The 46,806-nt window shown below is 38.9% G+C and carries 38 protein-coding genes; 28 read left to right on the top strand and 10 right to left on the bottom strand.

The window, feature by feature from the left end:
• A partial coding sequence (locus ACSHXM_RS07495; protein ID WP_435688131.1) for a PAS domain-containing protein occupies positions 1 to 538 on the bottom strand: 538 nt, incomplete at its 3' end.
• A 286-nt stretch (positions 539 to 824) separates the two neighbouring features.
• On the opposite strand from ACSHXM_RS07495, the gene ACSHXM_RS07490 reads away from it, so the two are divergent.
• From ACSHXM_RS07490 to tldD, 27 genes are all read left to right on the top strand, one after another.
• Complete coding sequence (locus tag ACSHXM_RS07490; RefSeq protein ID WP_435688130.1) at positions 825 to 1,694, top strand: sugar phosphate isomerase/epimerase family protein; 870 nt, start codon at positions 825 to 827, stop codon at positions 1,692 to 1,694.
• A 212-nt stretch (positions 1,695 to 1,906) separates the two neighbouring features.
• Positions 1,907 to 2,839 carry an MSHA biogenesis protein MshI gene (locus ACSHXM_RS07485; protein ID WP_435688129.1) on the top strand — a complete coding sequence of 311 codons (933 nt, stop codon included), beginning with the start codon at positions 1,907 to 1,909 and terminating at the stop codon, positions 2,837 to 2,839.
• Between the two features lie 56 nt (positions 2,840 to 2,895).
• Positions 2,896 to 3,453, top strand: a complete 558-nt coding sequence (locus ACSHXM_RS07480; protein ID WP_435688128.1) for a PilN domain-containing protein — start codon at positions 2,896 to 2,898, stop codon at positions 3,451 to 3,453.
• On the top strand, positions 3,446 to 4,120 hold the full coding sequence (locus ACSHXM_RS07475; RefSeq protein WP_435688127.1) for a type II secretion system protein GspM: 675 nt from the start codon (positions 3,446 to 3,448) through the stop codon (positions 4,118 to 4,120). Before ACSHXM_RS07480 ends, ACSHXM_RS07475 begins: the two co-directional genes overlap by 8 nt.
• On the top strand, positions 4,121 to 4,462 hold the full coding sequence (locus ACSHXM_RS07470) for a hypothetical protein (RefSeq protein WP_435688126.1): 342 nt from the start codon (positions 4,121 to 4,123) through the stop codon (positions 4,460 to 4,462). It begins immediately after the preceding gene.
• Entirely contained in the window at positions 4,452 to 6,119 is a 1,668-nt protein-coding gene (gene mshL / locus ACSHXM_RS07465; protein ID WP_435688125.1) for a pilus (MSHA type) biogenesis protein MshL, read from the top strand. The genes ACSHXM_RS07470 and mshL overlap by 11 nt, the downstream gene beginning before the upstream one ends.
• 3 nt (positions 6,120 to 6,122) lie before the next feature.
• Positions 6,123 to 7,031, top strand: a complete 909-nt coding sequence (locus ACSHXM_RS07460; protein WP_435688124.1) for an ExeA family protein — start codon at positions 6,123 to 6,125, stop codon at positions 7,029 to 7,031.
• Positions 7,028 to 8,143, top strand: coding sequence for a tetratricopeptide repeat protein (locus ACSHXM_RS07455; protein ID WP_435688123.1), 1,116 nt, complete (start codon positions 7,028 to 7,030; stop codon positions 8,141 to 8,143). Before ACSHXM_RS07460 ends, ACSHXM_RS07455 begins: the two co-directional genes overlap by 4 nt.
• Positions 8,140 to 9,993 (top strand): GspE/PulE family protein, encoded by a 1,854-nt coding sequence (locus ACSHXM_RS07450; protein WP_435688122.1) that lies wholly within the window; start codon positions 8,140 to 8,142, stop codon positions 9,991 to 9,993. Before ACSHXM_RS07455 ends, ACSHXM_RS07450 begins: the two co-directional genes overlap by 4 nt.
• A complete protein-coding gene (locus ACSHXM_RS07445; RefSeq protein ID WP_435688121.1) occupies positions 9,980 to 11,206 on the top strand; it encodes a type II secretion system F family protein in 1,227 nt (408 codons plus the stop codon). Before ACSHXM_RS07450 ends, ACSHXM_RS07445 begins: the two co-directional genes overlap by 14 nt.
• A 5-nt stretch (positions 11,207 to 11,211) precedes the next feature.
• Positions 11,212 to 11,742, top strand: coding sequence for a hypothetical protein (locus ACSHXM_RS07440; RefSeq protein ID WP_435688120.1), 531 nt, complete (start codon positions 11,212 to 11,214; stop codon positions 11,740 to 11,742).
• Positions 11,743 to 11,767: 25 nt separating this feature from the next.
• Entirely contained in the window at positions 11,768 to 12,400 is a 633-nt protein-coding gene (locus ACSHXM_RS07435; RefSeq protein ID WP_435688119.1) for a type II secretion system protein, read from the top strand.
• 157 nt (positions 12,401 to 12,557) lie between these two features.
• On the top strand, positions 12,558 to 13,127 hold the full coding sequence (locus tag ACSHXM_RS07430; RefSeq protein ID WP_435688118.1) for a prepilin-type N-terminal cleavage/methylation domain-containing protein: 570 nt from the start codon (positions 12,558 to 12,560) through the stop codon (positions 13,125 to 13,127).
• Between the two features lie 84 nt (positions 13,128 to 13,211).
• On the top strand, positions 13,212 to 13,769 hold the full coding sequence (locus ACSHXM_RS07425; RefSeq protein WP_435688117.1) for a type II secretion system protein: 558 nt from the start codon (positions 13,212 to 13,214) through the stop codon (positions 13,767 to 13,769).
• On the top strand, positions 13,759 to 14,346 hold the full coding sequence (locus ACSHXM_RS07420) for a prepilin-type N-terminal cleavage/methylation domain-containing protein (protein WP_435688116.1): 588 nt from the start codon (positions 13,759 to 13,761) through the stop codon (positions 14,344 to 14,346). Before ACSHXM_RS07425 ends, ACSHXM_RS07420 begins: the two co-directional genes overlap by 11 nt.
• Positions 14,347 to 14,348: 2 nt before the next feature.
• Positions 14,349 to 15,194 carry a PulJ/GspJ family protein gene (locus ACSHXM_RS07415; protein WP_435688115.1) on the top strand — a complete coding sequence of 282 codons (846 nt, stop codon included), beginning with the start codon at positions 14,349 to 14,351 and terminating at the stop codon, positions 15,192 to 15,194.
• Entirely contained in the window at positions 15,184 to 15,633 is a 450-nt protein-coding gene (locus tag ACSHXM_RS07410) for a pilus assembly PilX family protein (protein ID WP_435688114.1), read from the top strand. The genes ACSHXM_RS07415 and ACSHXM_RS07410 overlap by 11 nt, the downstream gene beginning before the upstream one ends.
• The gene (locus ACSHXM_RS07405) at positions 15,633 to 19,271 is read left to right on the top strand and encodes a DUF6701 domain-containing protein (protein WP_435688113.1); all 3,639 of its coding nucleotides are present in this window, start codon (positions 15,633 to 15,635) and stop codon (positions 19,269 to 19,271) included. Before ACSHXM_RS07410 ends, ACSHXM_RS07405 begins: the two co-directional genes overlap by 1 nt.
• A 156-nt stretch (positions 19,272 to 19,427) precedes the next feature.
• Entirely contained in the window at positions 19,428 to 21,299 is a 1,872-nt protein-coding gene (locus ACSHXM_RS07400) for an SUMF1/EgtB/PvdO family nonheme iron enzyme (RefSeq protein WP_435688112.1), read from the top strand.
• 215 nt (positions 21,300 to 21,514) lie between these two features.
• Entirely contained in the window at positions 21,515 to 22,558 is a 1,044-nt protein-coding gene (locus tag ACSHXM_RS07395; RefSeq protein WP_235310888.1) for a rod shape-determining protein, read from the top strand.
• A gap of 162 nt (positions 22,559 to 22,720) precedes the next feature.
• Positions 22,721 to 23,581, top strand: coding sequence for a rod shape-determining protein MreC (gene mreC, locus ACSHXM_RS07390; protein WP_435688111.1), 861 nt, complete (start codon positions 22,721 to 22,723; stop codon positions 23,579 to 23,581).
• Entirely contained in the window at positions 23,578 to 24,054 is a 477-nt protein-coding gene (gene mreD, locus ACSHXM_RS07385) for a rod shape-determining protein MreD (protein WP_435688110.1), read from the top strand. The genes mreC and mreD overlap by 4 nt, the downstream gene beginning before the upstream one ends.
• A gap of 4 nt (positions 24,055 to 24,058) precedes the next feature.
• The gene (locus ACSHXM_RS07380; protein WP_435688109.1) at positions 24,059 to 24,628 is read left to right on the top strand and encodes a Maf family protein; all 570 of its coding nucleotides are present in this window, start codon (positions 24,059 to 24,061) and stop codon (positions 24,626 to 24,628) included.
• A complete protein-coding gene (gene rng / locus ACSHXM_RS07375; protein WP_435688108.1) occupies positions 24,618 to 26,081 on the top strand; it encodes a ribonuclease G in 1,464 nt (487 codons plus the stop codon). Before ACSHXM_RS07380 ends, rng begins: the two co-directional genes overlap by 11 nt.
• A 45-nt stretch (positions 26,082 to 26,126) precedes the next feature.
• Positions 26,127 to 30,026, top strand: a complete 3,900-nt coding sequence (locus tag ACSHXM_RS07370) for a YhdP family protein (protein WP_435688107.1) — start codon at positions 26,127 to 26,129, stop codon at positions 30,024 to 30,026.
• On the top strand, positions 30,019 to 30,846 hold the full coding sequence (locus ACSHXM_RS07365) for a carbon-nitrogen hydrolase family protein (protein WP_435688106.1): 828 nt from the start codon (positions 30,019 to 30,021) through the stop codon (positions 30,844 to 30,846). The genes ACSHXM_RS07370 and ACSHXM_RS07365 overlap by 8 nt, the downstream gene beginning before the upstream one ends.
• On the top strand, positions 30,839 to 32,281 hold the full coding sequence (gene tldD, locus ACSHXM_RS07360; protein ID WP_435688105.1) for a metalloprotease TldD: 1,443 nt from the start codon (positions 30,839 to 30,841) through the stop codon (positions 32,279 to 32,281). The genes ACSHXM_RS07365 and tldD overlap by 8 nt, the downstream gene beginning before the upstream one ends.
• Positions 32,282 to 32,306: 25 nt before the next feature.
• Here the strand turns inward: tldD and ACSHXM_RS07355 are convergent, their stop codons facing one another.
• Together ACSHXM_RS07355 and yjgA are read right to left on the bottom strand one after the other, a co-directional pair.
• Entirely contained in the window at positions 32,307 to 34,718 is a 2,412-nt protein-coding gene (locus ACSHXM_RS07355; RefSeq protein ID WP_435688104.1) for an Ig-like domain-containing protein, read from the bottom strand.
• A gap of 7 nt (positions 34,719 to 34,725) precedes the next feature.
• On the bottom strand, positions 34,726 to 35,265 hold the full coding sequence (yjgA, locus tag ACSHXM_RS07350) for a ribosome biogenesis factor YjgA (RefSeq protein WP_435688103.1): 540 nt from the start codon (positions 35,263 to 35,265) through the stop codon (positions 34,726 to 34,728).
• Positions 35,266 to 35,384: 119 nt separating this feature from the next.
• Between yjgA and pmbA the strand changes: the two genes are divergently transcribed.
• Entirely contained in the window at positions 35,385 to 36,710 is a 1,326-nt protein-coding gene (gene pmbA, locus ACSHXM_RS07345) for a metalloprotease PmbA (protein ID WP_435688102.1), read from the top strand.
• An 87-nt stretch (positions 36,711 to 36,797) separates the two neighbouring features.
• On the opposite strand, the gene ACSHXM_RS07340 is transcribed toward pmbA, so the two are convergent.
• The 7 genes from ACSHXM_RS07340 to ACSHXM_RS07310 form a co-directional block, all read right to left on the bottom strand.
• Positions 36,798 to 38,720 carry a bifunctional diguanylate cyclase/phosphodiesterase gene (locus ACSHXM_RS07340; RefSeq protein ID WP_435688101.1) on the bottom strand — a complete coding sequence of 641 codons (1,923 nt, stop codon included), beginning with the start codon at positions 38,718 to 38,720 and terminating at the stop codon, positions 36,798 to 36,800.
• 4 nt (positions 38,721 to 38,724) lie between these two features.
• The gene (locus ACSHXM_RS07335; RefSeq protein WP_435688100.1) at positions 38,725 to 39,435 is read right to left on the bottom strand and encodes a transglutaminase-like cysteine peptidase; all 711 of its coding nucleotides are present in this window, start codon (positions 39,433 to 39,435) and stop codon (positions 38,725 to 38,727) included.
• A 15-nt stretch (positions 39,436 to 39,450) separates the two neighbouring features.
• Positions 39,451 to 40,056 (bottom strand): OmpA family protein, encoded by a 606-nt coding sequence (locus tag ACSHXM_RS07330; RefSeq protein WP_435688099.1) that lies wholly within the window; start codon positions 40,054 to 40,056, stop codon positions 39,451 to 39,453.
• Positions 40,049 to 41,455, bottom strand: coding sequence for a TolC family outer membrane protein (locus ACSHXM_RS07325; protein WP_435688098.1), 1,407 nt, complete (start codon positions 41,453 to 41,455; stop codon positions 40,049 to 40,051). The genes ACSHXM_RS07330 and ACSHXM_RS07325 overlap by 8 nt, the downstream gene beginning before the upstream one ends.
• Before the next feature lie 39 nt (positions 41,456 to 41,494).
• Complete coding sequence (locus ACSHXM_RS07320) at positions 41,495 to 42,868, bottom strand: HlyD family type I secretion periplasmic adaptor subunit (protein WP_435688097.1); 1,374 nt, start codon at positions 42,866 to 42,868, stop codon at positions 41,495 to 41,497.
• Positions 42,865 to 45,042, bottom strand: a complete 2,178-nt coding sequence (locus ACSHXM_RS07315) for a type I secretion system permease/ATPase (RefSeq protein ID WP_435688096.1) — start codon at positions 45,040 to 45,042, stop codon at positions 42,865 to 42,867. Before ACSHXM_RS07315 ends, ACSHXM_RS07320 begins: the two co-directional genes overlap by 4 nt.
• Positions 45,043 to 45,138: 96 nt before the next feature.
• The coding region (locus ACSHXM_RS07310) for an Ig-like domain-containing protein (RefSeq protein ID WP_435688095.1) at positions 45,139 to 46,806 on the bottom strand (1,668 nt) is incomplete at its 5' end.

Here is a 46,806-nt window from a genome sequence, read left to right as displayed (position 1 = left end):
CTAACGCACTAACCGAAACAAAAGTTAACTTTGCCAACTCATCGATGCTTATCTCTTTATGAAAATTTTCTCGTACGTATTCTATAGGTTCTTTTATTGCATCGATACTTGATAATGCTTTCGACGCTTTAGAAAATAAATGCGTAAACCCAAATGAACCGACTATTTCTTGATGTTTGTTAAATAAAGGACGTTTAGAAGTAGAAAACCAAGCAAACTCTCCAGAATTCAAAATATTCAATTCAAGCCTATCGGTTATCACTTTACCTTCCATAACGCTCTTATCATCTGTCATAAATTGTTTGGCAATATGAGGTGGAAAAAAATCACCGTCAGACTTACCAATCACTTGAGTCAACGAGTGATAACCAAGGTGTTCATAAAATTTCTTATTCGCGTAAATTATTTCACTGTCAGTATCTTTAATCCAAAATATTGAATCAGTTAATAAATCGAACATTGCTAATATTTGTTCGAATCCAATCACCTGCTCTAAAAACTCTTTTTTTTGGATAACTTTAGTATTGATAACTGTCAAACCTATGCCCCGAGGAAAAATTTCAAATATAAAACTTCAGCTTTTAACGCTGAAATTATTGCATTCTCAAAACCAACATTGCAAATATAAACCCATTTACATCTATTCATTTTGGCTTTTTTAACACATCTCTGTAAAACACAATCAATACACTGAATACTGAGCGCCGAATATTTATCATCGCAAGCCGATATTTCATTACTTTTTATCAACAATAAAAAGCTAGACTTGAGAATGTTAAGTTATTGTAAATTACACCTATTCATACTCAAGGAGTTTTAAAAATATGTTCAAATCATTTAGTAAAAAAGCCCTATGGCTTAAAGCAAGTTGTTTAACCATATTATCGCTAAGTTTATCTTTGCCCGTTGCTGCTCATGAATTAGGTTTACAACTTTACAGTGTCAGGCACCAAATGGAAAAAGACATTCCAAATACCTTCGCTGAAATCAACAAGTGGGGCATCAAAATAGTTGAAGGTGGTGGTAACCATTACGATTTATCTGCTGAAGAATTTAGAAATGAACTAATCAAAAATGACTTACAAATTGCCAGCGTAGATACATCTTTTGATGAAATCCGAGATAATCCTATGGCGGTAGTTTACAAAGCACGATATTTTGGTAGTCGTTTTGCCACTTTCTATTGGATCCCTCATGACGGTAAAAAAGGGTTTACAATCGACGATGCCAAAGGCGCTGTAAAAGCATTAAACAAAGCCGGAAAGATATTAAAAGAAAATGGAATAACCCTCCAATATCACCCGCACGGATACGAATTTTTGCCGTATAAAGGCGGGACAATTCTTGATTATATGATAGAAAATACCAAACATGCCGCATTCCAAATGGATGTTTTCTGGGTCAAACAAGGCGGAATGGATCCAACTGCACTACTACAAAAATACCCAGGACGATTCTTATCACTACACTTAAAAGATCGCAAAAAAGGTACTAAAAACTCAACTGATGGCAAAGCAGATGTTGAAGCCAATGTGGTGTTAGGCACAGGTGATGTAGGCATTGCCTCTGTTGTAGCTGAAGCGAAAAAACAAGGCATTCGTTATTTCTTTATAGAAGACGAGTCTAAACGCGTCATGCTTCAAGTGCCGGAAAGTATCAAATATTTAAATCAATTAGATGCACACAATCACTAATCAAACTTTATGTTTAATGCCCTCTCTAATGGGCATTAAACACTTACACCTTTACCTTTCGGTAATTATTTCGTGTCATTATTTTCCTTATACTTCAGCTTAAATCATTGGATTCCTTCATTAAATTTCTAAAATCATAAAGTTAATCACTAGCGCTTTAGCTATATTTTTGGTGTAATGACAACTAAATCTTTAGCCTTGTAGCTTATGACATGAATATTGGTTGGCGTGATTATATTAAAAGCCGCTTTTCTGCTGCTTCTCAATACCACTCTGTGGGGATCATGTTTGGCCTAAAAGGGATTCAAATTTCTAGTTTACAGAAAGTTAAAGGCAACCTTTCATGGGTTAAACAGCATTTTATTAATATCGAAAACTGGCAAGAAGAACTAAAACTCTACGTAGAACAAGAAAACTTAACTAATACAAAATGCCACGTCGTATTAGGCCTGACCAAATATACAACCCTACAAATAGAAAAACCTGCAGTCAAAGAAGAAGAGTTGATTGATGCATTGCAGTGGAATGTAAAAGAACTTCTGTCTACTGATGAAGCACTAGTGATTGATTATTTTGACCCCCCTGCATCTTCTTCTTCACAAGTTGCCCATCTTAATGTTGTGGCTTTAGCCGAAAACGAAGTCATTCATATTCGTGATGGAATTTTAAAAGCTGAGCTAAACTTACAAGATATTGGTATAGAAGAATTAGCCGTGTGTAATTTATGTGCTCAAAGTGATAATGCGATTATTTTGCTTAAACAACAGCAAGGTGGGCAACTTAGTTTAAACATTATCAAACAAAATAAGCTTTATTTTTCTAGACGCTTGAAAGGCTATGAAAGCATCGGAAGCTTGTCTCCAGAAGAACTCTCTATGGGCATAGCAGATAACTTAAGTTTAGAAATTCAACGATCTATGGATTATTTTGAAAGCCAATTGCGCCAAGCTCCTATAAAGCAGGTATACATTGCCCTTGAGACTTTACACCAAGATGCATTAGCTGATTTAATTAAAGCCGTAATTTATATCCCAGTTGAGAAGTTTACACCATACATCCAAATGGATGACAGCCTACCTGTTACATCGTCTAGCTATGCGAGTTTAGCAGCAGCTATCCATCATCCTCAGTTAATCGTCCAATGAAAAATCAGGTCAATTTATACCCTCAAAGATTTCGCCCTAAATTAAGGCTGCTGTCTTTGCCTTTAGTAATATTTTTATGGACTGTCACTTTAGTTTTGGTTTTCACTTTAAATTTTTACTTTTCAAACAAACAGCAAACGTTAGAAATAGAATTGAATCAGGTCGACCAAATTAAGCACCAAAAAATGGCTCTACTTGAAGCTCTGCAAACTGAACTAGCCAATCTAAAAATCGACCCTGAATTACACTCACAAGTCGCAAAAAAGCAACAAGTTACCAATTTAAAAAAACGTGTTTATCACGAGTTAATGGGACAAGAAAAAGGAAAAACCAGTGGTTATGCTAAGTTAATGTTAGATTTGGCTGAATATCATCAAGCAGATATTTGGTTGACTCGTATCTATCTAAATGAACAAAATGTCACAATAGAAGGAGCAGCAAGCAAAACTGAAAGCATTCCTAATTGGATTAATAATTTGTTAAACCAAAGTAGCTATTTCAAAGGTCAAAATTTTTCTGATACCCACATTTATAGAAATGAAGAACAACAATTGCGTTTTGTATTAGCTGCTGGCGAAAACATAACCACCACGCAAGGCGACTCAAATGAATGATATCAACCAAGCTGGTTGGCAAAGCCTTTCCAATAAGTTCTTAGCTATCAGTCTACGTGAACAATTACTTATTTTGGTGACCGGTTTAGTTGCCATTTCATTGTTAACCTATACATTCTTAATTGAACCCAATATAAATCAAACGAAAAGATTGAATAGCGACATTTTGTTTGCAAAATCAGAACAAGAAAAATTGCAGCAACAAATAGCCGAAGTGCAAAATCAGTTTAAAAATGATCCTAATGCGACGATCCGTGAACGTATTGAACTATTAGATAAAGAGATTGCAACTTGGGATCTAGAGTTGCAAAAACAAACCAATAATTTAGTGCCAGCCAATCAAATGGCTAGTATGTTAGAAAATGTACTCAGTGATAACAAAGGCATTAAACTCATTGAATTGGCTTCAATTAACCCAACTCCTATATATTTATCAAAACCAGATAAAGATGGAGCCGAACGTACAGCAGACCTGTATCGTCATGGTGTAAAAATTGTATTGCAAGGAAGTTATTTTGATATTCAAACTTATTTACAAAAACTAGAATCATTGAAGTGGAAATTTTATTGGAAAAAATTCGACTATCAAGTTGATGCCTATCCACAGGGCTTAGTTAATCTAGAAATTTATACATTAAGTACTAGCCAAGCGTTTATAGGGGCATAAATGAAAAAAATTGCATGTCTCATGTTAGCTTTTACACCTATTATAAGTGTAGTGAATGCGAAACCTTTAGTTGATCCTACTCGTCCTAAACACACACGAGTGTATCAACAAGAAAACATTCAAAATACTAAACCAGAGTTTGAGTTATCAGCAGTGTTTATTAATAATAAAAATAAGTACGCAGTAATCAATGGGAAGAATTATCAAAAAGGGCAAGAAGTGAACGGAAATAAACTAATTTTCATTGGTCAAAATCAAGTCGTACTTGATACAACTGACGGAAAAAAAACACTTGTCCTAAATAGCCACTCTATTAAAAAAGATGTCAATAATGGTTTTTAAAAAAATAGCGTTTATTAGTTTGTTGATATTATCGGTCGCTTGCCAAGCGCCGCCTAAAAATAGTCCCGCAAAGACCGCGATGGATGCTGCTTTAGCAGATTATCAAGAACAAACACCCATTGATAAAACTTTGCAAGACGTACCAGAAGAAGTAAATCAGGCACTAATGCCACAATCATCGGAGCCAACTGAACCATTATTTGGCATCGCTAAATATGACATCAATGCAAATAAACTACCGGCTCAGATGTTTTTCAGCAGCATAGTCAAAGACACTCCTTATAGCGTGGCTATTCATCCAGAAGTCAGTGGTGAAATTTCTTTAGACTTAAAACAAGTCGCTTTAAACGACGTATTTGATTTAGTCGCAGAACTTTACGGATATGAAATCGAACGTAAACATAACATCTATCGAATTTACCCAGCAGGGTTGCGCTCAGAAACCTTTGCCGTGAATTATTTACTGATGAAGCGAGATGGTGCAACACAAACCAGAATTACCTCGGGTGGTGTGTCTCAAAACGCCTCTAATGGTAATAATAACAGCAATGGTCAATCTGGTAATTCTCAAAATAATTTTAGTGGTAACTCTAATAGTGGCAATAACTACGGCGGAAACAACAGCAGTAACAATAGCGCTAATGGCACCAATATATACACAAGCACCGAAACCGACTTCTGGACCGAATTATTAGCGACCTTAGAAACAATGATAGGTAGCGAGGAAGGCAAAAGTGTCATGGTTACCCCTCAAGCAGGATTGGTCACTGTTAGAGCTATGCCAAGTGAAATACGTGCGATTAAAGCCTTTTTAGCCGTATCTGAAGAAATTGTTCAAAGGCAAGTTATTTTAGAAGCCAGAATAATAGAAGTCTCACTGAATGATGGGTTTCAACAAGGTATTAATTGGGGACAAATTTTAGCTAACAGTGGTTCAACAGATTTTCAATTCTCAAATACAACAGGTTCAATTGGTAATTCAATCAGTGCCGCTCTTGGCAATATCACCAGCTTATCTTTTATCAATAAAGATTTTTCTGGCGTGTTGTCATTGTTATCAACTCAAGGAAATGTCCAAGTATTGTCTAGCCCAAGAGTCACGGCCATTAATAACCAAAAAGCGGTGATAAAAGTTGGAGACGATGAATATTTTGTAACTGACGTATCGAGTCAAAGTACTATTTCTTCAAGTAGCACCTCGGTTGTGCCAAATATTGAATTAACTCCTTTCTTTTCAGGCATAGCCTTAGACGTCACACCACAAATAAATAAACATGGGGAAGTATTACTACATGTACACCCTTCTGTTATTGAAACTCAAGAACAAGAAAAGGTCGTCACGTTAAACGAAGAACAATATATTCTGCCACTAGCTCAAAGTAATATTCGCGAATCTGACACTGTTATTCGCGCTAAATCGGGTGAAATAGTGGTCATTGGTGGTTTGATGCAATCCATTATTTCTGATTCAGAATCGAAAACTCCTTTATTAGGAGATATACCTGTATTAGGCAACTTGTTCAAAAACAAACAACAAAAAGAAATTAAAAAAGAATTAGTGATCTTGATTAAACCTACAGTGGTGAATAGTCAAACATGGAAACAAACACTTAGCCGAAGTCGAGATCAAATGGCTGATTGGTTATTAGTGGAATAGCTCATGTATTTATACCACTTTGGTATTAAAGAATTACCATTTACGCTGACCCCAAACACCAGCTATTTTTTTGGATTGCCAAGTCATAAAGAAGCCATTCAAGTATTACTGACAGCTTTAAAAACCGGTGAGGGATTTATCAAAGTCACCGGAGAGGTCGGTACCGGCAAAACCCTAATTTGTAGAAAGTTACTAAATGACTTGCCTGACCCATTTGTTGCAGCCTATATTCCCAACCCTTATTTAACCCCGAGCGAATTACGTCGAGCCGTGGCAAATGAGTTAAGTGTTGTACTGACCGACCAAACCGATCAACAAGAATTTACACAACGCATTCAACAACGTTTGATTCAAATAAGCCAAGAAAACAAAAGTGTCGTGTTAATAATTGATGAAGCTCAAGCGTTACCCATAGAAAGTATTGAAGCATTAAGATTAATCACCAATTTAGAAACCGAAACCCGTAAGTTGATCCAAGTAGTATTGTTTGGTCAACCCGAATTAAACCAAAAGTTATCTTTACCCGAATTAAGACAGCTTAAACAAAGAATTACTTTTGCTTATACTTTGCAGTTAATGGACTCGGATCAAGTGTATCAATACGTTAAACATCGAATGAAAGTTGCTGGCTATAAGGGAGCCGATGTTTTCAACGACCAATGCAGCAAATTACTGTTTAAAGCTAGCAAAGGTACTCCTCGCATAGTCAATGTGTTATGCCACAAAGCTTTAATGCTGGCTTATGGCGAAGGTATGCAACAGGTCAATGTTAAACACTTAAAACACGCTATTGTTGACACAGAAGCAGCCGAACCTATAGGCAATAAACTAATGCTTTTCACTTTGAGTGCCGTGGCTATAATAATGTTAGCTGCCGGTGGTTACCTTTCTTGGTTAAGGTACAGCTTGTGAGTGTCATTAATAAAATGCTTCAAGATCTTGAAGCTCGAGAAGATGACAACCAAGCCATCAATGCCGATTATCAACCACCGACAAAAAGGCATTCTAAACGTCTTATTTTTATACTGATAGCTGTGGGCACATTAGCCATTTTGTACGGTCTATTTATGCCCTTACATAATACGCAGGAACCGAATCAAACAAGCGCTAAAATGAGTGACGAGGGCACGGCTAGCCAAGTTAAACCCAAACCAATGTTGCAACAAAGCTCCTCACCAGCATCGATTACACAAGAACAGAAACTCAGCATAGAAAACAGTAATAAAGTGTTGGTTGAAGTACCTCATTCAGACATACTAAATAACGAAAGCCCAAATCAAATTGCGACTATCAACGACCGTTCAACAACAGTTCAATTACACTCAGAAGCGCCTAAAATACAAAGCATTAAACCAAGTGTTTCTGAAGCTCAAAATCAAGATACTCAACTCCCCCAAGTAAAAACAAACACTGAAACCACAACTAATTTCACTATGGTAAGCAGTCAGAATGAGGCTCAATCAGTTGATTTAAAACAACAAATATCCGAACACTTAGCCGCTGGCAACAACACTAAAGCAGCAAGTTTATTAAAAGAGCTAACTTTACAACAACCTAAAAACATTTTGGCCCGTAAAAAATTAGCATCAATTCAATTTGCTTTGGGAAATCATAAACAAGCTAAATTGTTATTAGCAAAAAGTATTGAAGAATTTCCAACTCGAAGTGATTTAAGGCTGATGTTGGCCCGTGTATTTGTGAGCCAAAGTAACAATATCCAAGCACTAGAGGTATTAGTCGATGCACAAGCTGAATCGGGCAACCAAGAGTTTTTAGCCTATCGCGCCTCTCTAGCCAAAGAGCTTAAACAAATGGACATAGCAAGATCCGATTACAGTGCGCTGACACAATTGAATCCAACTAATTCAAAATGGTGGCTAGGGTTAGCTGTGATTGAAGATCAAACTGGGAATGTTAATAACGCCTTGGTAGCCTATAAAAAATCTATGCAAGGTAATCAATTAGAAACTGCCGTTTCTGAATTTGTCCAACAAAGAATACTGATATTGGCGGAGTCTAAATGAAAGCAAAAATAAAAATACGTTTAGGCGATTTATTGCTGCAAAAAGGCATTATCAATGAGCAGCAATTAGAACAAGCTCTGTCCGCGCAGAAACAATCTGGCCGAAGATTAGGACACATTTTAACTGAGTTAGGTTTTGTATCTGAAGAACAGCTGCTATCTTTTTTATCGCAACATCTCAAAGTTCCGCTGATAGACATAAGTCAGCACAATGTCTCAGCCGCCGTAGTTAATTTATTGCCTGAAGTTCAAGCTCGTCGTTACCGCGCACTAGTCATCGAAGACAAAGGCGACAAGTTATTAGTTGCCATGAGTGATCCGGCAGATTTAGCTGCTATAGACGTATTATCAGGCCGATTGCCAAAACCTCTTGAAGTTGGCGTGGTCAGCGAAAGTGAGTTATTGCTGGCATTTGATAATTTATATCGCCGTACTGAAGAAATTGCCTCTTTTGCCCAAGAACTTGCTGAAGAATACGAAGATGATGTTAATTTTGATTTCGATGTAGGTGTTGATGACGAACAAGACACCACAGTCGCTAGATTATTGCAGTCTATTTTTGAAGATGCTTTGCAAGCAAAAGCATCCGATATTCATATCGAACCAGACGATGCAATATTAAGAATTCGTATGCGTGTAGATGGTGTTTTACAAGAAAACGTCATCCAAGAAAAAAACATAGCGGCGGCATTAGTACTGCGCCTTAAGTTAATGTCTGGATTGGACATCTCAGAAAAACGTTTGCCCCAAGATGGCAGAACAACGACACGTGTTAAAGGGCATACTATTGATGTGCGTGTTTCAACTATGCCCATTCACGGCGGTGAATCCGTCGTTATGCGTCTACTCGATCAATCGGCTGGTTTATTATCATTAGATCAAACAGGTATGCCAAGTAGTTTACTTGCACGCTTCAGGAACTTGTTACACAGGCCCCATGGCATGATTTTAGTGACAGGCCCCACAGGTTCAGGTAAAACGACGACTTTGTATGGCGCATTGAGTGAGTTAAACCAAGCATCTACCAAAATTATTACGGTGGAAGATCCAATTGAATACCGTCTACCAAGAATTAACCAAGTACAAACTAATAGTAAAATAGGATTACACTTTTCCAATGTGTTACGCACCACCTTACGCCAAGATCCAGACATAATAATGGTTGGAGAAATGCGCGACCAAGAAACGGTAGAAATTGGTCTCAGAGGGGCATTAACAGGTCACTTAGTGTTATCTACCTTGCATACTAATGATGCAGTCAGCAGTGCAGTGAGATTATTAGATATGGGAGCGCCAGGGTACTTGGTCGCAAGTTCACTTAGGGCCGTAGTGGCCCAACGTTTAGTTCGTAAAATTTGCGAAAACTGTTCCGAAGAATACACCTTAAAAAACGAAGAACTGACTTGGTTACAAAACTTAGATGATGGCTTACACGCCATTAAATTCAAAAAAGGTAAAGGATGCCAAACTTGTAATAACACTGGCTATAAAGGGCGAGTTGGGGTTTTTGAATTATTAGAAATGACCGAAAACATGATGAATGCTCTTAAGAACAGTGACACAGTCACCTTTGCTCAAGTCGCTCAGTCAAGTCCAGGTTTCGTACCACTGGCCAAAGTAGCATTGATGTATGCCAAAATGGGTATTACTACTGTTAACGAAGTTCTCAAATTAATAGAAATAGTGTCGGAAGAACAAACGGTTGAACCTGATGAAGTTTCAGAACAAGAAGAACTAGAAGCTGTCATTGGCGAGCAAAACGACGAACTCAAACAACCGGCAAAAAGCACCAGTAAATTTGAATTAGAACCTAATGACAAGCCAACGGAAAATAACGATGGCTCAGTTTAGTTATAAAGCTCGAAAGTCTACTGGAGAAATGGCAACAGGCGTGCTTGAGGCATCCGATGCTAAAGCAGTTGCCCAAATTTTGTTTGGCCGAAATTTTATACCGCTAGAAATTATAGAAAACCAAGAAGCAGATTCAACAAATACGTCTGAACTGAAAATTTCACTGTTTACACCATCAATAAAACTTGATGACTTAGTTATTTTTTCTCGTCAAATGTTTTCTTTGGCTAAATCTGGCATCCCGATATTAAGAGCAGTAAAAGGCCTAGCTGACACCACTAATTCAAAACGATTACAAGCAGCATTGTTTGATGTTGCAGACCAGCTTGAACGGGGCAGAACTCTGTCTTCAGCCCTCAACAAACATCCGACAGTATTTAACAAGTTATTTGTCAGCATGGTACACGTCGGTGAAAACACAGGTAAGTTAGACGAAGCATTTAATCAATTATCTTTTTATCTAGAACGTGAACTAGAAACACGTAAGCAAATAAAATCGGCAACCAGATACCCCATGTTTGTGCTCATTGCGATAGTCATCGCCATGGTAATCATGAATATGGTAGTGATCCCAATCTTTGCTGACATGTTTAAATCTTTTGGTGCCGAACTACCATTAATGACCAAAGTATTACTTGCGACTTCTGAATTCTTTATGACTAAGTGGCACTATTTATTAGTGGGTATAGGGCTAATGGTTTATATGATTTACCGTTATTTACAAACAGAAAATGGACGTTACAAATGGGATCGCGCAAAAATCCGTTTACCTGTAGTGGGCAGCATATTTGAACGGACATTATTAGGACGTTTTGCTCGCAGTTTCTCAATGATGTTAGTGGCAGGTGTTCCTTTAACAGCGGGGCTAAACCTAGTCTCAGAAGCGGTCAATAATTCATTTATGGCAGACCGTATACTTACCATGCGAAAAAACATTGAAAAAGGCGAAAGTTTATCTCGTGTTGCCGTGAGTAGTCAGTTATTTACGCCTCTGGTGCTGCAAATGATAAATGTAGGTGAAGAAACTGGACGAGTTGATGAACTCCTATCAGAAGCGGCGGAGTTCTATGAGCGAGAAGTCGATTATGATTTAAAAAGCCTAACATCTAAAATTGAACCTATATTAATAGTAATAGTAGCGAGCATGGTATTGGTTTTGGCCCTGGGTATATTTACTCCAATGTGGGATATGATGGGGGCCATAAAAGGGTAACGAATGTGTTAAAAAGCGAAGCCACAGAAGAAAGAAATCGCAGCATTTTTGTCAACATAAGTGTTGTGGCGGTTTTTGTTGGCTTAATGTTAGGTTTTATTCTGTATTTAAACAGCAGTTCACCCGACGTAAGGCGTTTATCTTTAGAAAAACTAGCCGAAGGTTTTAACACTAGTGTGCATAATGCGCACTGGCAGTGGCAAGCAGAAGGGCGGCCTCAAATCGTTATGTTAGTGTCATATGCAAATAAATTAGGTAAGGACAAAAAATTAGTAGAGACCAAAAGACGACCTATTTTTATGAGTCATCAAGGTTGGCCAAAGTCTACGGAAAACTCCGCAGGATGCGAAAAAATTTGGGATATGGTGTTAGATGTTCCAATGGAAGTAGAAGGGTTTAAAGTCATTGCTGAATATTACAATGGCGAAAATTTAAGCGGGGATAAATTAGATTCGGCTTGTCGTTTTAGATTATCTACCGGGCCATATTTCGAATATAAATTACATTTAGGTCAAGTGCTTAAAGTTAAATCATAAATTTTATTTTGACGGAGAATTATAAATGTTGAAGCCTGGTTTGAGCCATACACATAGTAAAAACATACATTCCAAGCAACAAGGTTTTACCCTTATCGAATTGGTTATAGTTGTGGTTATTTTAGGACTACTCGCTGCCACAGCGTTACCTAGGTTATTAGATGTTACAACTGATGCCGAAGATGCAACAGTTGAAGGAGTAGCAGGCGGGTTTGCTACAGGTGTAGGCTTAATACGTGCACAGTGGGAATTAGACGGGCGTCCAAAAGAGAATGGAGGTACTAATTTGTCTTTTGTCACCATTGAAGGGATCCAGGTTGGAATTGATCAAGATTCCGGTTACCCGACAGGCCAATTAACTACTGACTCCAGCAGTGAAGATGATCTAGTTAGTACCTTAGATTGTGAAAGTATTTTTAACTTAATAATGCAAAGTGCACCATCAATTTCATCCAATTGGGCTGACCGCCCTTTTGATAACTATCGTTATTTTACTCATGTGAGTAACGGTAACGGATCTGGGGGCAATGACCTTTGTTTTTACTATTTAACCCAAACAATTAAGAATCAATCAGTACAACCTACAGACAATACTATTGGCAATGGTTTTATTTATGACCCAAGAATTGGACAAGTTATTGTTTTTAGTAATAATTAGAATTCAGTGCCGATTAATTGAATAGGTAACAAATTTAAATACATTAGGTAAAAAAATAGATACCTAAACAAGATAGCGCTTTAAGGTGTTTTGATGGTATAAAACATCTAACCTGTTAAAGGACTTACAATTTTTAATAATCCTTCGAGGAAATATTATGCGTAATATGCAAAAGCAACGTGGTTTTACATTAATCGAATTAATTATCGTCATCGTTATTTTAGGTATTTTGGCTGTAACTGCGGCGCCTAAATTTATTGATATTCAAGGTGATGCCCGTGGTGCAACACTAGAAGGTGTTAAAGCAGCTTTACAAGGGGGGGCACAATTAGTTTACGCCAAATCTGCTATTGCTGGGGAGCAAGGCAACGCTGCTCCAGGTACAGCGACAGCGGCAAATCAAATTGTGGCAAATGGTTTAACCATTACTACTGATTTTGGATACCCTCACTCTGATAGTTTCACTGCCATTAAAAGTGGCACAGTAGTTGGTACTGATATAGCGGCATTCGCTGAATTAGAAGCAGCTGATTGGGTGCTGACGGATGGTACTGGTGGCTCTGGCGAGACTACTCCTGCATCTAATACATTTGGTATCAGTCCTACTGGTGCTACTTTTGATTTTAGAGAAACCGCAGTAGATGGTGACAGTTGCCATGTGTTGTATGCTGATGCTACTGGTGTTAATACTCCAGCTGTTATCACAGTGGTTAAAGGCGGTTGCTAAATTAAACCAATATAAAAGGGTTAATCACCCTTTTATGTTTATAAATTGCCTCCTTAATGTGTCGCCTATATCTATTGGATGACCATGATATTAAGTAAATCTACTCATCGACAGAAACCATTTGGCTTTACACTTGTAGAATTGATTGTGGTCATTAGCCTAATCAGCGTGCTCGCCGTGTCTGCCTATAGCCGGCTTGGTAGCTCTGCTGGTTACGCAGAATACACCTACCAGTCTCGGCTAATATCAACTTTACGTAACATGCAAACTCGTGCCATGAATGACACGCGCGAAGACCTTTGTTTCAAAGTGAACTTTAATTTATCCCCAGCGGCTTTTGGACCACCAAGCAGAAATTACCAAACGCCTAGTTCAACATCACCTACTTGTGAAAACACTATTGACTATACAAGTCCCGATTATATTGGCGTTGCCAGCAGCTCAGAAATGTCATCAGACGATGTTACTTTAACCACCCAAGACGATTCTGGCGCTTCTTTTACTTCTATTCAATTTGATAATTGGGGACGCCCGAGCCTATCAACTGGTGCCTCTTGTAATCTTCAATGTAATGTCCAACTCAGCGGCGAGAACACAGTAAAGGTATGTATTGAGTCCGAAGGTTACATTCATGCTTGTTAAGCCAATTAAAGGGTTTACGCTAGTTGAATTAGTCATTGGATTAGTGGTATTTGCTATTGCCATGACATTATTTGTGTCCTTGATAGTACCTCAAGCCATACGCAGCGTTGACCCGATATTCCAAGTAAGAGCAGCAGAATTAGGCCAAGCATTAATTAGTGAGATCTCTAACAAACCTTTTGATGAAAATTCAAGTCGCGTGGGAGGTTTTGTTCGTTGTAATGAATACAATCCAAGCACCGATTCCACTATTCCTTGTAGTGTCATTGGCCAAACCACAGGTATTCGTCTTGATTTTAATGATGTTGATGATTACAACGGTTATACCGCAACAGGCTCAGACATACGAAATAGTTTGAATCAAACATTACAAGTCGGTACCGGCGCAGCATCATATAATTTGTATGAAGGTTTTAGTTTATCGGTGTCTGTGTATTACGATGATAACTTTGACGGCATAGACGACACCATTGCCAGCGGCAATAATTATGTGGGTAATAACAAATTTATCAAAGTAACAGTCACTACACCCAATAATGAAGACATTATATTTTCAACCTATAGAGCGAATTATTAGTGATGTCACGCCAACTAAAAAAACAGGGATTTACCTTAGTTGAATTAGTGACTGTGATCATTGTATTGGGCGTGGTGTCTGTTGGAATATTTGGTTTTATACGTTCTGGAATGGGTATTTATGCCGATGTAAATGAAAGAGACCAACTTTTATCAGATAGCCGTTTTATCATTGAAAGATTGAGCCGCGAATTGCGTCAGGCGATCCCCAACAGTACCAGGACTGCATCATCTGGCGATAATCAATGTTTAGAGTTTGTTCCGGCTCTGTGGGCCACTTATTACACCTCTCTGTCGGTCTATCCCGATAATACAAACCAAGCAACATTAACAGAGATTGGCCAAAACACCGCGGGTTATCAAGTCACTCAACAAAATGGCAGTGTAAGCGGCGATTATGCATTTGTATATCCCACTTCAAATACTGATATTTATGCAAACAGTAGCAATAAAAGACGAGAAATACTGTCCTGCTCTGAACAAGATGCTAGCGCCGACGATGATTGCTGGACATTAGATGATTCACAACATACAGCAACATTAACCTTCACTGAGGCTTTCGGTGACAACTCACCGGCTTCACGTTTGTATTTTGGTCGCCAATCAGTGAGTTACTGCACAAATATTAATGGCGAAATCAGGCGTTACCAAAATAACATATCTGAAACACAAATCGTACATTCAAATGGTGGTGTACTTATGGCCGACGGGTTAACCAACACCTTGCCGTTTCAAGTAGTTGGGGCTAGTTTAACCAGAAATGGCTTAATCAATATTCTATTTGCATTTGAACGTAACGAAGAAACCATCAATTACAACATAGAGGTACATATCCCTAATGTGCCTTAAACATACCCGATTTAACCCAATAAATAATACAAAACAAAAAGGCAGTATGTTGGTTATTGCGCTATTTGTGATTATTGTATTTGGTATGTTAGGACTCACTATGACCAGACTGCTTGCGTCATCATCTGAGTCCGTCATTTATGAAGTGTTAGGACAAAGAGCACTTAATGCGGCTAGGACTGGGTTAGAAAGATGTTTGGCAGCGAAATACCCAATTACTGCAGGAGGCTCTCCTTGCTCGAATCCCACCAATTTTGTATTCACCGGCATAGCGGGTTTAGAAAATTGTAGCTATCAAGTAACCCCAGATAACGACATAGTTGTGACAGATAACAGTAATACTTTTACCTATTCAAAATTCACAAGTATTGGCCGTTGTGATGCAGGTGATATAATAGTTAGCCGAGAAATTTATGTCGATGCATTGGTAGCAAACTAATGAAACTGTTAATTCCCCCTTTTCATTTAACTTTACTAATACTACTTATGTCAATGAGTCCATTTAGTATTGCTGTTGAATGTAGTGCTGTGTTTCCTACTGGCGCCCAAAGCCATACCTCAAATGGGCGATTAACAGTAAATGCTAATTCATACATTTATAATACGACCTCACCTGTATTACCATTTAAACATGAAACGATAAATTCAAACAAAGGTGATAGTTGCGTGTCCGCAGATTGCAGTGCGAGTGGCGCACCTGCAGAAGCAGTTAATTTAGCGAGCTTCCCCTCTTTCTCTGCTGGGCCTTCATTAAGTTATTCAAATACGACTATTGGTGAAGGCAACAACAATACCAACACTTTTGGTTGGGTGACCATAAAAAAAGGGGGGGATGTAAATTTTTCAGCTAATTATGATGAATACTATTTTAAGGGCTTAACTGTCGATGGCAAAGGTGTCTTAAACATGCGTCCCGGTATTTACTGGGTAGAACAATTAAACCTAAATAGTGGTCAGACTAAAATAAACGTTGTAGGTAACGGAACCGTTTATATTTATGTTAAAAATAGCGTAAATGTTAATAGTAACGCTGAGATTAACGGCATTAGTGACAATGCTGTTTTAAACCTAAACGTATTAGGCGACATTAATTTAAATTCAAACTCCAAATTATCTGGTTTAGTTTATTCTAACGGCACTACAACAGTTAATAGTCAAGCTAGTTTTACTGGCTCTATTTCAACAGGCAATCTTACTCTTAATTCAAACGCTACTGTGACCCATCAACCTGGCATCATAGATAGTTATGATTTTAGTAATTTATGTACTACGTCGGCACCAGAACTAATGTTTCATTTAGAGTTTGATCAAGGCTCGGGGCAAACCGCTTTTGATACCAGTGGATATGGACGAAATGCAACTTTGGGTGGTTCAAATACCGAAAACGATCAAGATCCCACTTGGCTTTGCGAAGCTGATAGTTTTTACATGGATTTCGACAAGAGTAAAAACCAACGACTGACTACCTCATCCTTTACCCCGCCAAGTACAGGAGTAGTAGCATTTTGGATGAAAATACCCAGTATACCGAACTCCTTAAATCGCATTTTTGGTTTTGGTGATGGTTTTGAAATACGGTTTAATGCCGGTGGCATTATGTATATCGACATCAATAAAACTGGTTCAAATAATAGTATTCGAACAAGTGGCGCATTTACCACAACTGATACATGGACACATTTCGCCTTCACCACAGATGTCACCACAGGAGATTGGGCGGTTTATATAAATGGCGCTTTAGACAACAATGGGAATGAAACATTAACGGCTCAGCCTAGCGCCACACTCACTATCGGAGGAAGTACTTGGAAACCGAATTCGAATTCATTAAACGGTTCATTGGATGACTTCAGAATTTACTCAGGTTTACTAAACCAGCAAGAAATTGCAGTTTTAGCGACTACACCACCCCAACCCTGTGTTCAAGTTCATCATTATGATATCAGTCATCCTAATCAAGCACTTACTTGCTCTGCTGCAAGTATCGAAATTAAAGCCTGTAAAGATGCTGCATGTACATTAAATTCAACTGTTACATCCTTAGACTTTAGCGCTGATAACGTCATACAAAGTTCTCATTCTTTTACTGGTAGTGAAAGTTTCTCTTACGCGAATACTACCGCTGAAACAGTCACTTTATCCGTCACTAATACCAGTGAAACACCTACCAACAACTTAACCTGCAATGGTTCTAGTGCCGCTGAGGCTTGTGATTTAGTATTTGTAAACGCTGGATTCGAGTTTTTTGGACAAAACATTGGCGACCCGGTACCTGATCAGCTAGCCGAATCCAATTGGCAAAACGTGAATTTTCGAGCCGTAGAAATCAATACAACCACTGGCGCCTGTCAGGCAGCTTTATCCGGAACAACAGACATCACGTTCGGTTTTGATTGCCAATCTCCTAGCGCTTGTTTGACTGGTTTGGCTGGCATAAACGTTTCAGGTGATGGCAATGGTGAGTTTAGTAAAACCATGTCACTGCTTTTTGACAGCAATGGCATAGCCGCCCTTACGGCAGTAAACTATGCCGATGCAGGAAGGTTAACCCTCAGTGCAGAAAGTATTAATAACCCTAAGGTTTTAAAAGGTTCAGGCCAAATTGACATATACCCAAGTTATTTAAAATTGGAAACCAGCAACGCTAACTTGGTTTATTCTGGTGTAGCAGATACCGATATATACACCTCAGGCTTAACATTTAACTACAAAATAGGCGCCTATGGTGCTGGCAATAATTTGCTTCCCAACTACCAGCCAGAAAACCTAAAACTTCAAGTGATACGAGATTACCCAACTGTTTCCGGTACCCTAGATGGTGATTTTAATTATAAGACCAGTGCAACAATTAAAAGCGCCACAGGCAATCCAGCCTTTACTTCCACCAGCAGCCTGACGTTTTTAGGAGGCGAATACAGCTATTCCAATGCCTTTTATAGTGAAACAGGGCGAATAACCCTAGACGTACAAGACTCAAGTTATTTAGGAAACACCATCTCCTCTCAACAAAACTTAAGTTTAGGCACATTCATTCCCGCCTATTATGATGTCAGTTTTGAAACTGGAGTGGCATTAGACAATACCTATATTAATGCCAGTGCTGCTAACTTCACCTATATTGGTCAAGCCATAACTTTTGTTAAGGAGCCCACTTTTACCATAGTGCCTAAAAATGCTTTAGATATAACCACTCAAAATTATCTCTATGCTGATTGGACTTATGCACCTGCGTTAGCCGCTATTATGAATACATCTAAACTTAGTTATGCAGATACAAGTGGTTATATTGGAACTGCCAGCGTGGCCCACACAAATTCACCTCTCATTACGAATGACTATTCCCTATTTGGTCAAAAAATAGCATTAGACGGCACCCAGGTGACCTATCATAAAGTTGATACCAATAATAAAATGTTTGGACCTGTAAACCCATTTAACGGGACATTAAATATTGAGTTTTTTGCATCCTTTTTTACCGATAGTAATGGTATTTGTTATAGAGATAACTATGCAGATCTAAGTTGTAATGGGTTTAGTTATGCATCGGTAACTGGCGCGAATTTGCGTTTTGGTAGATTTACACTTGATAGTACTTACGGACCAGAAACGGACTCAATTCAAGTGCCCTTTAAAGTCGAGTATTACCAAGATAATCAATGGTTAGTAAACACATTAGATAATTCAACATCGATAGAATTTAATGAATCCACTGCTCAACTCATACTTTCTCCTGTTGGTGGAGTTGATATTCGCGATCAAATTAATAATGTAGTAAGTGATGGATTAATGTTACTGGGTGAAGCTGACAAAATATTCGATTTAGTATTAAACGCTCCCAATACCCAAGGTGAACTAACAATGCAACTCAATCCACTTGTCAGTCCAAACTCATGGACGAGTTATCTAAATTACGATTGGAATGGAGATGGAGTGATTTGTAATCAGGCATCTTGTGTTGATTCGCCAGATGACGCCGATTCTGATCCACAAATAACAGATTATCCTAACGCCACCATCAATTTTGGTCTGTTTAGAGGTAACGAAAGGATTATTCAATGGCGTGAAGTATTTAATTAAGGTAAATAAATCGACTTTGCAGGCCTAATGCCCTTGCGCTTTTTGTTATAACTCAATAGCATAGGATGACAAAGTTGTGAGTGGGCAGGTTGGTGCCTGTTTTGTATCATAACAATAAAAATAGTTGCCTATAGGCAATCAGTTTGGAATTTTATAATGAACCGTATAGCTCAACTTACTTTTATCGCTGCTTTTTCTTTGGGTAGCCAACAGGCTTTGGCTGCTGCTCTTTCGGTCTCTGAGATTGAGCAAAAAATATCCACTAAACAATCTGAATACGATAATTACAATAGTGATTTGGATGCTCAGATTGATCTGGCAAATATTTTGGAAAAAGATCTTGCCGAACTTAGACAAAATGTGACTCTTGCAGAAGCAGATAGACAGTCCGCCTTGATTGAAATGAACATACAGTATGAAAAAGTGATAGATGACCCAGAGCTAGATATCACCCCTGTGCGCTCAACCTATGCTAAGGCAGTAAGAACCCACAAAGCTATAAAAGATGCCATCACGGATAAATACAACGAATGGCAAGCTAAGCTGCAAGACGTTGAACAAATGCAGGTGTCTAAACACAGTTTGTTAAACACTATTGAAGGTTTAAAAGAACAATACAATAGCGCTCGTGTTGACCGCTTATATAAAGAATTTAATCGAAAAGAGTCTGTAGTTGTCAGCCATAAAATCTCTTGTGATAAGAATGAAACTTTATCCAAGTGTACAGTTAGAGGCAAAGCTCTAGCGAAACAAAAAGCATCTAAGCGATTCTTAGATAGCGTGTTTGATGGATTGAGTGAAGCAGTAGAAGCTGAAAAAAGAAGACAAACATCGGATGCTTCTGTACAAGTTTTACGTAGTGAGGTAGCGGATAGCAACTTCAGCGGACAAGGAAACTACAACGTAAAAATGAATTTACAACTTCAAGGCAATTTAAAACGTGCTGTAGGATGTGAATTATTAGGATTAGATAAACGTTATTGCGTAAACTTTAAAGGGCAAGAAGTAACACAACTTGCTGCTATACCGCCGACGTTAGTCACAGATGAATCAGTCATGTACGAACTAACAGTTCGTTCAAATGTATTTGACGATGAGGTATTTATTAACGGCGTAAGTTACGGCTCAACTAAATTACAAGTCATGCTGCCTTCTGGTGAACATGATGTTGAAATTGTTAAACGAGGCTACGACTCAAGTCGTCAGACTATTTCTTTAACAGAACCTAAAACCTTAAAAATTGAACTAGACCGTGCACAATACACCTTTAGTAAAGGTGAACGAATTCAAGATATCCTAGCTGGCGACATCCCGGGTCCAGATTTAGTAGTCATTCCAGCTGGCAGCTTTAGAATGGGTGATATTACAGGTCTAGGCTTAGATAATGAACGTCCAGTGCAAACCAAAGACTTTAAACAGTCGTTTGGTATCAGTGAAACAGAAATTAATGTCAAAGCTTTTGAAATCTTCGTAGACGCCACAAGCTACGTGACTGATGCCGAAAAAGCTAAAGGTTGTGCTTTTTACGAAGACGGTAAAGCAGTATGGCAAAGTGACCGCAACTGGCGTAGCCCAGGATTTATCCAAACTGATGAAAGTCCAGTGGTTTGTGTTAGTTTGAATGATGCACAAGCGTATGTAGAGTGGATTTCAAAAGCCAGTAGCCACGCATATAAACTACCTTCAGAGTCTCGTTGGGAATATGCAGCTCGCGCCGGTAAAGAAACTGACTACTGGTGGGGTGAAGGTGTTAATACTGATAACGCTAATTGTGGTTGGTGCGGTAGCCAATGGTCAAATGTTAGCACAGCACCAGTCGGTTCATTTGAACGCAACGACTTTGGTCTATTTGATACCGTGGGCAATGTATGGGAATGGACAACTAGCGAACAAAACATTAACAACGCGGTAGTTCGCGGTGGAGCTTGGAATTTTGCACCTCGTCTAGCTAGAGCTTCGACTCGTATGGAACTAGATAGTAGTTTCCGTTCAAACTATATTGGTTTCAGAGTTGTTCGCGAACAGTAACATTGATAACTAGTTTTTAATCCCGGCTAACAAGTCGGGATTTTTATTTGTGCAACTTAATCCTCCGTTTTTAGCCCTTTATTCGTATAATCGATAAAAAATCCCTAAAACACACTTTTTTATTGCCTTGTTGAAGCTCTATGCTTGCTGAAATCAAGGCGCATTGGTAAAGTTAACGGATATTTCTTAATTACCAACCAGGATACGGTTTTTCCATGTTTAAAAAGCTTCGAGGAATGTTCTCTAATGATTTGTCAATCGACCTCGGTACAGCAAATACACTGATTTATATTAAAGATCAGGGCATTGTTCTTAATGAACCTTCTGTTGTGGCAATTCGACAAGAACGCGCTGGCGGCCCTAAAAGTGTGGCTGCAGTAGGGCGTGAAGCAAAACAAATGTTGGGTAGAACTCCTGGCAATATAAAAGCAATTCGTCCAATGAAAGATGGTGTAATTGCAGACTTTTATGTCACCGAAAAGATGCTCCAGCATTTTATCAAGCAAGTTCACGACAACAATTTTTTACGACCTAGTCCAAGAGTATTAGTTTGTGTACCTTGTGGATCAACTCAAGTAGAACGTCGTGCTATTCGAGAATCAGCATTAGGTGCCGGTGCTCGTGAAGTGTATTTAATCGATGAACCTATGGCCGCGGCAATTGGTGCAGGTTTACCTGTATCTGAAGCGACAGGTTCTATGGTAGTCGATATAGGTGGCGGTACTACTGAAGTCGCAATCATCTCATTAAACGGTATTGTTTATTCTTCTTCAGTTAGAATTGGTGGTGATAAGTTTGATGAAGCCATTATTTCTTATATTCGTCGTAACTTTGGTTCACTAATTGGAGAAGCGACGGCTGAACGAATTAAACATGAGATCGGTGCTGCCTACCCAGGTGAAGAAGTAAAAGAGATTGAAGTACGAGGCCGTAACTTGGCTGAAGGTGTACCTCGTGGTTTTACTTTAAATAGCAATGAAATACTTGAAGCATTACAAGAACCTCTAACAGGTATTGTGTCTGCCGTTATGGTTGCATTAGAGCAATCTCCACCAGAATTAGCTTCTGATATTTCTGAACGTGGCATGGTATTAACTGGTGGTGGCGCTTTATTAAAAGACTTAGATCGTTTACTAATGGAAGAAACCGGCATTCCAGTTGTTATTGCTGATGATCCTCTCACTTGTGTAGCCAGAGGTGGTGGTAAAGCATTTGAAATGATTGATATGCACGGTGGAGATTTATTTAGCTACGAATAGTAGTTAATACTGATTGATAAAGGCAGCGATAAGCTGCCTTTAAACGATTTATCCCAATCGTTCCTGTCGGATGGGTCTTATACTAAACCAGCCACAAGATGTAACTAAGCTGGTTATTTATCGCTCACTGAAACACTTATTCTAAGGAAGTATGGGTACACAATGAATTTGATGTTTTCTAGAGGTCCTTCGTTACAAAGCCGCCTAGCGCTAGGGCTGTTTTTATCGATTGCACTCATTTTGTTTGATCACAAACTTAATGGATTTGGCACAACACGTGTGTATCTAAATTCATTAGTTAGCCCTTTGCAATATTTGGCTAACCTACCTGGTGAAATGTTAAACGCCAGTGCCAGCCGTTTGGTATCTCATGAACGCCTCTTTAATGAAAATGCCCAATTAACTCACGATGCTGTATTAATGAGCGAAAAACTGCAACGTCTAACCTTCCTGCAAAAAGAAAATGAGCGTCTTCGCAGCCTACTGAATGCACCTGTAAAAAATCATAATGAAAGATTAGTCGCTGAATTAATGGCGGTAGACAACAATCCGTATAGCCACCAAATTGTCATTAATAAAGGGGCTATACATGGCATATACGAAGGCCAACCTGTTTTAGACGACAAGGGTATAGTAGGCCAAATTCTGCAAGTAAGCTCAACAAATAGTCGCGTGTTACTGCTAGCCGATGTCACCCATGCGATACCTGTTCGGGTTGCACGAAATAATGTGCGACTAGTCGTTTCTGGTTCAGGTAGTCTACGAGAGCTGTTCATTCCCCATGTTCCTCACAGCAATGAACTTAAAGTTGGAGATTTATTATTGTCTTCAGGGTTAGGCAATGTATTTCCAGAAGGCTACCCTGTGGCAACCATTAGCTCTATCGTAAGAGATGAAAGTCGACCTTTTGCCCAAGTGTTAGCTAAACCTATCGCTCAACTAGACCGGCTAAAGTACTTACTCGTGTTATGGTCTAATCAACGAGCTGAAGACAATATTGTCGTTGAGGGTGCAGACAAATGAGTTTACGTAACTACTCAATTGCATTAAGTATTATCGCGGCACTTGTTCTGCAAATAATGCCCATGCCGGCCATAGTCGATTTATATCGTCCAGACTGGGTTATGCTTGTATTAAGTTACTGGGTATTAGCATTACCTAACCGAGTGAATGTTGGTGTGGCTTTTTTTACCGGCTTAATTTTAGACATATTACTTGGCACAAGTATGGGCATTCATAGCTTTGCTTTGTGTTTAAGTATTTACGTTTTAGCTGCCAATTATCAACGTTTACGTAATTACTCTGTTTGGCAACAATCAATAATTATCGGCGTTTTGAATGCGTTATATAATCTAGTGGTTTTTTGGCTACAACATTTAGTCACTGATATTTACTTTTTATTCGATTATTTATGGCCAGTTGCTAGTTCAATCGTCATGTGGCCTTGGTTGTTTTGGTTATTGCGTAAAGTGCGACGCCAATTAAGATTGCACTAAATTTATGTTGATTTTAGCCTCACAATCTCCACGTAGAGCGGAACTACTATCTCAAATAGGTGTAAAGTTTCAGCAATCTTCCGCCAACATTGATGAGACACCGTACGCCAACGAAAATTCTCTCGACTATGTATTACGTATGGCTCAACAAAAGTCTCAAGAAGGTAGCGACAATACATCATCAGATAATTGGGTACTAGGTGCAGACACAGTGGTAGTCGCTAACAATGAGATTTTAGGTAAACCTGCAGATCAACAGGACTCCTGTCGTATGTTAAATATGTTATCCGACAGCACTCACAGGGTGTTAACCGCTGTTTCTGTTACAAAAGGCAAACAACAAAATTCAGTTCTAGTTGAAACTCTTGTTACTTTTGCCCCTCTAAGCAAAGACGAGATTAATTGGTATTGGCAAACAGGTGAACCCCAAGATAAAGCTGGCAGTTATGGTATTCAAGGGTTAGGTGGACAATTTGTGAAACAAATTCAGGGTAGTTATAGCGCAGTTGTCGGCCTACCCTTATACGAAACAAAAAAATTATTAATCGAAACTGGGGTGATAAATGAGTGCTGAATTACTAATTAATGTTACTCCATCTGAATCCCGGGTTGCATTAATTGAAAATGGAATTTTGCAAGAAATTCATATTGAAAGACATACAAAACGAGGGTTAGTAGGAAACATTTATCGTGGAAAAGTAAGCCGAGTGTTGCCTGGAATGCAAGCCGCGTTTGTTGATATCGGCCTAGATAAAGCGGCATTTTTACATGCTTCCGATATAGCCGTACATAGCGAGATAGAAGAAGAAGTCTCTTCTAGCCACTTAGAAAAACGCGATATCCGAGAACTCGTAAGAGACGGACAAAACATTGTTGTTCAGGTAGTTAAAGATCAAATTGGTACCAAAGGTGCGCGTTTAACCACAGATATCACTATTCCTTCACGTTATTTAGTTTTTATGCCGAGTGTTGAACATGTAGGTGTTTCCCAAAGAATTGAAGATGAAGAAGAGCGCGAAAGATTAAAAGGCCTAGTACAAGAGTTTTGTAGTGAACATGGTGGCTTTATTTTACGCACAGCTGCTGAAGGGGTTAAATCACAAGAGTTAACTCAAGATGCAGATTTTCTGCGTCGATTATGGGAAAAAATTCGTTCGCGAATGAAAAACAAAGCCCATATATTGTATGAAGATTTACCTTTAGCCAGAAGAGTTTTAAGAGACTTCGTTGGCACAGAATTAGATAGAATTCGTATTGACTCCAAACTATCTTTCAATGAGTTACAACATTTCACCAAAGAATACGCGCCAGAATTAAATAGCCTATTAGAATACTACCCTGGCGATCGACCTATCTTTGATTTATATGATGTTGAAAATGAAGCCCAACGGTCGTTAGAAAGACGTGTAGATTTAAAATCGGGTGGTTACTTGATTATCGATCAAACCGAAGCAATGACCACAATCGATATTAATACAGGGGCTTTTGTTGGCCACAGAAATTTAGAAGAGACTATATTTAATACTAATATTGAAGCAACCCAAGCCATTGCTCGCCAGCTAAGGTTACGAAATTTAGGAGGCATGATTTTAATCGATTTTATTGATATGTCTGAAGAAGATCATAAACGTCGAGTCATGCACAGCTTAGAGGTTGCTTCGAACAAAGATAGAGCAAAAATTAATATTCACGGTTTTACTGCTTTAGGGTTAATCGAAATGACCCGTAAACGCACCCGTGAAAGCCTAGAGCACGTTTTATGTGGAGAATGCCCTGTTTGTAAAGGTAGGGGTTCAGTTAAAACAGTCGAAACAGTGTGTTTTGAAATAATGCGAGAAATAGTACGAGTCAATCGAGCTTATGATGCCGACAAGTTTGTAGTTTACGCCTCTCCAGCAGTTGTAGAAGCGCTGCTTGGCGAAGAGTCTCACATGTTAGCTGAGTTAGAAATTTTTGTGACCAAACAAATCAATGTGCATACAGAAGCTTTGTACAGCCAAGATAAGTTTGATGTGGTCATGATGTAAAAGTGATGTGAACAAAGTTGTTTACATAAAAAAGTAGAAATAAACGTGAAAAAAGAGTCTAAGTCAGCATCATTTTATGTGGCCTATATGGTCAAAAAACTCTGGACATTAATTGCCCTGAGTTTAGTTGTGATCGCGGTTGCTCTGAGTATAGTGCGTTATTCTCTGCCCTACATGAATGATCAAAAACACTATCTAGAACAGTGGTTGTCACAACAAGTGGGGACTGAAATCTATATAGGAACTATTACAGCAAAATGGCAAGGTGTCGGTCCTGCTATCGTATTAAAAGACTTAGAGCTTGCCCAAACAGGATCTTCTCCAGTAACACTTCGTATTGCTGAAACCTCAATAGAAGTCGACTTTTGGCAATCTGTAATGGCTAAACAAATTCAAGCTAACAAGTTTGATTTAGAAGGATTAGAGCTGACCTTAGCTTTAGCTTCATTAGGCCAAGAAGAATCTGAATATCCAATAATAGATGCGCTAGAAAAACTGTTTCTGCAACAACTCCAATTATTTTCAATTAGTGATAGTAAAATCATTTTAAACACCCCTAACGACCAACAAGTCGTACTCATTGACCAAGTTTCTTGGGTTAACAAAGACCAACATCACCAAGGTGTGGGGCAATTACAAATTGAAGAGATTGCCAAAAATTCTTCGTCATTCATTTTAGATCTGTATGGTGATCAACATACTTTAAACGGTACGTTTTTCGCTAAAGGAGAGGAAGTCGACCTATCTCCATGGGTCAACCAGTGGTTAGTCACCCCACATGAATTGGTTGAAAGTCGTGGAAGTTTTGTCATGTGGGCGGCAATTGGAAACAATAAAGTAGACTCTGTTCAACTCGACTTATCTAATAGTCGATTTGCTTGGCAAACACCGAATGGGGAAATCAAAGCAGAAGTATTAGGTGGCCAAATAAGTGCTAGCCCACGCCAACAAGATTGGTTATTTAATCTAAACAACTTAGCCCTACAAATTAATGATGATGTTCTATCGAGCGACTGGGCAGCCCATATATCCAAAGATGGCAACTTATTATTACAACATGATCAAACACTAGCATTATCACCATTATTAGATCTTTTACCCTTAATATTAGATGAACAAAGCCTGTCAAGTATTGCTGCACTAAAACCCGAAGCGCAGTTAAATTCACTACAAATTAACCGTTCAGCTTCAGGTGATATGGCGATAGAAGCGACATTAGATGGCATTGGTTGGCAACAAACAGCGGGCATTCCAGGACTTCAAAACATTGAAGCTGGGGTTAAGTGGTTTAACGGAAATGGCTTAGTCTCGTTAAAAAGTAAAGCAGGTAATTTAGCCATAAACGACACACTCGTAGAAGATATCGAATACCAGCGCTTCTTCATGGACATGTACCTTCAACGCAATGAAAATAATTTCACAATTACCACTGAAAATGCCTTGTTCAAAAGCGATCTAGTGACATTATCGCCTAATTTCCAATATCGCAGTGAAGATAAACACCTTTCTTTTAGCGCCCAAATAGAACCAGTAGATGTGACAACTTTAGACAGGTTATATCCTGTAGATTTAATGGGCAAAGAAACAAGAAACTATTTAATAGAATCTTTGAGGGGTGGAGAAATCGTCGATGCCAGCTTGTTATGGCATGGCTCTCTTAGCGCGTTTCCGTTTAAACAAGACCAAGGGATATTTCAAGCGAATGTCGAAATAAACCAAGGCGAACTAAAATTTTCTCCTGAATGGCCTGCTTTAACCGATCTAGATATTGAATTATTGTTTGAAAATGAAAGTCTACATATGAGCAGCCAAAAAGGCACATTGTTAGACGTTTCACTTGTTAACATGTCAGCTCTAATCCCAACTTTATCAAATGGCGCTATTTTAACTATCGACGCTAAAGCGAGTGCTTTAGGAGAAGACGTCACAGAACTAATGCTGCAGTCTAATTTGGCAGATTCCTTAGGCCATACTCTACAACAAGTACAAATTAGTGGACAGTTAGAAACAGGTTTAAATCTACATATTCCTTTGAGTGGTCAAGATGTCATTGCCAAAGGGAAAGTGATACTCGCAGAAAACCAGGTTGATATCCCCAACTTAAATCTAAGCTTAGAAAAAGCAATAGGTGTCGCTGAATTTACTAATGATCAGGTTAATTTTACTAACATGCAGGCCTTACTCTTGAATCAAGATGTGTTGGTTTCGTTTAAAGGTGCTCAACAAGAACAAGGTTATCAAGCAGATATTGACTTAAATGGTGACTGGCAAGTCTCCCCACTGCTTGAAGAATATTTCCCTAATCTAATACCCTATGTAGCTGGAAGTAGCCCTTGGAATGCAACTATTGACCTAACATTAATGAGCAGTGGATATATGTATTCAGCGGCTATAAACAGCAATTTACAAACCTTAACCTCTAGCCTTCCAGCTCCTTTTGCTAAAACTAGTAATGACTTAATGCCACTGAATATTACCAGCCAAGGTAATCAACAGGCTTCTTCAATTAAGGCTAAATTGGGGGATGAAATAGAATTTAATGGCAATTTACCTCATCAAGATATGCAGTTTTCTAGGGCACATTTAGCCATTGGCGAATCTGACATTATTGGCATGGGGTTAGGCTTCAGTATTTCAGCTAAGTTAGCTCATATTGACGTTAGCCAATGGTATCAAACCATTAGTAGTTTAATCAGTGATATGCCTGAGAATACTAAACCCTTACTTGAAGCTCCCAAGAGAATTTTCATTAACGCTGATAACGCTATTGTCGCTTCTCAAAAACTAACTAACTTAGATATGGTAGCCAAAAATACCAGTGATTCATGGTTATTAGACATCAATGCTAAACAAGCCCGAATGGAAATTGCTTTATATAAAGATTGGTTAGCTAAAGGCGTTAATATTAATGCCGATTTTATTCAGCTCGCGAAATGGCAATCAATTGATTCCGAAGGCGAAGAAAATAAAGAAACTGAAGAACCCAAATTCTCCCCTGACTTAGACTCTTTGCCCCCCATTAATTTTTCATGCGCACGTTGCCGATATTTAGACCATGACTTAGGCAAGGTCGATTTTGGTTTATCTAGAGCTGCTACTGGCATGCGTATAGACAATGTTCGCCTTAAAAATGACTATGGCTTATTTAATGGTGAAGGCGATTGGTTTTTAGTTAAAAACAAAAGCAGTACTAGGCTAAAAGGTGATTTTACCAGTTCGGATTTTGGGGCATTTTTAAAGGGTTTTCAATTTGACTCAGGTATTAAAGATTCAGAAGCTTCTTCTACTTTTGACATAAGTTGGCAACGCGCTCCTTATGAATTTAATTTTGACTCCTTACATGGCAAAGTGGATTGGCATTTAAGTGACGGTTATTTAACTGAAGTAACAGATAAAGGTTCCAGAATATTTAGTCTACTGAGTTTAGAATCTTTAGTAAGAAAGCTCACATTAGATTTTAGAGATGTATTTGCCAAGGGGTTCTTTTACGACAAAATTGATGGAAGCTTCCAAATACAAGATGGTGTAGCTGATACACAAGACACCATAGTTGACGGGGGAGCGGGTGAAATTACTATGCGCGGTTACACTGATTTAACCGCACAACAACTAAATTACCAAATTGAGTTTGCCCCTAAAGTAACGTCAAGTTTACCGGTTATAGTCGCATGGATGGTTAACCCAGCAACAGCGTTGGCAGCTCTCGCATTAGACCAAGTGTTAACCTCAGCTAAAGTCATATCGAACATCAAATTTTCATTAACCGGCACGCTAGATTCACCTCAATTAAAAGAATTAGGTCGTGATAGCAAAGAAGTCAGCTTGCCTGCTCAAGCTAAACCCAAACAGCCTGAGCAAGGTGAACCAGATTTATTCCCTGTCGACAGTAAGTTAGTAGAGCCTGTCAGTTTATTAGTTCCTACCGAGCACCCCATTAATGGCTAATATCATTGCTATTCAAATGACTTCTACTCCAGATGTCAGTGAAAATCTACAATTTGTAGAACAACAATTACAATCCTTAACAGCTACCAGACCTTGTTTGGTTGTTTTACCTGAGTGTTTTGCCTGTTTCGGTGGAGATGATTTTTCCATATTACAAATCGCTGAAGATAAAAATAGTGGCCCGGTACAAAGGCGTATATCTGAGCTCGCTCAAAAATATAACGTGTGGATTGTAGCGGGGAGCTTTCCTTTACTATGCGATATTCGTGATAAATATACGGCATCTAGCCTATTGTTTAATGACCAAGGCGTGTTAGTCGAGGAGTATCAAAAAATACATTTATTTGATGTTCAGATTAGCGACAATACAGGAACTTACTTTGAATCTCGATACACACAAGCAGGTAACAAGTTAGCAGTAGTAAATACACCTTTTGGAAATTTAGGCTTAGCCGTTTGTTATGACATTCGGTTTCCTTTAATGTTTAGTGCCATGAATCAAATTGCACCATTAGATGTATTAGCTCTACCCGCTGCATTTACTCAAAAAACAGGCCAAGCACATTGGGTTAGCTTATTAAGAGCTAGGGCCATCGAAAACCAATGCTACTTAGTAGCAGCAAATCAAACCGGTAAACATGTAAATCAGCGACAAACCTATGGCCACTCCTGTATCATCTCTCCATGGGGCGATGTATTAACTGAATTATCAGAAAAAACAGGCACCATCACAGCCCAGATTGATCACACATTACTGACTGATATCCGCACTAAAATGCCTGTTCATCAGCACAACAAATTCAGGAGTCACCTTGTCTAATTTGGTAGAAGATAACTTACTTACCGCATCCGACCTAACTCGCTCGACCTTAGAATCAGCGCTTGAAAGCATCTATGTTCATGATACTGATTATGCGGATTTATATTTTCAATCTAGCCAACACGAAACCTGGGTGTTAGAAGATGGCATTATCAAAGAAGGTAGCTACAACATTGAGCGTGGTGTAGGTGTACGTGCCGTAAATGGAGAAAAAACAGGGTTTGCCTATTCGGATGACATTTCACCGGATTCTTTGTTTAAAGCTGCGAAGGCGTCTCGCAGCATATCTGCAGCAGGTGGAAAACATAAAATCACGCCATTAAGTGCCTCAACCACAAATAGTCGTTATTCATCTGACAACCCTATACTGGGCATGCAAGATCAAGAAAAAATTGCTTTGTTACGTTTAGTGGATGAATACATTCGCCAACAAGAACCCGCATTAACGCAAGTCGTTGTCAGTATTAGTGGTGTATATGAAGAAATCCTTATCGCAGCCACTGACGGCACATTTTGTACCGATATCCGCCCTTTAATTAGACTCAATTGCTCTGTTCTTATGGAGCAAGACGGTAGACGAGAAAGAGGCAGTTCAGGGGCAGGAGGACGTTACGCTTACGATTACTTTAAAGCCCAAGAAGATGATCGACCTAGATACCAACAAATTGCTGACGAGGCCATTCATATGGCACGTATTAACATGCAGGCTATTCCGGCTCCGGCAGGGCAAATGCCAGTCGTTCTAGGCAGTGGTTGGCCAGGCGTGTTACTGCACGAAGCAGTTGGGCATGGATTAGAGGGTGACTTTAACCGCAAAGGAGCGTCAACCTTCAGTGGCCGAATCGGAGAACAGGTTGCCGCTAAAGGTTGCACTGTAGTAGATGATGGAACCTTAGCTAATCGACGTGGCTCCTTAAGTGTTGACGATGAAGGCACTCCTACCCAATATAACGTACTCATTGAAGACGGTATTCTAAAAGGTTACATGCAAGACAAAATGAATGCCCGTTTAATGGGAGTAAAAGCTACGGGAAATGGGCGACGTGAATCCTATGCTCACCTACCTATGCCTCGTATGACCAATACTTATATGTTGGGTGGCGAATTTGAACCAGAAGAAATCATCGCTTCAATCGACAAAGGTATTTATGCACCTAATTTTGGTGGTGGCCAAGTAGACATCACCTCAGGCAAGTTTGTATTCTCGACTTCAGAAGCTTATTTGATTGAAAAAGGTAAAATAGCAGCTCCAATAAAAGGTGCTACCTTAATTGGTAATGGACCAGAAGCCATGCAAAAAATATCTATGATTGGTAATGATTTATCCTTAGATAATGGCGTTGGTGTCTGTGGTAAAGACGGGCAAAGTGTTCCCGTAGGTGTCGGTCAACCCACACTTAAAGTGGATGAGTTAACCGTTGGCGGTACTGCTTAAATCAAGTGAACAACCTTAATTAACTTTACTCATTTACAATAAATTCAATTAAGGTTCTTTTTCCTGAAGGTGACTCAATAACATAAGACAAAGCCAAATTAGAAACATCGCCCAATGAGTTATCAATTTGGATTAAGCGCACCTTATGACCTAATTCATTTTCAGAAAATTTTGTCCTGTTAGGTACAGTAAATATCACATTGTCTACCTGGTTTTCTGAATCTAAAATACCGACTAAGGTACCACTTGGCATGACCCGTCCTGCAGTATCGGTGAAAACGAGGTAGATTTCTTCTGTGTTACCATTTTCTACTTGAAGCACTTTAGTGGAATCTGAATCATTAAACACCAAGGTTTCACCTTGATACACGCTCCAATTTGCCCACGAACTAGACATAGTCATAAAAGCTGATTGGCGTACATGAAGTGTTTGATGGATACCTTCACCACATAAAGTATCAGATTGACATTGAGGGCCATTAAATAATCCGTCTGGGCCGTCATACTCTTGGTCATTATCAAAGTCTAAAAATATTTCAGCAGGATCTCTCTTTCCATCATCATTGTCATCTCGCCACGCTTCTGACATATCAATAAAACCCGTTTGCTCTGAGCCCACTGGAGCAGTAAGTGCTCCACCATCCATATCATCAAAAATGTTATTGCCATTAGCATCGAGCAAGGTTTCGTGCCCAATAGCTGTCGCTAAAATGGTAATATGATGATCGTCTACCCTTGGGTTAGCACTTGTCCAAACCACACTACAAGTACCATTTTCTGTAATACAGCTGGGCTCAATGGTTCCCCCCTCACTTGTGAAACTAACGGATGTACCATCTGGCACAGGGTTATTAAACGTATCGGCAAGTCTTGCAACCACACTAACCGTTTCACCATCAATATTATGAGCTTCCGGATTAAAATTACTTATTGCTAAACTCATACTATTTTGATCAGGCAAGCCCGTATTAACAGACAATAAATCAGACTGAGTTCTAATGACATCATCTGTGTCAGTCGTAATTTCAGCCGTTACCCTGACTGAAGTGGGCACACTGCCAGAAGTAACTCGGGTACTCACTTGACCTTGTGAATTAGTTATTCCGGATTCTGGAGACAAACTTAAACCGCCTGCCGCAGTATTTAATGAGAATGTGACTTCTTGCTGAGAAAGGGGATTGCCTAACGCACCAGTGACGTTAAAAACCAATGTTGAGATTGTTTGGCTATTTTGTCCACCCGTTCCTTGCAACACTATTTCACTGGGCTGTGCTGAAACAAAACCAATAGAGCCTATAGACTCAGCTTGAATAGTGATGGGACGGGTTAAAGAAACTGTTGAATTATTGATCACCACAGAAGCAACAACCGTATCAATATTTCCATTACTGCCAGCACAACTTATATCTTCATAAGTAGTTTGAGCTATCCCATTAATAGTATTCACTACTTCATCTATGGTTGCGGCACCTGTGGCAACACAGGTTGAGGTGAAACTAATAGGGGTTTGAGTTAATACTCGTTGACCATTTTCATCGATTAACACCACGGATAGACCTAAAGTGGCTCCGGCACTAATCTCTGCGTCATCACCGGCAACACTCATCCCAATTTCCCCCTCTATAAAATCACCATCTTGATCAATTCGACCAGCTCTTATAGATTGTTGCGGAATATGATCAACGGGCTGAATTTCGAAGTTCAGTTGATTGACTAGGTCTGTTTCATTATAAGTAACATTTGCCGTTGCTGTAGCTGCTCCCAGTTCGGTATCGGAAGCTGACAAGATGACATCAGCAACACCCTGACTATTAGTCAACGCATCATTAGTATTTAACAGACCTCTGCCAGCAGTAAAGCTAACGATCTGATCTGGCAAACCATTACCTTCTTGGTCGAGCAAGGTAGCTTGTAATAAAACCTGCTCGTTTGAACTAAATCGATTGGTAGCTTGACCATTTTTAAGTAACACTAGATTAATAACAGGTGAACCTATGTTCTCAACATTAGGTGTTAAAAACTCATAATTAATATCTACAATAACAGATTCAAATTCAGCGCTTAGCGTAGATGCACCAATAATACCTGTATCGCTGCTAAGAAATATTTCAGCAAGACCATTAGCATTAGTCAATTTACTGGCTGTTGACAATTCGCCTAGCTCAGAACTAAAAGTGATTATCTTTCCACTAATGGAACTGTTGGAGTGACTTAATTTCGCTTGAACACACAAAGTTTCGCCGGCAACAAAACTTGCTTCAGAAACCAATTCACATTGTGCATTTAATACAGATACGGTTAACTCATATTCATCATTTTGATTATTATCAGAACCAAATGGGTCATCGCCATTTTCACCTGAAACTCCTCCCCCGCAGCTAATCAGTATAAATGTAATTAATAAAGCTGAAAAAAATGAAGAGTTTTTTAAATGCATATTTTAGTTATCCAATCATGATTTCTTTTAAATACTTAAACAGTTCTCTTGATGCTTTAGGCGGTTTGTTTTCCGCTTTTTGCTTATTAGCCTGACGAACAAGTTGCCTTAACTTCTGTCGATCTAACAAAGGTTCTTCGGCTAAGGTAGCTTCAATCTTTTCATCACCTTGCGCGATCATGTCATCTCGTAATTCTTCAATTTTATGAAATGCATTATTCGCTTTTTTATGAGCCGACTTAATATTTAATAAAGCTTGTTCTATCGGCACAACATCCCGACTACGCATTAATTTACCAATTAATTGTAATTGTCGTCGATACCCTTCTTTTTTCCTTAAAATCTTTCTGGCTAACATTATTGCGTCAAGTAACTCACTATCTAGTGGGACTTTTGCTAACTCAGAGGCACCTAAATCGACTAACGAAATACCCAATTTTTGCAGGGCATTGGCTTGCGCTTTAATTTGAGTTTTACTCAGAAACTCTATGTCTTCTTCTATGTCGAAACTTTCTTCAACGTCTTTGTTTTTTCTTGGAGCAACCATGTCTTTATCTTTAGTGATACACTAACCCAAGATTGTAACCTTGAAAGCGTCAATAAACTATACACATTTAGCTCAAGCGCTATTCTCAGCCCAATGCGGCGTTAGAACACGAAGGATTTATGCAGCAACAATTATCTGAAATTCAAAATATAGTAGAAGATGTATTATCTTTAGCTAAGGAAAAAGGCGCAACTCAAGCTGAAGCCAGCATGTCAAAAGTGCAAGGAATTGCCGTATCATCGCGCTTAAAAGAGGTCGAAACCGTAGAGTTTACAAATGATGGTGGTTTAGGGATTACCGTATACCAAGGTAAGAAAAAAGGCAGCGCTTCTACTGCAGATTTATCTCCAGGTGCATTAAAACTGACCGTTGAAAAAGCCATAGAAATCGCCAAATATACCAGTGAAGATGATTGTTCTGGACTGGCCGATAAAGCCTTAATGGCTTTTGATTACCCCGATTTAGATTTATTTCATCCAACAGAATTAGATACAGAATTAGCGATTCAACAAGTAATTGCCGCTGAAGCCAGTGCCCTCGATGTTGACCCTAGGATTAATAACTCGGATGGTGCGTCTTACAACGCCAATATTGGCACTAAAGTGTATGGCAATAGCCATGGATTTAATGCAGGGTACAACAGTAGCCGATACAGTTTGAGTTGTGTTGTTATTGGTGAGCAAGACGGTGACATGCAAAGAGACTATGCCTATTCAGTTAACCGTAATGCCCAATTATTAGATAGCCCGCAAAAAATAGGCCGTGACGCAGCACAATGTACACTCGATAGACTAGGTGCACGCAAAGTAAAAACATGTAAAGTGCCCGTTTTGTTTCATCGAGAAATTGCTTCAGGATTATTTGGCCATTTTATTAATGCAATTAGTGGCGGCAGTTTATATCGTAAATCGTCATTTCTATTAGATCACTTAGACAAACAAGTATTACCTAATTGGTTTGATATATCAGAACGTCCACATATTTTATCCGGCCTTGCGAGTTCACCGTTTGACCATGAAGGCGTAATCACCCAAGACAGAGAAATTGTTACTGGTGGTATTCTTAACCAATATTTATTAACCAGTTATTCCGCCCGTAAACTTAAAATGCAAACTACAGGGCACGCTGGCGGAATACATAACTGGTTTATTAAAAATACCGGTGACTCTGATCAGGCCATGTTAAAAAAATTAGGCACTGGATTGCTAGTCACAGAATTAATGGGCCAGGGCGTGAATATTGTGACCGGTGACTACTCTCGTGGCGCAGCTGGCTTTTGGGTTGAAAATGGTGAAATCCAATATCCCGTGCACGAAATAACCATTGCCGGAAATTTAGCCGACATGCTGAAAAATATCGTTGCCATAGGCGAGATCCCAGAAACACGTGGCAGTGTACAAACAGGCTCTGTATTGATTGAAAGCATGCAAGTAGCTGGCGATTAACAAAAGCAGCTTAAGATCCAACTCTAAACATGATTCTTATTTAACAAATTCATGTTTAGAGTTGTCAGAATGTATTGATATTTGCTGTTAAATGGGAATATCTTCTGGAGCCGAAATATATCCTTGATAACCATTGGCTCTTAAAGAAGCAAAGCGTTTTAATTGATCTGAGTTTTCAATACCAGTAATTATCACTTCAATATTTAAACCTTTAGCCACATTAGTTAACGCGCGACACATCTCATTACCTTGATTTAACTTATCGTAAAATGCAAAAGATTGATCTAATTTAATATAATTAGGTTGTAAGGTTTGTAAATAATCTAAAGAACCAATTTGTCGCCCACATTGGTCAATGCCTACTTTAGCTCCTGAAGATTGAATTAATGCAAAAATGGTCTGACATTGCTCTAGAGAACGAACTAAGGAAGACTCTGATATTTCAAATAAGATTTGATTATTATTATCTGAACTGGCCAAGAATGTTTTTAGCCAGTTAATAAAATCAGCGTCTTGAATACTATTATAAGTCAAGTTAATGGCCACTGGTTGAGCTCTTAACTTTAAAATATTTTGATTTTTAATATTTTCTAATAAACATTTATCAAGTTGACTACCTAGATCGAATAACTCAATAAAAGGCATAAACTCTGCTGCACTGACTACCTTTTGGTCAATATTCAAACGACAATATAGCTCTCGCTGAATAACCTCGCTAGAGTTCATATCGGTAATAGCCTGCCATTGAAAAATGAAATGATTATTTTCAATCGCATCGACTAACTTAGATCGCCATTGCTCTCGACTATATTTTTGTGTTTGTTGAGCATCAATCCAATGACTGATTTTTCCTTCAATACGAGCTTGTTGTAATGCATTATCCGATTGAGACAATAAATCCGAGGCTTGCATATCGGCAATTCGTTGACTAACACCTATAGAAAACTGGCTATTAGCGACACAGCCAGCCTTTGTTATCTCTTGGTTAATGATCCGAATTAAAGTTTGTAGATAGCTTTCAATTTGATGTTGCTCAGCATTAGTCAGCAAAAATGCAAACTCTGTATTGGCAATCCTAGCGATAACGCCTTCGGATATTTGGGGTAATTCTTCCTGCATTCTAGAAGATAATGCGTGAATTATTTGATCTCGTCCTCGATATCCATATTTTGCGTGAATCTCTTCTAACCAATCAAATTGAGCTAAAATAAGCCCTCCAAACCCAGGTTCATTTAACCAGTTGTTAATTTGAGCATTTAAGTATTGACGATTAGGTAATGTAGATACTTGATCGACTAATTTGTCACCCTTTAATTCACTTACCTCTTGATCTAGAGTCGAAAAAACTTGTTTTAACTGACCAGACATTGAATTGATAGCACCTACTACATCTTTTAGTTCTGTAGTTTGTGGTGTTGTAATGCTCTCACCAAACTTACGCTGACCGATATTTTTTGCTTGTAATGCGATGTCGTGTAAAGGTTTTAAAATACGATTTAACCGGTTTCTAAGAACAAATATACTAATGATAAACAGCAGTGACATAATCATGACTGTGTCATTCATCACTCTCCATAATTGCTGATAACCTAAAGCCGGATGAGCTTCAACCTCTAGTGTGGCCAGCTGCATCCAACCAGAGGTAATAACACTTTTCTTCTTTTGCATAGCAAATAAATCAAGTCCCACTAACCACTTAGGTACACCTTCAATTACAACGGGATTTTCCCATACTTGCTCTTTATCATCAGCTAACCATTTCAATGTAACCTTACGATAAAAACCGCCCTCAAAAATGACATTAACTAAAGTCTCAGCAGTTACCATATCTCCGGTTTCAATGTGCGGTTGCAACATTAAACCTAAAGAAGTCATAGTATTATTGAGATCGGACTCCATTTGTCTGTCCATAAAATCTCGAGCTTGAGTGAACTGAAAATACACTAAACTGATCATGACTAGTAAAAATAGTCCAAATAATAACGAGTTAATTTGTCGAAATAAGGTCATTACTTTAAAACTCCAATTTAAGTTTAGGTTGCTTGAGTTTTGCTGTGTTTATTCGTTGACGTAAATCTCTCCAACGTTTTAAGCGAGAGGACTTTCCTGTAGGAACACTACGCCCAAGCTCCTTATTGAGCCACAATTGGCTTCCGTTAAAGCTATATATGGGTATCAGGTCGTTCCGTTTAGTGGCGGGTTTAATCTCACCATCTATATTATCTAAAATCAAAGGGATTGAAGCAGGGGTGTCATAATAAGCTAGCACCATATGATATTGATCAAGGTTGAGGGCCTTTACCATAGTAATCCGCATTTTTTCATCCGCTATACCCAATTCCAAAAGAGTAAAATATTTTGCAATCGAGTAGTCTTCACAATCTCCGCCGTTTGCACCAATAAACTCCACGGGAGTAGCCCAGTAGTTATTAACCCCCCAAAGCTTAATATCATCAACAAAGTGAAACATATTAAAAAAACGGTTCACTTTCTCCAATGTCTGATTTTCTGGTAAATTGGCATTGGATTCCATCAATTGAAACCAAGCATTCCCTCTTTTTTCGGCTCGGTCTCCGTAACTGGTTTTTAATGCGGCTAATATTTTAGAGCTATTAAGAGGAGTAGTAGAATCAGCATAAAGAGCCGTCAAAAATGTCATCAATAGGAGTAATAGACAAACAGGCTTTTTTAATAACATTACTGTTTTAAAACGGCTGCTCCTCATATTACTCCCTAGTCACTACTGGGTTTGGTCAACAGTGTAAATAGTCCAAATCATGTCATCGACACTTACGGTATGACTTAACTCAGCCATGATTCGGCGATTAGTGCTGTGAGCTACTTCAGTATCAGCAGGATCAGCTAAACGCTCAAAACCGTATCCTACAGACGAAACTCGCTCGGTCGCAATGTTGAAGTTTTCTACCAATACATTTTCCACTGCCTTAGCCCTATTCTTTGACAACCTTTGGTTGAGCTCAACGCTGCCAACTTTACTGGTATGCCCTTCAATCAAAACTTGTAACTCTGCATTTTTATTTAAAAAGTCAGCTAAACGTTGAATTTGAGAATAGGCCGAAGATGGGATCTCGTATGAGTTATGGGCAAATTTAACATCTACTTTTAGTGGTTCTATTAAGGTTTTTCTTGTGCCACAGCCATAGTTATCAATTGAGGCGCCTAATACTGTGTTATCACACTTTTCTCGAGCCTCAATAACACCATCACGATCATGGTCTCTTAAATCTTTTAACTGTTTTACACTAGATTCTAAACTAACTATGTTAGTTCCAGCGCAAGCACTTAATAGAGCACCACTACAAATTAACACCAATAACTTATTCATGGTCGACTCCTTGCTCATAATCATGCTCACCTTGCCACTTTTCCGAACGGGTGACTCGCAATGAATCAAGCAGTTGGCCTGTCACATTTAATAACCTGTATCTTGCACTTCGTTCATCAAAGTTGGCATCTAAATAATCTGTACGTGCTTGAAAAAGCTCATTTTCAGTATCTAACAAATCCAGTAAAGATCTTTGTCCTAAATTGAATTGTTGTTCATATGCAGACTGAGTATCTTTTGACGTTTCAACATGTTGTTGGATAAATGTTTTCTGTAATCCCAACATTTCATACGCATTCCAGGCGAGACCAAAACTTTCTGTTACTTCTCTATGAGCTCGGTAATTTATTTCTTTCGCTTCGATAGTTTTATACGCCGCTCCCCGTTCCAAGGCCGCATCTTTACCACCTGAATACAAGTTGTAACGCATTCGCAGCATCACAGTTAAATCATTTCTATGACCACCTACATCTGGACCCGATCTATTTAATCCACTTTCCCCAGCCAAGTCATTATCGGCATTAGCGCCAAGCTCTAACGACAATTTAGGATAATAATTTGCTTTCACTGAGCCACCATAAGCTTGCGCAGCTTTGATATCTTGTCTCGCTGACTTGATAATTGGATGGTGCTCTATGGCAAATATTAATCCACTAGCACTATCTTTAGGTAACATATCTGCGTCTGGTACTGGCATCACTAAATCATCAGGAGTGATGTTAGTGAGGCTAATAAATTGTGCTCGAGCATCTCGCAAGTTATTGCGGGCCGATATCAAATTAGATTGTGCTCGCGCAAGTCGACCTGTTACTTGTGAAAGGTCAGCTATGCTGCCAACCCCCGAGTCAGTCCGCTCTTTTATTTGATTAAATATCTGTTGATGAGAGGCCACATTTTTTTCAGACAAAGTCACTAATTGCTGATTTTTTAGATGATTTAAATAAGCCTGACTAACAGCTAAAGCTAAGTCTTCAGCACTACTAATCAATGCCCATTGTTCTGCACTTGCTTCATATTTGGTCCGTTTAACTTCATGGCTAGTAAACATACCATCAAATAACATCTGCCTAAGACTGACACCAAACTCCCCTCGAGCGAGTTCTGTTGTGCCGTCGTCAAAACCTAACGAAGAGCGCCTAATACCAGGACTATCGGTATACTCGTATCCATAACCTGCGGTTATATCTACTGTAGGTAAGTATCCTGATGAAGCACGATTAACGTCTTCTTCCTTTGATTTAAATCGAGCAAAAGCCTGACGAATATCAGGGTGAGTATCCAAAGCAAGTGCAACAGCTTGTTCTAAGCTCTGACCATAAGTCTCTGATAAAGGTATCAAAGAAACACATAAGGAGCAGGTTACTATCTTTACGCTGTTAACTAATCCAGCTAATTTCATAGAAATTCCATATTTTTATTATTAGTTATTATTGGTGTTTTACCGTTCCCGTAACGCAGCTTCATTCGCCCGCAGTAACGGATTTAAAATATATTCTAAAATGGTACGCTGTCCAGTTATCACATCTACATTCGCCATCATGCCCGGGATGATAGGCATTTCTTCATTTTGTTTGTTTTTTATACTTGAAGCAGCGGTTTGCACTCGAATCAGGTAAAAACTATTACCCTCCTCATCTTGAGTAGTATCGGCACTAATATGCATTACCTTACCTGTTAACCCTCCATATCGCGCAAAGTCATAGGCAGTAATTTTAACCACAGCCGGTAAACCTGGATAAATAAATCCTATATCTCTTGGTTTAATCTTAGCTTCAACCATTAAGGTGTCTTCGGTTGGCACGATTTCAGCAATCGTTTCACCAGACTTTACCACTCCACCTAAGGTATTAACATGAATTGTTTTAATCGTACCAACTACCGGAGACAAAATGAGAGCCTTAGTTACTTTATCCTGCGCACTCACTTGCGACTCGTTAATCCGAGATAGGTTATTTTGTAGTTCGTTAAGTTGAGCTCTGACTTCACTACGGTAAGATAATACTGTCTCTAACCGGGTTAATTTAGCTTCTTGCAAGCTTGATTTTAATTGGGGTGACAACAAACGCACTGCACCTAACTCACCTTTTAGGTCATTGACACTGCGTTCTAATTTATACAATTCAATCTTTGAAACTATGACTTTTTCAGCCAAGGGACGAGTGAGTGCCAGTTCTTTTTTGGCCAACTTATAACTAATATCCAGCGTATTAATTTTAGATTTAAGTTCGGTTATTTCTTGTTCTCTCTGACGTATTTGTTCGCCTTGTATGGCTAACTGATTTATTAAGTTATCGAGTCGACTTGAGTACTCATCTTGTTGACGTTGAACCATGAACTCTGCATTTATATTTAAGTCGTCTGGAAAAACCGGAGTGCTCTTCTTTACTTCTATTTGCACTTTCCAGTCTTCATCATCACCTACTAAAATACTCGATAACTCAGCCCTTAAACGAATGATATTAGCTCGAAGACTATCCACTTCTTGTTTTTGTTCCGCAAAATCTGACCGAAAACGAGTGTCATCAATTCTAGCTATAGGCTGGTCTTTTATAACCTGCATGCCTTCTTGTACAAACCACTTTTGTAATATGCCTCCGTCTAAACTTTGGATGACTTGGATCTGCGAAGAAGGAATCACTTTACCTGTGCCCGATGTCACTTGATCTAATTTAGAAAAATAAGCCCAAATAATAAAGCTCACTAATAAACCTGCCATGGACCATATGATTAATCGATGCAAACTTGGCACTTCAGTTAGCATGGCTCCATACACATCATCAGCCATTTCTAAATCTTTTTGACTGATTTTCATGAATTATTCACCGAATTATTTTTAGCACCATTTAACTGTTGTAGCACCACTTCTTTAGGTCCATCTAACACTAACTTTCCATTGTCTAACACTAAAATCCTGTCGACTAATGACAATAATTCGGTCTTGTGGGTAATTAATAACAATGTGCGGTCTTTGGAAGTCGCACTAATTGATTGTTTGAACTGCTGTTCTGCTCTAGCGTCTAAACTAGCAGTAGGCTCATCTAACAACAATATTTGTGGAGTATTTAAAATTGCGCGAGCTAACGCAATCGACTGCCTCTGTCCTCTCGATAAAGTGCTACCGCCTTCACCTACTTGTTGATCAAGGCCAAGAGAGTCCTTGTCTGTGAAAGCATTCACACCTGACAATTGTACGGCTCGAATTAATTGATATTCGGTAACTTGTTTAGTGCCGAATAAAATATTATCTCGAATAGTGCCATGAAATAAGGTGATATCTTGTGGCAAGTAACCAATATTGCGACGAAGGTCGCTAGGGTGTATTTGTTGGTGGTTTAATCCATCAAACCGAATGCTGCCATCTGTAGGTTGATACAAGCCCAATAATAATTTAGCTAACGTTGTTTTGCCTGAGCCATTTCGCCCCACTATAGCAATTTTTTCGCCTTGTTTTATGTCGATTGACATAGGCTGTAATACTGTTTTTTGAACATCTGGATAGGTAAAACTTACATTATCAGCACAGATATTACCGGCAAGTTTTGGGCGACTGGGTAAGTGAGCTTTATCTTCAAATTCCCCTTCTTTCTCCATTAATCCATCTAGTTGTCTCAAAGCACTAAATGTTTGATTCGAACGAGTCATTAACCCCGCTAATTTGGCTATTGGAGAAATGGCCCGTCCCGTTAACATGACTACTGCAATAATACCGCCCATAGAAATCAAGTTATCTGCAACACGATATACGCCTAAAACCACCACCCCAATAATAGAAACCTGAACCATAAAACTAGCAAGGTTAACCACTGAGTTAGTAATCATTTTTGATTTTAATAACCAGGTAGCGCTATGGCCAATCATTTGTTGCCAGGAGTTTTGCACAATGCCTTCGGCACCGTTGGCTTTAATAGACTCTAAAGCCCCTAAACTTTCAATCAGATGACCATGACGTAAGCTAGAAAATTTATTACTTTCTTCAATGGCAGCTTTAAGTTTTGGTTGCTTGTATAATGTATATGCAATGATAAGTACTGAAGCAATCACAGGAAACAACACCAGGTCACCGGCCACTAACCAAATACAAAACATAAATAAGAGTGCAAACGGTAAATCGACTAGTGCAGTAATGGTAGCCGACGAAAAAAACTCTCTTACATTATCAAATTCCGTAATTTGTTTTGCCAAGCCACCAATACTCGCGGCACGTTTTTCCAAAGGCACACCTATAACTTTAGCAAATAATTTAGCTGAGACTTCTATATCAATTTTTTTACCTGCGGCATCAATCAAGTAGCCACGCAATTGCTTTAATATAAAATCAAAAATGTAGGCAATCGAAGCACCAATGGCTAAGACCCATAAAGATTCAAACGCTAGATTTGGAACCACTTTGTCATAGATATTCATGACAAATAGAGGGGAAACGAGAGCAAATATATTAACCATGATAGAGGCGATAAGTACGTCCCTATAGATAGGTGTGGCATCTTTTATGTGTTGCCATAACCAATGCTGTTTTGAATCATGGATATGTACGTCAAAATTCCTATCACCACGATACTGCTGCTTAATAAGAAATATGTAACCTACAAAACTAGATTCTAATTCTTCAATTGTTAGTTTTTCTTCGCCACCGGTTTCAGGCAAGGTCACTATTGCATTGTTTTGTTCGAGGTTTAATTCTTGTAATACACAGGCTTGCTGATCTTTTAACATCAGAATACAAGGCAATAACATTTTGGGTAATTCGTTTAGCCCTTTACGTACAAGTTTGGCACTGAGTCCTGCACGAGAAGCGGCTTGAGGAAAAAGTTCAGGAGACAAGTAATTAGCGGTTGAAGGTAAACCTGCCGTTAGCGCTTCCGATGAACAAGGATCACCAAAATGCTCTGTCAATAAAACTAAACAATCTAATAATGGATCAGACGTTAATCGCTGGGAGGCGTTAATCAACCATTGTGGACTTGAGGGGTTATCAGAGGATTGCACTGAGATTCAGATTCCTTAAAACAAACATGTAGAACATAACACATTTAGTGGAGACTAAAGGTGTTATGTAAAATCACGTGTATAAGACAAATGTTACTATAACAAATCTTGGGAGTCTAACTCAGCGCTTGAAGTGCTAGTGGAAGCTGCTACATCACTGATAATAATCGCTCCATCCGCTAACAGCGTATTTGTCACAGTTTTAGCAGCATATTCACTTGCTTCTTCAGAATCCGATTTGTTGTTATCAAATTCGTTTTCTAGCTGTACTCGGGAGTTATCGTAATTACTTTTCACTTCTAGATATTTTTCCAACCTACCAACATCACCATCTAACAATATGTTAGTTAGGTCATACTGCTGTGTTGGGTTCGTACCCGAAATATCATTATTGAGTGCAAAAGCTTGTACGTCAAAGTCGGTATTAATTGTATCGCCTTGGTTTAAATAAATATCTAAATCCAAATCATTAGATAAACCAATTGGAACTGGTGCATCAGCAGGCGGCGATATAGTGATAGTCAAATCAGCCGAAGATAAATCACCGTTTAAAGAATCCCCATCTTGAATTGTATATTCGAAGGTTAAAACAATATCTTCTCGATTACCTGCGGTTACTGGGAAATCACCTAACTCTAGTCCAGCTTCAACAAATTGATATCCACCTGTATTATCAATAAATAAACTACCAACATCGGTAGATATTTCTAAGCGATTACTTGAAGTATGGCTCGCATCGAGTGTATGTGTCACTCCTAGATATTCAACTTGCAAAAGTGCTGGAGAACCAGAACCATCTGAACCAAAGTCATCTCTAACATCACCTGAGCTACCTCGTCCTAAACCAGTTGTATTGCCTGAAATTGTCCTTGGATTTCCATCACTATATACAAAACCACTAGCGTCATCATTGGCAATAGGAGCGTTAGCTATAACATTTATCGACACATCAGCTATATCTGTATCTGTGCCGTCACTTAAAGTGTAGTCAAATTTAGGTGGAGTAGAACCTGCAAGGAAACCTTTATTTTCATAAGTAAAATCTCCGTCGGCATTAATTCGCAATATTCCATTATCTGTTGCACCATTAAATAACAAAACGTCGACTGACGATATAGGAGTAACAACGCCATCTATTATCGTCAAAGTGGCATAATCATCATCAGCAGCATCAAAGACTAAATCACTACCGTTGACCTGTGTAACCTTAAGAGTGCCGCCATCACCGCCGTCAGTATCAATAACATTATCACCATCGTTATGGGTAATAACATTTCCTGAAACAGTAGACCCTTCATTTACATCAAAAGAATCATCTTCGGCTACTGGTGGGTTGTTCACTGGTGTGACGTTAATAGTGACATCTGCTGTGTCATCATCTGTGCCATCAAATAAGGTGTATTCAAAACTCGGTGATGCGCCAATAGGATCGTTACCATTGTGGGCGTAACTAAAGCTACCGTTTTCGGCTATTAACAAGGTGCCATCTTTAATCGCTACCGTTGCAAAACCTGTCACTACATCAAACACTAACGCTGCCCCATTAACATGGGTCACTGTCAGTGTGGCACCGTCTCCACCATCATGGTCTACCACGCCGTCACCATCGTTATGGGTGATCACATTGCCAGTTACTGTTGCACCTTCGTTTACTGTAAAAGAATCATCTTCCGCTACCGGAGGATCATTCACTGGTGTGACGTTAATAGTGACATCTGCTGTGTCATCATCTGTGCCATCAAATAAGGTGTATTCAAAACTCGG

Source organism: Paraglaciecola sp., from assembly GCF_051252315.1.
In the GTDB taxonomy this organism is placed as follows: Bacteria; Pseudomonadota; Gammaproteobacteria; order Enterobacterales; family Alteromonadaceae; genus Paraglaciecola.
This window is presented reverse-complemented; position numbering and strand designations above follow the sequence as displayed.

Excerpts from the sequence above, each read along its gene's own strand:
- ACSHXM_RS07415 (WP_435688115.1), top strand. The coding sequence starts at position 14,349 with ATGTCACGCCAACTAAAAAAACAGGGATTTACCTTAGTTGAATTAGTG.
- ACSHXM_RS07460 (WP_435688124.1), top strand. The coding sequence starts at position 6,123 with ATGTATTTATACCACTTTGGTATTAAAGAATTACCATTTACGCTGACC.
- ACSHXM_RS07400 (WP_435688112.1), top strand. The coding sequence starts at position 19,428 with ATGAACCGTATAGCTCAACTTACTTTTATCGCTGCTTTTTCTTTGGGT.
- ACSHXM_RS07435 (WP_435688119.1), top strand. The coding sequence starts at position 11,768 with ATGTTGAAGCCTGGTTTGAGCCATACACATAGTAAAAACATACATTCC.
- rng (WP_435688108.1), top strand. The coding sequence starts at position 24,618 with ATGAGTGCTGAATTACTAATTAATGTTACTCCATCTGAATCCCGGGTT.
- ACSHXM_RS07320 (WP_435688097.1), bottom strand. The coding sequence starts at position 42,868 with ATGAAAATCAGTCAAAAAGATTTAGAAATGGCTGATGATGTGTATGGA.
- pmbA (WP_435688102.1), top strand. The coding sequence starts at position 35,385 with ATGCAGCAACAATTATCTGAAATTCAAAATATAGTAGAAGATGTATTA.
- ACSHXM_RS07335 (WP_435688100.1), bottom strand. The coding sequence starts at position 39,435 with ATGAGGAGCAGCCGTTTTAAAACAGTAATGTTATTAAAAAAGCCTGTT.
- ACSHXM_RS07325 (WP_435688098.1), bottom strand. The coding sequence starts at position 41,455 with ATGAAATTAGCTGGATTAGTTAACAGCGTAAAGATAGTAACCTGCTCC.
- ACSHXM_RS07420 (WP_435688116.1), top strand. The coding sequence starts at position 13,759 with ATGCTTGTTAAGCCAATTAAAGGGTTTACGCTAGTTGAATTAGTCATT.
- yjgA (WP_435688103.1), bottom strand. The coding sequence starts at position 35,265 with ATGGTTGCTCCAAGAAAAAACAAAGACGTTGAAGAAAGTTTCGACATA.
- ACSHXM_RS07485 (WP_435688129.1), top strand. The coding sequence starts at position 1,907 with ATGAATATTGGTTGGCGTGATTATATTAAAAGCCGCTTTTCTGCTGCT.
- ACSHXM_RS07395 (WP_235310888.1), top strand. The coding sequence starts at position 21,515 with ATGTTTAAAAAGCTTCGAGGAATGTTCTCTAATGATTTGTCAATCGAC.
- ACSHXM_RS07405 (WP_435688113.1), top strand. The coding sequence starts at position 15,633 with ATGAAACTGTTAATTCCCCCTTTTCATTTAACTTTACTAATACTACTT.
- ACSHXM_RS07430 (WP_435688118.1), top strand. The coding sequence starts at position 12,558 with ATGCGTAATATGCAAAAGCAACGTGGTTTTACATTAATCGAATTAATT.
- ACSHXM_RS07380 (WP_435688109.1), top strand. The coding sequence starts at position 24,059 with ATGTTGATTTTAGCCTCACAATCTCCACGTAGAGCGGAACTACTATCT.
- ACSHXM_RS07330 (WP_435688099.1), bottom strand. The coding sequence starts at position 40,056 with ATGAATAAGTTATTGGTGTTAATTTGTAGTGGTGCTCTATTAAGTGCT.
- ACSHXM_RS07340 (WP_435688101.1), bottom strand. The coding sequence starts at position 38,720 with ATGACCTTATTTCGACAAATTAACTCGTTATTATTTGGACTATTTTTA.
- ACSHXM_RS07450 (WP_435688122.1), top strand. The coding sequence starts at position 8,140 with ATGAAAGCAAAAATAAAAATACGTTTAGGCGATTTATTGCTGCAAAAA.
- ACSHXM_RS07355 (WP_435688104.1), bottom strand. The coding sequence starts at position 34,718 with ATGCATTTAAAAAACTCTTCATTTTTTTCAGCTTTATTAATTACATTT.
- ACSHXM_RS07445 (WP_435688121.1), top strand. The coding sequence starts at position 9,980 with ATGGCTCAGTTTAGTTATAAAGCTCGAAAGTCTACTGGAGAAATGGCA.
- ACSHXM_RS07475 (WP_435688127.1), top strand. The coding sequence starts at position 3,446 with ATGAATGATATCAACCAAGCTGGTTGGCAAAGCCTTTCCAATAAGTTC.
- ACSHXM_RS07410 (WP_435688114.1), top strand. The coding sequence starts at position 15,184 with ATGTGCCTTAAACATACCCGATTTAACCCAATAAATAATACAAAACAA.
- ACSHXM_RS07365 (WP_435688106.1), top strand. The coding sequence starts at position 30,019 with ATGGCTAATATCATTGCTATTCAAATGACTTCTACTCCAGATGTCAGT.
- ACSHXM_RS07425 (WP_435688117.1), top strand. The coding sequence starts at position 13,212 with ATGATATTAAGTAAATCTACTCATCGACAGAAACCATTTGGCTTTACA.
- mshL (WP_435688125.1), top strand. The coding sequence starts at position 4,452 with ATGGTTTTTAAAAAAATAGCGTTTATTAGTTTGTTGATATTATCGGTC.
- mreC (WP_435688111.1), top strand. The coding sequence starts at position 22,721 with ATGAATTTGATGTTTTCTAGAGGTCCTTCGTTACAAAGCCGCCTAGCG.
- ACSHXM_RS07470 (WP_435688126.1), top strand. The coding sequence starts at position 4,121 with ATGAAAAAAATTGCATGTCTCATGTTAGCTTTTACACCTATTATAAGT.
- mreD (WP_435688110.1), top strand. The coding sequence starts at position 23,578 with ATGAGTTTACGTAACTACTCAATTGCATTAAGTATTATCGCGGCACTT.
- ACSHXM_RS07490 (WP_435688130.1), top strand. The coding sequence starts at position 825 with ATGTTCAAATCATTTAGTAAAAAAGCCCTATGGCTTAAAGCAAGTTGT.